Source organism: Butyrivibrio sp. DSM 10294, assembly GCF_028539135.1.
Taxonomy (GTDB): Bacteria; Bacillota; Clostridia; order Lachnospirales; family Lachnospiraceae; genus Butyrivibrio.
In genome coordinates this window covers 1-57,671 of record NZ_JANSWL010000087.1, presented here as the reverse complement: position 1 = coordinate 57,671, position 57,671 = coordinate 1, and the positions used below count along the sequence as shown (strand labels likewise).

Below are 57,671 nucleotides of genomic sequence, written 5' to 3'. Positions count from 1 at the left end.
CATGCGGACATGATAAACGTATCGGAAGGCATCGTATGGCGCGGAAGAAAGGGCGAATCCAGAAACGTTAAACCTCAGAAGATAACGATCACGTATTAACTGAGAGTCTGAATCAGGGAGATCATATGAGTAAGAAAGCATTGGTATGTTACTTTTCGGTAAGCGGAGTAACCGCTACTATGGCAAAGGATATCGCTGATGCCATCGGCGCAGCTACCTATGAGATAGAACCCAAGGTTAAGTATTCGGCAGATGACCTTAATTGGCAGAACAGCAGCTCCAGAAGTTCGATTGAGATGAACGATGTGAAAGCAAGGCCCGAAATCACGGGAGAGCCTGCGGATGTGGACGGCGCGGATGTGGTATTTCTGGGCTTTCCTATCTGGTGGTATACAGCGCCACGCATAATCAATACCTTCCTGGAGAATTATGATTTTTCCGGCAAAAGAGTTGTTTTGTTTGCCACATCAGGCGGAACCGACATTGAGAAAAGTATCAAGGATCTTCAGAATACCTACACCCGCATTCATTTCGACGGCGGCAAAAAACTCAATGTGGGAGCAAGCAAGCAGGAACTCAGAGCATGGGCTTCTACGTATCTGATGTGATCTTATTTAAGAAAATGAATTGAATGGTGTGTTGTGGCTATATAGAAAAAAGGTGTGATCGCCCGAGGGTGTTACACCTTTTTTCGCGTTCATACATAATAATAAGAAGCTGGAAGCCTATTCTGCAGTGTGATAACTTACCTTTATCGCCATAGATAAAGCCCCTGTAATTGTGCAACAACCCTCCTTCGTTTATATTAAATACAACAAATAAATAACAGCTGACCGGACGACCGGAGGCTTTGGCTTACTATCATTGGGTAGGCCGAAGACCTCCGGTTTTATTCTAGAAAAAAGCTGTCATATACAGCGGTCTGGATCATAGAAAAACAAAGGAGGAACGCACAAAGCAGTTCCTCTCAAGAATCATTCCACAGGTACTACAGGGTATCACATATAGAAATAAGGAAAAAAAGATATATGACCGAAATTGGTTTATCTCAGGCTGGGCGTAAGCCTGATAAAATGGCCGGCGATATGAGACTGATGAAGGATATCATCTCTCTCGTATTACCGGCTATAATTGAATATTCGTTTCAGGCGCTGGTAAATTATGCTGACTTTATTATGGTCGGAAAGCTGGGGATTGCAGCATCTGCCACCATTGGCATCACCAATGAAGTGACCTTCCTTGTAAAGGCAGGAGTCAATGCTCTTGGCGTGGGAGTTCTTGCATATTTTGCCAAAGAGATCGGTGCAGGCAGGCGAAAAGGTCTTAAGATGGCCACGCTGCAGGCATACATACTCGCTCTTATCATAGGAATCTTTACCACTGTTATTCCTCTGGCTATAAGTCCCTTTCTACCGGTATTTCTGGGGGCAGCCAAGGAAATCCAAAGACCTGCTTCCATATATTTCGCAGTTGCTTCCTCCGCAGGAGTGTTTTTCTCCTTTAATGTGGTGGCGGGAAGTATCAGAAAAGCTGCCAAGGATATGAAGATGCCTCTGGTGGTAAACGGTCTTGTGAATGTTTTGAATATAATATTTAACTGGTTTTTGATATATCCAAGTCTGAATTTAAAGATACTTGGAAGAGATATTGTTTTGCCCCGAGCAGACATGGGAGTTACCGGAGCAGCGGCAGGAACAGCTATAGCAGTAGCAATTGGCGGAGTATTAATGCTCTGGGTAAATGAGAAATCTGCAGATACTTCAGCCAGGGGAAGCCTTGTTGATATCAGGGATTTTAAGAAATCAGTAGATATTGATATCATAAATAAATATGTTACCGTAGGAATTCCCGCCTTTCTGACCTCGGTTGTCACAAGCTTTGGAAGGGTTATTTTTACCTCCATGATAGTACCCTTGGGAACAGTGGTTTATGCAGCCCATTCCATAGCATTTACTGCTGAGTCTGCATTTTATATTCCTGCAGTTGGAATGGCCAGTGCTGTGGCGGCTCTTTCAGGAAATGTCAGAGGAGAAGGTGACATTAAGAAATTAAATCGTCAGACCAATCTGGTATGTATCATGATAGTCTGCATCATGCTGGTGGCCACCGGAATAATGATGCTTTTTGCTGAGGACATCATTTCGATATTTACTAAAGATCCTTCAGCTCTTGAAATAGCACCGAGGCTACTGCGGATTGTTGCTGTAAATGAGCCGTTCTTTGGAATATCAATCGTTATGCAATATGTATTTAACGGCATAGGAAAGACAAAGCCCCCGCTTTTCGTATCTGCTTTTACCCAGTGGGTCCTTCGTGTGGGTGGAGTATTCCTCTTTGTATCTGTTCTTGGATATGGAATCGAAGCCGCCTGGATCTGTATGATCTCCGATAATATCGGCCGGGCTATTCTTCTTTATATTTGGTATTGGGTTTCCAATAAAAAGCTACTCTACTGGTGAAATATTCTATAAACCTAAAGAGGAGCGCACCAGACAGTTCCTTTCAAGGATCATACCTCAGAATCAGTATGTTATCTAATAAGAAACCATATTTGACAACATTTCCTCATGTTGTATAATTTGGAATGATAGTCTATAAAAAGTAGAGGAGTATGAACAGTATGTCAGAAGTTTATAACCATCACGCAATTGAAAAGAAGTGGCAGGAGTATTGGGCAGCCAACAATACCTTTAAGACAGATGTTTGGGATTTTTCCAAACCCAAGTATTATGCCCTTGATATGTTTCCTTATCCCTCAGGAGTAGGACTACATGCCGGACATCCTGAAGGGTATACTGCTACTGACATTATGTCCCGTATGAAGCGCATGCAGGGATATAATGTACTTCATCCGATGGGATATGACTCTTTTGGCCTTCCTGCGGAGCAGTATGCGGTTACAACAGGTAATCATCCTGCAGGATTTACTGAGAAAAATATAGAGACCTTCTCAGGTCAGCTTAGAGAGCTTGGCTTTGATTATGACTGGTCCAAGATGATCGCCACAAGTGACCCCAAGTTCTACAAGTGGACACAGTGGATCTTCAAGAAATTATATGAGGCAGGTTATGCCAAGCACATCGACATGCCTGTTAACTGGTGCGAGGAGCTGGGAACAGTTCTTTCCAACGATGAGGTTATCGACGGTAAGTCAGAGAGAGGCGGATACCCTGTTGTTAAGAAGATGATGAAGCAGTGGGTTATCGATCAGCAGGCCTTTGCCGAGGAACTTCTCGACGGCCTTAACGAGATCGACTGGCCTGAGTCCACCAAGGAGATCCAGCGCAACTGGATCGGCAAGTCAACCGGTGTAGAGGTTGATTTCAAGATTGTGGGAGGCGGAGAGTTCTCCATCTTCACAACCTGTATCGAGACAATTTACGGTATTACCTTCATGGTACTTGCTCCCGACGGAGATGTTGTTAAGGGACTTATGGACCGCGTTGAGAACAAGGAAGAGGTTCAGGCATATATCGATGAGACTCTTAAGAAGAATGACCTTGACCGTACAGACCTTAACAAGACCAAGTCAGGCTGCCCTCTTAAGGGAATATATGCGATCAACCCTGTAAACGGTAAGGAAGTTCCTGTATTCATCGGTGATTTCGTACTTGCAAGTTATGGTTCAGGTGCTGTAATGGCAGTTCCCACCCATGACCAGAGAGACTTTGAGTATGCAGAGGTTCATAATCTTCCTCTTATTCAGGTTATTAACAATACCGAGGGAACAGTTGACGTTTCTAAGCACGCATTTGAGAAACAGGATTATCTTGGCAAGGGCTGCATCCTTGAGAACTCCGAGGAGTTTAACGGAATGACCGTTGAGGAAGCCAAGAAGGCCATCACCAAGAAACTTGTAGATATGGGAGTTGCCAGAGAGAAGGTTAACTACCACTTCCGTGAGTGGATCTTCGCAAGACAGCGTTACTGGGGCGAGCCCGTTCCCTGCATATATAAGGAAGACGGCAGCATCGCATTCCTTGATGACTCAGAGCTTCCCGTTGTACTTCCCGAGCTTGAGGATTACAAGGGACACGGCGGCAAGGCTCCTCTTGAGAATGCTACCGAGTGGAAGCAGTATGACAAGAACGGACTTAAGGGCACAAGAGAGACTTCAACAATGCCCGGCTCCGCAGGTTCTTCCTGGTATTATTTGAGATATATCGATCCTGACAACGACAACGAATTTGCCAATCAGGAGCTTTTGAAGCACTGGATGCCTGTAGACCTCTATATCGGTGGTCCCGAGCATGCGGTTGGACACCTTATTTACTCACGAATCTGGAACCGCTTCTTATACAACAATGGCCTTTCACCTGTAAAAGAGCCCTTCAAGAAGCTTGTACATCAGGGAATGATTCTTGGTGAGAATGGCATCAAGATGGGTAAGCGTTTCCCTGAGTTCGTTGTTAACCCCAGCGATATCGTTCGCGAGTACGGTGCTGATACACTTCGTCTTTATGAGATGTTCATGGGACCTCTTGAGGTATCCAAGCCTTGGAATGCAGCAGCTGTAACCGGTGCAAGAAAGTTCATCAACCGTGTATACACATTCTTTACAGAGCCTGCTAACATTACAGAGGACAACAATGGTAACCTTGACAAGGTATATCATCAGACAGTAAAGAAGGTTACATCTGATTTCGAGGCTCTTGGCTTCAACACAGCCATCGCCCAGATGATGATCTTTGTCAACGCAGTATACAAAGAGGGAAGCTGCCCCAGAGAGTATGCAGAGAACTTCATCAAGATGCTTTCCTGCATCTGCCCTCACGTGGGAGAAGAGATCTGGCAGCTCCTTGGTCATGACAAGACACTGGCATATGAGCCATGGCCTGTTTATGATGAGTCCAAGTGCGTAGAGGATACAGTAGAGATCGCCGTACAGATCAACGGCAAGGTTAAGGCTACTCTTGAAATCGGCAAGGAAGACCCCAAGGATGAAGTAATCGCCAAGGGTAAGGAACTCATCGCAGACAAGCTTGAGGGCAAGAACATTGTCAAAGAGATCTATGTTCCCGGCAGAATTGTTAATATCGTAGTTAAATAATTATACATAATACAATGAGGTACTCTCTTTACCGGGAGTACCTTGTTTTTTTACGCTGGTGTATCAATTCATGTTATGATTAATAAGTATATTTTTGCAGAATAATAAGACAGGAGAAAAAGATATGGCAGAACAGAATTCGGCCAAGGAACGTGGCAAGATAATAATCAGAACAAGTATTATAGGTATAGTGGTGAATATATTACTGGCAGGCTTTAAGATGGTTGTGGGACTTATATCCGGTTCTATAGCCATTGTGCTTGATGCGGTCAACAACTTAAGCGATGCCTTGTCATCGGTCATAACTATAGTGGGAACCGCTCTTGCGGGCAAGGCTCCCGACAGAAAGCACCCTTACGGCTACGGAAGAATCGAGTATCTGAGCGCCATGATCATATCTGTGATCGTACTATATGCAGGTATTACTTCACTTGTGGAATCGATCAAGGCTATTTTTGCCCATGAGAATCCGGAATACAGCGTGACCACTTTGGTGATCATTGCGGTAGCAGTTATTGCCAAATTGGGACTTGGCACCTTTTTCATCGGCACCGGCAAAAAGATCAGGTCGGAATCTCTAGTGGCATCCGGAACAGATGCCAGATTCGATGCAATCATCTCTTTATCTACATTGGTGGCTGCCATTATCTTTGTGTTCACAGGAGTGTCACTGGAAGCATATCTTGGTGCAATTATTTCCTTATTCCTGATTAAGACTGCTCTTGAGATGCTAAGAGGCACCCTCAGCCAGATCCTTGGAGAGAGGATAGACAGCAGTGTTTCCAAGGCTGTCAAGAAGACCATTCTCTCTGTGGATGGGGTTATTGGAGCCTATGACCTGATTTTTAGCGACTACGGCCCGGACCGTGTAATGGCTTCGGTACATATTGAGATTCCCGACACCTTTACTGCAGATAAGATTGATGTCATAACCAGACGTATTCAGGAGGACGTTTTTGCTGAGCACAATGTAATGCTCGTATCCATCGGAATTTATTCAGTAAATACCAAGGATGAGAAAATTGCCAAGGTAAGAAACGATGTTTCCAAGATCCTTTCCGCTCATGATGAGATACTGCAGATGCATGGATTCTTCGTGGACTTTGAGAGGAAAAACATCAGATTCGACATGGTTGTGGATTTTGCCCCCGACAGGAAAGACGTATTTGAAGCTGCCATAAGTGAGGTACAAGAGAAATATCCCGACTACAACATTGTAGCCAATATGGATTCTGATTACAGTGATTAATGCTATAATATAAATGTATGCATTGAAATACAGTTAATGTATGCTTTGGTATATACGGGACGGAGAATGAAAAAGGAGATCTTGCAAAAGGTATGGCGGGTGGAACGTACGATACGATAAACAGGATTTTTGATACCTTTGCTGTTACATCAAGAAGCCGTTATGTCTATGTCTATGACATGACCAAGAATATTTCCAGATGGTCCCCCAATGCAGTGGACTATTTCGGACTTACCGGGGAATATATCTACAATGCGGCATCTGTGTGGGAGAACAGGATTCATCCCGATGACAGGGACAAATTCACGGAATATACCGGCCTTGTCTATGCGGGTAAAAAGGTTGATCCCACCTTTGAATACAGAGCCAAGAACAAAAACGGGGAATACGTAGTCTGCTCCTGCAGAGGAGTTGTCATCAAGGACTATGCAGGAAGACCTGTTTTTTACGCATGCTCGATGATCAACAAGGGAATCGTTGACAATAACGATCCCATTACTCTTTTGCCCAATCAGTATGAGCTCCTTAATTATATGAGGGCTCTTAAGAACCGCAAGAAGACCTATGCTATCCTCATGATCAACTTCATTGATTTTGCGGATATCAACAGAAAATACGGATACATGACAGGTAACAATATCCTTAGAGTCACAGCTGCCAAACTTATGCAGGAGACCAAGGATGTGGGCAGAACCTACAGGGCAGAGGGTACAGTTCTTGCCTTTGTAACTGATATACTGTCAATTGACGAGATTAAGAAGCTCTATGGAAGAATGAGGACCTTCACCAGAGAATCCTTGGTGGTGAGCGGCAAGAAGATAGGCGCTGAGCTTGGCGGCGGTGTTATTCTGGCAGCGGATCATTCAATAGATGAGCATTCCATATACACCAGCGCCAAGTATGCCCTTGATTATTCCAAGAATCAGAGGCACGGCAACCTTATTATTTTCCATAACGATGAGCTGGATAACAAGAAGAGCAATATAGAGCTTGTTAACACCATAAGAAACTGCGTTTTGGACGGTATGGACGGTTTCTATCTGGAATATCAGCCGATCATGGCGGCAAACGATGGAAGACTCGTTGGCATGGAAGTCTTTGTCCGCTGGAAAAAAGAGCCCTTCGGCGCAGTGTCTCCTTCGGAGTTTGTACCCTGGCTTGAACAGGATCAGGTTTTCTACACTCTGGGCAACTGGATACTGGAGAAATCTCTTCTTGATGCCATCGAGATAAGAAAGAACAACAAAGACTTTTTCCTCAGCGTCAATCTGGCCTTTATGCAGCTGGAGAGATCTGAGTTTAGAACAACCCTTCTGGAAATACTAAGGAAGACCTCCTATCCGGCAACGGGGCTGTGCCTTCAGCTAACGCAGGGCTCAAGGCAGCTGGGAATGGAGCATTTAAAGAGTCAGGTGGAGTTCCTTAAATCCTGCGGACTTAAGATAGGACTTGATGTGGCGGATTTTGCCGCACTGGATCTTACAAGGCATCTTACGATAGATGTGATCAATTTATCTCCGTCTCTTACGGCGGGAGTTACGGATAATCTCACCAACAAATATATGGTGGAGACCATGACCGGTTTTGCCCACAGACTGGGAATAAGGACCTGCTTTACCGGAATTGAGGACGAGGAATCAGCCCAGATCGCCAAGCAGTATCCCATCTCGGAGGTTATGGGCTACTTCTACGGCCGCCCCTGCAGTATAGGGGATTTTAAGGCGAGATATCTTGATAAGAAGGAAAAATAAGCTACAGGAGAGGCTAAATGAGCAGACAATTCAGGTACATACAAAATGATGATGTACTTAGGACCTTCAGAGAGTTTAAGGATACCTTACTGTCTGAAAGGTCTGTTGTCATTGCGCGTCAGGGAGACTATATTCTCCAGCTGGAGAAGCTGTCCGGGAACAATATGGGGCTTAAGATAATCAATAATGAGCGCAGCAGTATTGTTTCCAGCAGAACCTATGATATTACCAATACCACTGAGGCCCTTGTGGCCAGAGGTGTAAGGCATGCCTGTCAGAAACTGTCGGAGCTTAGCGACGAGAAGGTTAACAGACGACGGATGCAGATCTGGAAATGGTATATCATGGAATGGCAGCAGCATAATGCCGATCAGTCCGGTGAACTGTTTGCCAAGGAGCTCACCTGGAATGAGGAAAGGTCCGACAACGAAGAGGAAGTCCTTGACATAGAGGCTTTTCTTCATGGAGATTATCTGAATCTCGGCAATACCTTAAGTCTTATTGACAAATATCTTACCGATGAGACCCAGAAGGAGAGATTCAGAAAGTTTGCCATCGAAGATATTATGGAGATGACCAGTGAGGATACCAGAGACAGATCCATTGCCGAAGCTGAAGAAGCCAGCAGGGAAGATGGTATCAAGATTCACACCTATCAGTTCACCGTCAGCGTTGAAGCCACTGACAAGGAGCATGCAAGGGCTGCTCTTCTTAATTATCTTGCAGGCGATGAGCGCATAAAAGTGCAGAAATAAACGCTAAAGAATATAAACTTTTGTTTATATTCTTTTTATGTTTTATTAAGGTAAAGTACTGCATCATCCTCTATCTTTTCTGAAATTAATGTTATATAATGTTCCCATTAAATGAAAATTAATTACGGAGACGCAAGGGTTGAGGGGCCCGGGACACGTTTTCCGCATAATCATTTAATCAAATTTTCTTATGAGATGGAGGAATTGAATAATGAGAAGTTCCGCAAAGACTAAAAAAGGCATGAGCCAGAGCTGCATCGAGATCATGGCTGATGCTATCAAGGCAAAGGAGCAGAACCTATCATACGGTAAGTTTAAGGCTCTTGACATGTTAGGTGTCGGAAGCATGCAGGACGAGGATATCGTATCCGAGTATCATGTTCATTCCGGAAATATTGTTCGCCGAACAGAGCAGGCCGAGAAGAAGAAAGCAGTTGCTTTCGTTAAGATCAGACAGGCATAACGATGAGGGCTTTACAACTGAATATTGTGCATGCAAATAATAAGAGACCGCAGCGTGGCGGTCTCTTTTTTATCGGTGAATTATTGATTGATCATATATGGATCACAGATGGAACACATGCTTGTTAAGGAACTTGCCTACAACTGTGATGACAGGGCCAAGGAACAGGGCCATGAGGACAATTCCGATATTGGGCTTGCCGCCAAGAGCTACGCCGATGGCGATAACAAGGAAATCGTAAGCAATACGGATAACAGCGTAAGGAACTTTTTTGAGCACCTTCTCAGAGATTATCTGAGGCATCGCGTCATAGGGTGATACTCCCATGTTGGCGTTGATGTAGAAGGACACCGATATGATGAAGCACAGCAGCGCCAAGACGAAGATAACGGCTCTTGTGGGCATGTCGGTAAAATAGTGCTCAGGGAGGATCTTCTCCCACAGCCACTTAAAGAAATTGGCAATGTAGCCAATAAATACCATGTTGGCAATTGTTCCGGCACCTATCTGGTTTCTTCCGAAGAGGAGAACAAAAATGAACAGAACGGCATTTAATATAAGCTGCCAGGTGCCAAAGAGAATTCCAAGTTTCTCAGATACGGTCCAGTTCATGAAGGTGCAGGGGTCGGTTCCCAGGTCGACCTTGATAAGGAAGGATAGAAAGAATCCCATTAAAAAGACGCCGATGTTCATGACGATAAGGCGCTTTTTGAAGTTGGGCTGGTGTATATAGTCTTTTAAGGTTTGTTTAAGAGTGTTCATTGATATTTCCTTTGGTTCTTGTGGTTTTACTTTGCCTGGATTTACTCTGCTATGTGAAGCGCATAGTAGGAGTTCTTGTAATTGATGAGAACCGGTGCATTTACGAAGACTTCGTCGCCAATATAGCAGCGGTCTGCTTCCTGGTCGAAGGTATAGGTCACTCCGTCCGGATCGTTGTCGTTTATGAAGGCCAGTGCCTGTTCAAGGGTTTCATCGCCCTTACAAAGATGTACTCTCATGACATTTCCTCCCGGTAAATCAATCTTTTGTAAACAGCAATGGATAGTATAACACTTTACTTAGAGAAGGTTAATAGTTTTTTTACATGTGATGGGTAAAGAATGCCATCAATCTATGATAGAATAATACTAGTGTACTTTGCATATTTATAAAAATAACGATATAACAAATATATTTCAACGGTGGGATATGGAACAGAAGGAAATACGAGCATTACTTGAAGGCATTAAAAACAACGAGATTTCCGTAGAAGATGTGCTTTTGAAGCTTAAAGAAGAGCCCTTTGAGGATCTGGGCTACGCAAGACCCGATCATCACAGAGGACTGCGTCAGGGAAGGGCAGAGGTTATCTTCGGGCAGGGCAAGACCAGGGAGCAGATCCTTGGGATAAGTGAGAATCTTATAAGCCATGGTCAAAAAAGCGTGCTTATTACAAGGATGAGCAAGGAGGCCGCCGGTTATTTCAAAGAAAACCTGCCGGCTTCCATTTCGGATTTTACTTATGATGAGCTGAGCCGGGTAGGAATAGCGGGGCAGCAGATCGATGCCATTCCCAAAGAGGGCAAGATCGTGATCGCCACCGGCGGAACCAGCGACATTCCTGTGGCTGAAGAAGCCGCCAGAACTGCCGAGATCATGGGTAATAATGTTGTGAGGCTCTACGACGTGGGGGTTGCCGGAATTCACAGGCTCTTTGATAAGAGGGCGATGGAAGAGATCATGACCGCAAGGGTAATAGTTGCCATAGCGGGAATGGAAGGGGCTCTTGCCAGCGTGATAGGAGGTCTGGCGGACTGCCCGGTTATCGCGGTTCCAACCAGCGTGGGCTATGGAGCATCCTTCGGAGGCTTGTCAGCTCTTTTGTCAATGCTCAATTCCTGTGCCAGCGGTGTCAGTGTTGTTAATATTGATAACGGTTTTGGGGCAGGATATCTGGCGGGGATGATCAATCAGAAATAAATTAAGAAAAGAGAGAGTTTTGAAATGGGGATTTTACAGAGTAATATTTCCGGTATAATCACCGGTTTCATCCTTGGGGGGCTTATAGGCTGCGCCCTTGCAGGACTTGGTTTTGGGGAGAAACTGTTGGGGATGATTCTTAAACCTTTGCAGCTGATACTTGGGAAGCTTCCGGAGATAACACTTATATTGCCGTTGTTTTTTCATGACAATCCGGGCATTACTTTTATCGTGTGTCTGGTGGCAACGGCGGGATTTTTCTACGGAAGTGTGTACAAGGCCCTTGAGGGCACCGATTCTAAGCTCCTTGAGATGGCTCACATTTTCAGAATGCCGGTGGACAGACAGGTACAGTATATCTTTCTTCCGCAGGTGCTGGCGGAGCTTAAGCATTCAGCGCTTATCGGAGTGGTAAGATGCCTTGTAATAGGCGTTGCATCAGGCGTTATTTGCAGCCTGTTTAAGTAATTCAGATCAAAAGAAAAAAGTTCGGGGGAACCGGAAATTGATAATCGAAGTTAAGGAAGTGTCCAAGTCCTATGACGGCAAGAAGGTACTGGACAACTTTAGTTTACATATTGAATCAGAACACAGCTATATTATTACCGGGGATTCAGGAGCCGGTAAAACAACGCTTTTAAGGCTGATCCTTGGCCTGGAGAAGCCCGATGAGGGCAAGGTAGGACTCCTTGGGGATTACAAATATCCCTATATCGTATCCGGAACCGTTTTTCAGGAGGACAGGCTGGTTGAGAGCCTTGACGCAGTTACCAACTGCACCATGGTCAGCAAGAAGATATTCAGGGAGACAGTCACGGAGGAACTGCTCAAACTCCTGTCTGAGGAGGACATCCGTAAGCCTGTAAGAGATCTGGATGAAGGCAAGCGAAGACTGGTCTGCATTGCCAGGGCCTGCTGTATTCCTAACGATGTGCTGATAATGGATGAACCCTTTAAGGGCATGGATGAAAAAACGAGACAGAAAGCTATCAGCTTTGTCCGGGACAAACAGGGGTCGGGACCTCTGGTCATAGCCACCGGATATACAGAAGGGCTTGAATTTGGCAGAATTATCGAGCTGAAGACAGAAGGATAAGACAGAACGTTAAGGCAGAATTAAGTTTAGGAAGAGGGAGATTTTTATGGTAACAAATGATGAAAGCATGAACAGGTTCAAACACAACATAATGGAGCAGGTGTGCCGCCTGGAGTGGGAGGGAAACAACGACCAGGAGCATATCGAACAGCTTATCCTTGATATCATTCCGGGCCCCAAGCCCAGCTACAGATGTTGTGTATACAAGGAAAGAGAGATTGTAAGGCAGAGGATCAATCTGGCAATGGCCAAGAATCCTTCCTACAATCCGGATTCTCAGAATATTGTACAGGTAATCGACCCGGCCTGTGATGAATGCCCCATCGCAGCCTATTCCGTAACTGACAACTGCAGATTCTGTATGGGCAAGGCTTGCCTTAACTCCTGCAAATTCGGAGCTATCACACCGGGTGATACACATATGCACATAGATCCCGCTAAGTGCAAGGAGTGCGGAATGTGTGCCAACGCATGTCCCTACAATGCCATCGTGCATTTGGAGAGACCCTGCAAAAAAGCCTGTCCTGTAGGAGCTATTACCTATGATGAATACGGCTACTGCAAGATAGATGAGGATAAGTGTATCCAGTGCGGTCATTGCATTCACAGCTGTCCTTTTGCCGCTATCGGAAGTAAGACCTTCCTCGTTGATATTATTAAAGACATCAAGGCAGGCAAAGAAGTAATTGCAATGTGCGCACCCGCAACGGAAGGCCAGTTTGGAGATGATATTTCCATGGGCTCCATCAAAGAAGGACTTAAGAGACTTGGCTTTGCCGACATGGTTGAGGTCGGACTTGGCGGTGATATGACCGCAGCCTATGAGTCCGCTGAGTGGGCAGAAGCCTATAAGGAAGGCAGGAAGATGACTACCTCCTGCTGTCCTGCATTTATTAATATGTTAAAGAAGCACTTCCCTGATCAGTACAGGGATAACATGTCAACCACGGTTTCGCCTATGTGCGCCATTTCCAGATATCTGAAGGCCACAAGACCCGGATGTGTAACCGTATTTATCGGCCCCTGCATTGCCAAGAAGTCGGAGGCGCAGGACAAGACCGTTCCGGGCAATGCGGACTACGTGGTAACCTACGGAGAACTCAGGGCTCTTATGAGATCCAAGGATGTTAAGTTTGGCCCTGTAAGTAACGAATATCAGGAATCTTCCATCTGGGGCAAGAGATTTGCCACCAGCGGAGGAGTTGCCAATGCTGTTATTGAGTGTATGCAGGAGAGAGGAGAGGATACCTCCGGCATCAAGCTCTTAAGGGCAGCAGGCGGCAACGAGTGCAAGAAGGCACTTACTCTTTTGAAGGTTGGAAGGCTTCCTGAGGATTTCATAGAAGGAATGGTATGTCCGGGGGGATGTGTGGGAGGACCTTCAAGACACAGACATATTTCCGAGATCACCAAGGCCAGAGAGAACCTTCTTTCCAAGGCCGATGACAGAAAGGTTCTGGAGAACCTTAAGAACTATCCTATGGATAAGTTCTCAATGCACAGGGACGGAATTTCGTAATTCGGGGACTGGCACAGTTGTTTTCACCTTATGAGGCGCTGATTTTATGAACAGTAAAAAAAGGCGGTTATTTAAAACAATATTTGGCGGAGTCGATGACCCCAAAAAAGCAGTGGTTAATTCTGCTATGGTGGTTCTGACGGCTCTTTGGTCAATTTTGTACAGCATGGGGATAATGGCACTTTCTCCATACCACAATATTTTTACCGGGCTTTTTTACATATTGAAATATATCCCCTTTATACTGACCGCTGCTTTTGGTGGCGCAGTGCCGGGGCTTATGGCTGTGCTCATTGTCTTTATTCAGAAATCCATAGTCTCCAGCAGTTTTTCCTATCTGACTTTTATCTATCTGCTGCTGGTGATCGTCGTAGAGGCTCTGGCCAAGAGAAAGGCTTTTAAAAAATGGTACACAACCGTGCCTGCAGCAATTGTGGTTATGTTTGTTGACGGTTTCTTCTGGGGAATAATGCTATGGCTTCTCTCCGGAAAGAGCATGGATACCATAGATCCCAATGTTCTTTTCAATTGTTTTCTCAATGAACTTCCGGGCAGCTTTATATCCTGCTTCATCGTTTATTTTGTCTATAAACGCATGTCAGTAAAAAATAAGAGGCTCATTAGTAACGGCAAGTATTATATTGATAAGGAACTTTTGACTGAGGAAGAAGAGTACGAGATCTCCAACAGGTCAAGGATCAGCCGGGTTATTTTGGGGATAGTTGTTTTTGAGGCGATTATCCTTGGAGTATCTGCGGAAATTGCTTCCAATACGCTGATTCCCACCATGAAATACACCTATGCCGCCAACAGGCCCCAGATCAATATTGAAGAGGACTACAGTCATATCAAGAATGCAGGTATTCTTGAGAGCAGAGTCAGTTTCAAGCTGTCGAGAGAGGCGGAGAAGTCGGCCGAGTTGGAAAAACAGCTTTCATTGGGAGTGGGCCTTAAGGATTCTCAGTTCAGCGTCAAGCTTTCGATGCTTATTTCCATTATCGTTATTCCCATTGCGGTATTCGTCAACAGATATGCCCAGAGGAGAATCGCAGAACCCATAAGGGCTCTGTCCAAAGCAGTCTCCAAAATGTACAATGCAAACGATCAGAAGATTAATACTGAGGCCAATGAGCTTCATAATCTTGATATTTCTACAAGAGACGAGATTGAGGAACTGTATCACACAGTTGACCTTACCTTCTACAAGCTTGTGGATTACATTGAGCTTGTCAGAACAAGGCAGACCATTGAGGATCAGCTGATCTCCGAGAAGTCCGCCAACGAAGCCAAGTCTAGGTTCCTGTCGAATATCTCGCATGAGATTAGAACTCCCATCAATGCGGTTCTTGGCTTTGACGAGATGATCCTCAGGCAGACCAATGATCCGGAGGTTCTGCAGTATGCTACTGACATTCAGAATTCAGGTAAGACACTGCTGGCCCTCATCAACGATATTCTTGATTTCTCCAAGATAGAAGCCGGTAAGCTAGAGATCATTCCGGTGGAGTATGAGACAGCCTCCGTAATAAACGACCTGGTGAATATGGCCAATGTAAGAGCCAATGACAAGCAGCTTAAGTTCATCGTCAATGTATCCGAGAATATACCACATATCTTATTCGGGGATGAAGTCAGGATCAGACAGTGCGTAATCAATCTGATTACCAACGCCATTAAGTACACAGAGAAGGGAAGCGTTACTCTTGATATTGATTATGAGGATGTCGAGACAGATAACCCGGATGAGAGCGATGAGGACAGAATCCTTCTTAAGATCAAAGTATCAGATACCGGTATCGGAATCAGGGAAGAGGACATTGACAAGTTATCGACAGCCTTTGAGAGAATCGATGAAAAGAGAAACCGAACCATCGAAGGAACGGGACTTGGCATAAACATTGTTAACAGCCTCCTTGCTATGATGGATTCATCTCTTAATGTACAAAGTGAATACGGAAAAGGCAGTGTCTTTTCCTTCGAAGTTGTTCAGAGTGTTGTAGATAGGGAGCCTATTGGTGATTTCAGTACTTCCTATAAGGATAGCATCAGAAATGCCGACAGATATCAGGCAAGCTTCCATGCACCTGACGCAAGCATTCTTGTTGTTGATGATACCAAGACCAATCTGACCGTCATTGAGGGTCTCCTTAAGATGACCCAGCTTAATATTGATACGGCGACCGGCGGAAGAGAGGCTCTTGAAATGGTTAAGCAAAAGGCCTATGATCTCATCTTCCTTGATCACAGAATGCCTGATATGGACGGAATCCAGACCTTCCACGCCATGCAGGAACTTGAAGATAATCTTTGCAAGGACACTCCGATAATTGCCCTTACAGCCAATGCTATATCAGGCTCAAGGGAGATGTACCTGCAGGAAGGTTTCTCAGGCTATATGTCCAAGCCTGTTGCCCCCGGCAAGCTGGAAGAAATGATCCTGTCGTATCTGCCAAAGGATAAAGTATCTCTTCCCGGCGATGAGGATTATGTTCAGGATACAGAGGAAAACGACAAAGAAAATGCTGTAATGCAGGAGCTTCTTAAAATCAATGGAATAGATGTGCAAGCTGCCATTTCAAGGTGCGGTTCAGCCACAGTTGCCATCGAGGTAATGAACGACTTCAGACTGGCAATCGAGGAAAGGGCAGGATTCATCGAAAGGTACAAGAACGATGAAGACATAGCCAACTATACCATCTACGTACACGGACTTAAGAGTTCTGCAAGGGCCATTGGCGCTCTGGAGCTGTCCGACAGGGCAGAGTATCTGGAGAAATGCGGCAACGAGTACAACATAGATGAAATAGATGATCTGACCGGACCGCTCCTGGAACTCTACAGGAGTTATCTTACCAAGCTGGCGCCTCTTTCCAATGAATCGGATGTGGACAAACCGGTTATAGACCCTGAGGAACTCGAGGGAGCCTTCGCTTCGATCAAAGAGTTTATTGAAGGTTCATATTTTGACAGTGCCGATGACATCATGAAGATGCTGGAGGAATACAGCATTCCTGAGGACTATAAGGCTAAATACAGCGAAGTAAAAAGACTTATGGCGGCGGTTGACAGAGACGGACTTTTAAATATACTGTAATAGTAGTGTCATATGACGGAAGGAAAAATTTATGGATAAACGCGTTTTACTCATTGGACATGAGAAAAGCTTTATGGTAAATGCTATCGTTAGAGGCCTGGAGAAAGAGAACTTTGTCGTTGACAGCATAGGACCCGATCCCGATGCCATCAAGGCTCTTGAGAACAAGCCCAAGATTTACCTTCTATATCTTGGTGATATGACCAAGGATGACTCACAGCTTCTGGCTTATCTTAATGAAGCAATAGATGTCGAGAGATTCATGCTCTATCTTATTGGTAATAAGGAGGAGCTGGCTTTTGGATTGTCCATAATTCCCAAGGAGAAGATTCAGGAGAGCTACCTTAGACCTCTTGATGTGAAGCTCCTTGCAGAGCATATTGATTCTGTTCTGGTATTCAGTTCTGTGGACGACAGTCTCAGAAAGAAGATTCTTATTATTGACGACGACGGAGCCATGCTCAGAATGATGAGAACCTGGCTCTCGGTAAAATATCACGTATACATGGCAAGCTCCGGCAAAATAGCGCTTTCTTTTCTTGCCCAGAATGAGGTGGATCTCATACTTCTAGACTATGAGATGCCTGTTATGAGCGGTCCGGATGTTCTAAGGGAGATCAGAAATACTCCCAAGATCCAGAATATGCCCGTCATCTTCCTTACAGCCAAGGATGACAAAGAGAGCGTTATGAAGGTTGTGAACCTTAAGCCCGAGAAATATCTGCTTAAATCAATGCCCAAGGAGAAACTTACCGGGGCTATCGATGATTTCTTTGTAACACACGCTAACAAAAAGATTTAAACCTTAGAAATAGAAAAAAGATTTGGGGAAGGGGAAGAATAAATGATTTCCAAATTGATCGATAAGATTCAAAACACGGGCGCTCCCATTGTGGTGGGCCTTGATCCCAAGCTGGACTTTGTTCCGGAGGGAATCAAAAACAGATGCTTTGAGGAGCTTGGAGCTACTCCGGAGGGAGCAGCAGAGGCTTTCTGGCAGTTCAACAAGGAAATAATCGACAATATCTATGACGTGGTTCCGGCTGTTAAGCCTCAGATCGCTATGTATGAGGAGCTTGGAATTCCGGGACTTATTACTTTTAAGAAAACAGTGGATTACTGCAGGGACAAGGGGCTTATGGTAATCGGCGACATAAAGAGAGGCGACATCGGCTCAACATCAGAGGCTTATGCTGTCGGACACCTTGGCGGCGTCAAGATCGTCGACAAGGTATTTAAGGGATTTGACGAGGATTTTGCCACAGTCAACCCTTATTTGGGTTCCGATGGTGTAAAGCCTTTTATTTCTGTCTGCAACAAGGAGGATAAAGGCATCTTTGTTCTGGTTAAGACATCTAACCCTTCCAGCGGAGAGTTCCAGGATCGCCTCATAGACGGAAGACCTCTCTACGAGCACGTGGGTGAACAGGTTGAGAAGTGGGGCGCAGAGTCCATGGATGGAGCCTACAGCAATGTTGGCGCCGTTGTTGGAGCAACCTACCCAGAGATGGGCAAGGTTCTTCGTGATATCATGCCTCATGCTTATATCCTGGTTCCGGGCTACGGCGCTCAGGGCGGCAAGGGCAAGGATCTGGTTCACTTCTTCAACAAGGACGGCCTTGGAGCCATCGTCAATTCCTCCAGAGGAATTATCGCAGCATGGAAGAGCGAGAACTACAAGCAGTTTAATGACGGCAAGGTGGGAGAAGCCGCCAGAGCTGCTGTATTTGATATGAAGAAGGACATCGCTGATGCCCTGGCTTCTAAATAATTGGTACAACAAAAGATAAATATAAATTTTGGGATAAAGGAGTTTGAGGGATATGGAAAGGTACAAGGAAGAATTTATTGAGTTTATGGTGGACAGCAACGTGCTTAAGTTTGGGGAGTTTACGCTTAAGAGCGGAAGAAAGTCCCCGTTTTTCATGAATGCGGGAGCCTATGTCACAGGATCACAGCTTCGCAAGCTGGGTGAGTACTATGCAAGGGCTATTCATGATACCTTTGGTCTTGAGTTCGACGTTCTTTTCGGACCTGCCTACAAGGGAATTCCTCTTGCTGTTATCACAGCAGTTGCCATCAGCGAACTCTACGGCAGAGAGATCAGATATTGCTCCAACAGAAAAGAGATTAAGGATCACGGCGACAAGGGAATCCTTCTTGGTTCCAAGCTTCGCGACGGTGACAGAGTCCTTATCATCGAGGATGTTACAACTTCAGGCAAGTCCATCGAGGAGACAGTTCCGATAATTCAGGAGCAGGCTGACTGCGATATCGTGGGACTTATGGTTTCTCTCAACAGACAGGAAAAGGGTCAGGACAGCGATGGCAGCGCTCTTGATGAGATCAAGGAGAGATATGGCTTTAGCGCACATGCCATTGTAACAATGGATGATGTTGTAAGCTACCTCTATAACAGACCTATCGACGGTGAGGTTATTCTTGGCAAGGACATCAAGAAGGCTATTGACGAATATTACGCAGAGTACGGCGCAAAATAAGGAGGTATTTTTTGATGGATGAGCATACATACAAGGTACTTGGAAGCACCGGCGGACTTAATATCGCATTTGGTGTAATTTCTATAATCGCAGGAGTGGCAGCAGGCGTTCTTCTGATTATCAGTGGAGCCAAGCTTCTTGGAAGCCGCAAGAAGATCATAATCTGATGAAAGATACAAAGACTAAGCTTAAACTTAAATTAAAAAGAAAATTTGAGCCTGTAATGGACAAGTACATGTTCACTGATAACAGACACCCGGAGAAGGGCATAATGTCCACCATTCTGGGTGTTATATCGGTGACTTCGCTTGGAATTTCTGTCTTTTTAACCTTTAAGGCAGGGGGAGAGGCTACCTTGAAATATGCCGCAGCGGCTTTTGTTGCGGCGATTTTTTCTGTAGTGGGATTGGTTCTCGGTATTAAGTCAAGATTTGAACGGGATATTTTTAAGGTTTTTCCGAATATCGGAATCATTCTCAACTTTCTGGCATTAGCTTTCATAGTGTTTATCCTGATATTGGGCCTTAGATAAATTCTATTTTCTGTGCAAAATAAACATGGCACAATATCTTGTGGTATGGTATGATACGTAAGACGAAATAGTGTTATTATTTAGGAGGAGTGAAATGGCAAAGGTAGGAATAGTAATGGGCAGTGATTCAGATATGCCTGTTATGGCTATGGCCGCAGAGATACTGGATCAGTTCGGTATTTCCTATGAGATGAGGATTATTTCAGCTCACAGGGAGCCGGAGGAGTTTTTTGAATTTGCTAATACCGCTGAGGAGAAGGGCTTCAAGGTAATCATAGCAGGTGCCGGTATGGCAGCTCATCTTCCCGGTATGTGCGCAGCTATATTCCCAATGCCGGTTATCGGTATTCCGATGCACACCACCTCACTCGGAGGTAGGGATTCCCTCTATAGTATAGTACAGATGCCAAGTGGTATACCCGTTGCCACAGTGGCGATCAACGGAGGCGCCAATGCAGGTATTCTGGCAGCCAAGATCCTGGCAACCTCCGATAATGAACTTTTACAGAAATTAAAAGAATACAAGGCTTCTTTGAAGGACAGCGTAGTGGCAAAGGACGCCAGATTACAGGAAACAGGTTACAAAAATTATTGATGTAAATAATCAGCCTGCTTTCATGTAAGGCTGTTAATAGAAAAGGAGTAGATATGGCACTGGATTACAAGAAGGCCGGCGTAGACATCGAGGCCGGATACAAGTCTGTGGAACTGATGAAGGGATATGTTAAGGAAACAATGAGACCTGAGGTTTTGGGTGGTCTCGGCGGATTCTCGGGAGCCTTTTCCCTTAAGGACATTAAGAACATGGAAGACCCTGTTCTGTTATCGGGAACCGATGGAGTCGGAACCAAGATCAAGCTTGCATTCCTTCTTGATAAACATGATACCATCGGTATCGATGCGGTTGCCATGTGTGTTAACGATGTGGCCTGCGCAGGCGGAGAGCCTTTGTTCTTCCTTGATTACATTGCCTGTGGCAAGAACATTCCCGAGAAGATCGCAGCTATCGTTAAGGGAGTAGCAGAGGGCTGTAAACAGTCAGAGGCAGCACTTATCGGCGGTGAGACAGCTGAGCATCCCGGACTTATGCCTGAGGATGAATACGATGTTGCAGGTTTTGCTGTTGGAGTTGTTGATCGCAAGGACATGATCGATGGCAGCACCATCAAGGCCGGAGATACTCTTATCGGTGTAGCTTCCAGCGGCGTTCACAGCAACGGTTTTTCACTTGTCCGCAAGGTATTTGAGGTAAACAAAGAGAACCTCGAGACCTACATAGATGAACTTGGAGCAACTCTCGGAGAGACACTTCTTACTCCCACCAGAATATATGTAAAGATGATGAAATCCATCAAGAATGCAGGAATTAAGGTTAAGGGCTGCAGCCACATCACAGGCGGCGGTTTCTATGAGAATATTCCGAGAATGCTTCCTGATGGAATTAAGGCTGTAGTTAAGAAAGACAGCTATGATATACCGCCTATTTTCCCGCTTATGCAGAAGACGGGCGAGATTGAAGATAAGATGATGTACAACACCTTTAACATGGGCCTTGGAATGGTGCTTGCCGTTGATCCTGCTGATGCAGAGGCTACCCTTAAAGCTATTGAGGCATCCGGTGAGAAGGCATGGATTGTCGGAAACACCGAGGCCGGAGAGAAGGGTGTAGAGCTGGTATGAAGATCGCGGTAATGGTGTCCGGCGGAGGAACCAATCTGCAGGCAATCATCGACAGTATAGCTGATGGCAGAATTACTAATACAGAGATCTGCCTGGTATACAGCAACAACCCCAATGCCTATGCCATAGAGAGAGCCAGGAAGGCAGGCATTCCCTATGTGGTCAAGAGTCCCAAGGAGTTTGAGAACAGGAGCGATTTCAACGATGCTCTTTTGCAGATCCTGCAGGATGCAGCCCCTGACCTTATTGTTCTTGCTGGATGTCTTGTGGTAATCCCTGAGCAGGTAGTTAAGGCATTTCCCAATAGGATCATCAATATACATCCGTCACTTATTCCGTCCTTCTGCGGAACCGGCTATTACGGCCTCAAGGTTCATGAGAAGGCTCTGGAGAGAGGTGTCAGAGTATCCGGTGCTACGGTGCATTTTGTGGACGAGGGAACGGATACGGGACCTATCATTTTGCAGAAGCCTGTCATGATAAGACAGGATGATACACCGGAGGTTCTGCAGAAGAGGATCATGGAACAGGCTGAGTGGAAGATTCTTCCCATGGCCATTGATTTTATCGCAAACAACAGGGTTACGGTCAAGGATCACCGTGTTATAATAGAAGGCTACGACCCTGATGCTTTATTCTGATTGTATGGAGAGGGTATTTAGATGAAGGTTTTAATTGTTGGAGGAGGCGGAAGGGAGCACGCCATCGCCGAGGCAGTATCCAGAAGCAAACAGGTAGACAAGATCTACTGCGCCCCCGGTAACGGTGGAATTGCTGAGCTTGCGGAATGTGTACCGATCACTCCCATGGAGTTTGACAAGCTTGTAGCTTTTGCTAAGGAAAAAGAGATCGATCTTACCGTTGTGGGTATGGATGATCCTTTGGTAGGCGGTATCGTTGATGCTTTCGAGGCAGAGGGCCTCAGAGTATTCGGACCACGTAAGAATGCAGCTATCCTTGAGGGAAGCAAGGCTTTTTCCAAGGATCTTATGAAGAAGTACAATATTCCCACAGCTGCCTATGAGAACTTTGACAATGCTGAGGATGCCCTTAAATATCTTGAGACAGCTAAGTTCCCGATAGTTCTTAAGGCTGACGGACTTGCTCTTGGTAAGGGAGTTCTTATCTGTCAGAACCTTGATGAGGCCAAGGCCGGAGTCAAGGAGATCATGCAGGATAAGAAGTTCGGAGATGCCGGCAATCACATGGTTATCGAAGAGTTCATGACCGGCAGAGAGGTTTCTGTTTTATCATTTGTTGACGGTAAGACCTACAAGCTCATGTCTTCAGCTCAGGATCACAAGAGAGCGGGAGACGGAGATACGGGACTTAATACAGGAGGAATGGGTAATTTCTCACCCAGTCCCTTCTATACAGAGGAAGTAGACAAGTTCTGCAGAGAGAATATCTACGGAAGAACGGTTGAGGCCATGGCTAAGGAAGGCAGAGAGTTCAAGGGAGTTATTTTCTTCGGACTTATGCTTACACCGAATGGACCAAGAGTCCTTGAGTACAATGCAAGATTTGGTGATCCCGAGGCTCAGGTTGTACTTCCAAGACTTAAGACTGATATTATAGATGTTTTCAATGCCTGCATTGATGGAAGGCTTGCAGAGACAGAGCTTGAATTTGAAGATAAGGCTGCTGTCTGCGTTGTTCTTGCCAGCGAGGGCTACCCTGTAAGCTATGAGAAGGGCAAGCTCATCAAGGGCCTTGAGAACTTCAAGGGGAAAGACGGTTACTACTGTTTCCATGCGGGAACCAAAGCTACTGCTGAGGGAATAGTTACCAGCGGCGGACGTGTTCTTGGCATTACCGCTAAAGGGGATACATTACAGGAAGCCAGAACCAAAGCTTACGAGGCCACAGAATGGGTAAGCTTTGATAATAAATATATGCGTCACGATATTGGAAAGGCTATCGATGATGCGAAGGAGGTAAAATGAATAAAAAGTTGGGAAAGAGATTAGTTACTTTTGCGCTTTCACTTGTTGTTGCATCCACTGTTTTTGTGGGCGCATCCTTCAGTGCAGCAGCTTACACACAGACTACGGGAGTGGTATCATCCGATAATGTCAAGGTGAGATCCTCCGCAAGCACCACAGCTTCACAGGTGTCCAGTCTCAAGAAGGGAGATAAGATCGACATCGTTGACGAGTCAACTGATGCGTCAGGTTATGTATGGTACAAGATCTTCGTTAATAAGAGCGAGTACGGATACGTAAGAAGCGATCTGGTTACCAAGTCAGGTGATTCAGCTCCCAAGACATCCACATCAACAAACAGCAGCACACAGACAGAGAACAAAGCAGCACCGGACCTTCCGGCCACCACTGTTACAGCTACAGAGCAGAAGACAGCTACAGTTACTTCAGAGAGCGTTAACGTAAGAGGCGGCGCAGGCACTGGTTATGATTCCGTTGGTAAGGTCACCAAGGGAGAGAATGTTACTATCACAGGCGAAGCTTCCGACAAGGATGGCAAGACCTGGTATCAGGTAACCTTTGGTTCAAACGGCAAAACAGGTTTCGTAAGAAGCGATCTCGTTGTAATATCTGAGGCAGCACCTGCCGAGGGCGGAGATGGTGCAGCTCCTGCAGAAGGCGGCGAGGGTGAGAACCCTGAGGCTACAGAAGGCGGCGAAGGCGGCGAAGGCGAGAACGGTTCAGAGTCAGAGCAGCCACAGGCTACAGCTTCAGACGTAGGTGACGGAACATATTCACTTGTTTATACAGCAGACGAAGAGGGAACCAATACCTGGTATCTCTATGACAATGTTGAAGGTTACAGAGTTAAGGTTAAGAAGCTTATAGAGGCAGCTCAGAGCACAGAAGCTCTTGGCAAACTCTCCGCAGCCAACAAGAAATATAAGACAGTTGTTGTTATCCTTGCACTTGTTGCAGCAGCACTTGCTGTAGCGGTTGTACTTCTTGTTCTCAAGCTCAGAGACGCTATGTACTATGAGGATGAGGAAGAAGAGGAAGAGTACGATCGTTATGCTCCTAAGAAGAGACCTGCAAGAGAAGAGGAGCCTGAAGAGGAGAGACCTGTCAGAAGAAGGGAAAGAACCGTAAGACCCGAAGAGGATGACGAGGAATCCTATGCTTCTGCAAGAGGAGCTGAGAGAAGAGGCGGCAGAGAAGTTCGTGATGCAAATCCCGCAAGAAGACCTGCTCCCGAGGCAACTTCCTACAGAAGAAGCGATGAGAGAACTGTAAGACCTGAGAGAAATGCAGAGGATGATCGTCCTTCAAGAAGAGCTCCCGAGCCCGAGAGACCTGTAAGAAATGCAGCTCCCAAGAGAAAGACCAGGAACTTCATCGGTGATGATGACGATTTTGAGTTTGAGTTCCTTGATCTTGATGATGAGAAATAATATCTGAATAAGGTTAGATTAAGATCCCCGGATGCAAATCCGGGGATTATCTTGTATTTACGGAGCTTTCCGCCGGGACTTTCAATTTATTGTAATATCTGTTATACTAAACATATCACAATCGTGAAAATATTGTTTTATCGGGAAACGAAGGTGACGGATATGATCATTGAGATTGATTTTAACAGTGATGAAGCGATATATGTGCAGCTCTGCAATCAGATAATCCTTGGTATTGCAACTTCACAGTTTCATGAGGGAGAACAGCTCCCAAGTGTCAGACAGCTGGCTGAGACCATAGGCATCAATATGCATACTGTCAACAAGGCCTATTCCATCCTGCAGCAGGACGGATTTGTCAAGATCGACAGGAGAAGAGGGGCTATCATAGCCCTTGATATCAACAAGCTCAAGGCTCTTACCGAGGCCAAACAGGAACTGGCCGTGGTTCTGGCAAGAGCTATTTGCAAGGGAATAGACAGAGATGAGATTCACAGTCTTGTGGATCAGCTGTATGACAATTTTATCGATAAGATTCAGTAAGGAAAGGAAGGCAATATATGGATTCCAAGTTTACAGTAATGGCTTCAGATGCCCTTAAACTGGCCAAGAAGACAGCCAGAAGCCTCAAGCTTAATTATGTCGGCACCGAACATATTCTTATGGGCCTTATCCTGGAGGACGGTAGTGTCGCATCCAGGATACTTATAGACAACGGCATTGATGAGAATCGCATGATGGATATGATAAGAGACCTTATCGTTCCTGACAGCAGCGTAAGAACCCTTGATAAGGACGGTTTCTCTCCCAGAGCTGAGAAGGTCCTTGAAGAGGCTCACAGAATGGCCGAGAGATTTCGCGCGGACAAGACAGGTACAGAGCATATTCTGCTTGCTCTTATCAAGGAGGGAGAGAATGTTGCGGTAAGACTCATCAGCACTCTCAATGTACCTGTACAGAAGATATACGCTGAGACCCTTGCAGCCATGGGAGAGGATCCCAATCTGGTCAAGGAGGATCTTGGCAGGAAGGCTGCGCCTAAGACAGGCAAGAAGGCTTCCATTCTGGCTCAGTACAGTCGTGATATGACAGCTCTTGCTCTTGAGAACAAGCTTGATCCCGTCATCGGAAGAGAGAGGGAGATCAAGAGAGTTATTCAGATCCTCAGCAGAAGGACCAAGAACAATCCCTGCCTTATAGGCGAACCCGGTGTAGGTAAGACCGCGGTTGTGGAGGGACTTGCCCAGAGAATAGCTGCAGGAAATGTTCCTCTTACAGTTCAGAACAAGAGGCTTGTTACCCTTGATCTTTCAGGAATGATCGCAGGCTCCAAGTACAGAGGCGAATTTGAGGAGAGGATCAAGAAGGTTATCAAAGAGGTTGCCGAGGACGGCAATATCATTCTTTTCGTAGATGAGATGCACACTCTTATCGGCGCCGGCGGCGCGGAGGGAGCCATTGATGCTTCCAATATTCTCAAGCCCTCTCTCGCCAGAGGTGAGATACAGATGATAGGTGCCACCACCATCACAGAGTATAGGAAATATGTTGAAAAAGATGCTGCGCTTGAGCGTAGATTCCAGCCTGTCAACGTGGATGAACCCACCAAGGAAGAGGCTACAGATATCCTCAAGGGTATCGTTAGCAAGTACGAGGAGCATCACAAGGTAAGTGTTACTCCTGAAGCTATCAAGGCTGCCGTTGATCTCTCCGAGAGATACATCAACGACAGAAATCTTCCCGACAAGGCAATTGACCTTATAGATGAGGCAGCTTCTGCCGTAAGGCTTCGCACAATGGGAGTATCTCCCAAGATCAAGGAGCTGGAGGATAAGATAAGTTCTCTTGACGGCGAGATCGAGTCAGCCCTCAAGGAATCTGATTTCAAGAAGGCGGGAGAACTCAACAAAGAGCAGAACCTTCTTATGGGCAAGCTCTCAAGAGCTAAGTCTGCCGACAAGAAGAAACAGCAGTCCTCAGCCTATGTTGTTACAGAGAACGATATCGCAGAGGTTGTAGCGGAGTGGACCAGAATCCCCGTTAAGAAGATTGCGGAGAAGGAATCAGAGAAGCTCCTTAAGCTTGAATCAGTACTTCACAAGAGAGTTATCGGCCAGGAGGACGCTGTTAAGGCTGTATCCAAGGCAATCAGAAGAGGAAGAGTAGGACTCCAGGATCCCAACAGACCCATCGGTTCCTTCCTGTTCCTTGGCCCTACCGGTGTAGGTAAGACTGAGCTGTCCAAGGCTCTTGCCGAGGCAATGTTCGGAGATGAGAATGCTCTTATCAGAGTTGATATGTCAGAGTATATGGAAGGCCATTCGGTATCCAAGATGATCGGTTCACCTCCGGGATATGTAGGCTATGACGAGGGTGGTCAGCTCTCCGAGAAGGTAAGAAGACACCCCTATTCCGTTATTCTTTTTGATGAGATAGAGAAGGCTCATCCCGATATATTCAACGTCCTTCTTCAGGTACTGGATGATGGTCACATCACAGATGCCAAGGGCAGAAAGGTCAGCTTCAAGAATACCATCCTTATCATGACCTCCAATGTAGGTGCTCAGAGGATAGTAGATCCCAAGAAGCTTGGCTTTGGCGCCGGAGCAGATGCCAAGAAGGACTATGAGGACATGAAGTCGGGAGTTATGGACGAGGTCAAGAAACTCTTTAAGCCTGAGTTCATTAACCGTATAGATGAGATCATGGTATTCCATACCCTCAATGAGAAGGAGATGATGGATATCGTAACCCTTCTTTCACAGAACCTTTCCAAGAGATGCAAGGCTCAGATGGATATCAACCTTACCATCTCACCTGCTGTTAAGAAGTATCTCGTAACCAAGCATTCCGATGCCAAGATGGGAGCAAGACCTCTTAAGAGAGCTATTCAGTCCACTATCGAGGATGCCATGGCAGAGGAACTCCTTAAGGGCAATATCAAGGCAGGAATGGACGTTACCGTAGCTCTCAAGGACGACAAGATTGTCTTTGTAGGGAAGGACGGCAAGGAAGCTTCCGTCAAAAAGGTCTCGGTGAAAACCACCAAAACAGCTAAGACCTCTAAGGTTAAGCGCACCGTAAATACAAGGAAACCCACCTCAAAAAATAAGAAAAAATTAATTTGATAATAGACGGGCATCATTTATAATGATATTAACATTTAAGCTTTACCTATAACATATTTTTAGGAGGGTCATCATGGCTGTTGTAGAACAGTTGATTAGAGCTGAGGAGAACGGAAGTATCAGCTTTGGTAACTACAAGCTTCCGGAGAAGACTAAACTTGAGAACTTTGAGCACAACGGAGATATTCTCAAGGTCAAGACCTACAAGGATATTACCAAGCTCGAGTGCAATGAAAACTTCATATATGAATCCGTACCCGGAACAACGGTTACGGAGTTTAAGGAAACAGATAACGGTGTTGAATTCAGTGTAGAAGGAGACAATGATGCACAGATTACGCTGGGACTTCTGGAGAACACAGAATACAGCGTATATGTAAACGGTAGCAGTATTGGTAAGATGACCACCAATCTGGGAGGCAAACTTAATCTTAGCGTAGAGCTCTCCGGAGAGGGCCTCGTATCTGTTAAAGTTGAGAAATAAGATGTAAATCATGAGAGCTTTCCGATTTGTTCGGGAAGCTCTTTCTTTAAAAACTATTGTTTGGGGAGAATAAAATGGCAGTTAAAATGAAAACGGTATTCTTTTGCCAGGAGTGCGGCTACGAATCCTCCAAGTGGATGGGACAGTGCCCCGGGTGCAAGCAGTGGAATACCATGGTAGAAGAAACTGTTAAGCCTGCAGGCAAGGCGCCCAAGGGGATTGGTACGGCACCGGATACCAAATATGTTAGTCCCAAGACCCTTAATGAAATTGTCATGGAGGATGAGGAGAGGGCAGATACCCACATTGGAGAACTTAACAGAGTTCTGGGAGGGGGCCTTGTAAGAGGATCCCTTATTCTTGTGGGAGGAGATCCCGGTATCGGCAAGTCAACACTTCTTCTTCAGGTTGCGGGTTTTTTATCCGGCGACAAAAAAGAAGTTCTGTATATCTCAGGTGAGGAATCCCTTAGGCAGATCAAGCTTCGTGCCAACAGGATCGGAGATTTTTCCGATACTCTCAAATTCATGTGTGAGACCAATCTGTCTAATATAGAGGAGGCTGTGATCCGCACTAAGCCTGAGGTCATCATAATAGATTCCATTCAGACAATGTACAATGAGAATGTTTCGTCCGCTCCGGGCAGTGTATCCCAGGTCAGGGAGTCCACGTCCGTTCTTTTGCGTATCGCCAAGAGCATGAATATTACGGTATTTATCGTGGGACATGTCACTAAGGAAGGCCAGGTGGCAGGCCCCAGGGTTCTTGAGCATATGGTGGACACTGTTCTTTACTTTGAAGGGGACAGACATGCCTCATATCGCATTTTAAGGGCGGTAAAAAACCGTTTTGGCTCCACTAATGAGATAGGAGTCTTTGAGATGAGAGAGAGGGGCCTTCAGGAGGTTCTGAACCCTTCTGAGTTCATGCTGGAGGGAAGGCCGGAGAATGCCAGCGGTTCCATTGTTACCTGCTCAGTGGAGGGGACAAGGCCTATTCTGCTTGAGATACAGGCCCTTGTGTGCCACACCAATTTCGGATTCCCAAGGCGTCAGGCCAACGGAACGGACTATAACAGGGTGAACCTTCTTATGGCCGTTCTGGAGAAGAGAATAGGGCTGTCTCTCGGGGATTTTGATGCCTATGTCAATCTGGCGGGAGGAATGAAGATAGCTGAGCCGTCGCTTGATCTGGCGATATGTCTTGCGCTTATTTCCAGCTTTAAGAATAGACCGATCGCCGACGATATTATCGCCTTCGGAGAGGTGGGACTCTCGGGAGAGGTAAGGAGCGTCAGCATGGCAGAGAACAGGGTTCAGGAAGCAGCCAAGCTTGGCTTCAAGACCTGCATTGTTCCTAAGGCACTGGCAGGGAAGCTTAAGACCTGCGCTTCGAGTATTGAGATCATCGGAGTGTCCTCTGTAGCTGATGCGATGGACATATTGAAATAAATAATCAGGAAAACTGACCACGTATACAAAAATAATTTCCAATATGATTGAATCTGTGATTTAGCATCTGATATTATATAACGGTATGTTGATTATATATTTTTATAACCTTGTGGGAGAAAATGTGGGATGAAAAAGTTTTCGCGGAGAGTACTTGTGCTGGTTTTGATGCCGCTAATACTACTTACTGCTATGGGGAGCAGAAGTATCAGCTTTACGTCTTATGCCGCAGAATCCGCAGAAACAACCAAGGTTGTAAATGGACTGCACGACGCCGTGTATGAAAATAATGGGGAAAAAAGTGATGTGTGCTTCTATATCAGAGGCAATGGTGTAGGCGGAGATATTCCGGTGGAACCCGGAAGCTATCCCAGAACGGATTATTCGGATCCTATAAGGATAAATGGGATAGCTTCGCACACTGATCTTGTGTCGGAAGGCGGAAGCGAGGATAATCTGCTTCAGGATGGATTTACCGCCGCTAATGAAGTCACCGCCTCTCTCGACAGAGTTCCTACCGCTGATGAGATCAAGAGCGTCGTTGGCGAGTTTGATTCGGATCAGCATTATGTCATTTGGTATGTTATCAAAACTGCTTCTACATTGGCACCTAATCAGGATGTCAAAATTCACGTTGATGGAGTAATAAGAATAAAAGAAAAATCGGAGCCTGCGAATCCGGAAGAACCGGAGCCGTCGGAACCGTCGGAACCCTCGGAACCTACTGAGCCATCGGAACCGGCGCCTTCAGAACCGGTGCCTTCAGAGCCGGCACCTACAGACCCTGAACCAACGGATCCCGAGCCTACAGACCCTGAACCAACGGATCCCGAGCCTTCAGACCCGGCACCTACAGATCCGGAGAAGCCGGAGCCTGAGCAGCCGGTGGAGCCTGAAGTTGTTTTCTCGATTCAGACAGTGGCACCCAGCGCCGAGCTGCAATATGATGGCAAGGAGCATGTTGTCGGAGGCTATGTTATCAGGCTTGAGAACCTCAAGAATCCTGGGGAGTCCCTGGTGAGATACTATGGTCCCTATGGAGATCCGATTTCCGAGGACAAGAGTAGCAGTGATGAAGCAGGGCTTATGGCCGGCGACGGCGATGTAGCAAGGCAGGCCCGTGAACAGACGGTTATCAGCTTTTTGGGCACCACCTATACAGTAAATGTGGGCGGCGCATATACGACAGTTAAGGAACCTTTAAACTACACTATTCCCTTTATGTCCGGTTCCAATGTTGTAGCCCCTGGGGATATCGTTCTCTATGATTCCAATGGCAAAAAAATAGGCGGAGAAGTTAAGACCTTAAGCAGCAACGGAAATGTCAAGGTTACACAGCGCAAGATCACCATCAAGGCCGGCTCCACGGTCAAAAATGACGATGGCAGCACCATAACCAACAATGAGGTGACCATAACAAAGGGAAGCCTTCTTAAGGGACACAAGCTTACGGATGTGGTGTTTAACGGAAGTCAGACAGGAGTGGGCAGTAGCGTCAACGAGATCACTTCCTTCAGGATTGTGGATGAGAAGGGCAAGGATGTATCCGGCTACTACAGCGTGACCAGGATCAATGGCAAACTGGTGCTGGTGGACGGAAGTTCCGGCAGGAAAGACTCTGAATCTCCTCTTCCGGGAACTACCGGCAAGGCAGAGCCCTCTGCAGATAGGACTCTTGGCAAGAGAGGAACTGTTTCAGGCACTATTTTGCCGGAAAAGCTGGGAGCAGGTAATGAAATAGATGCTACTTTGCAGGTTTTGGGAGCAAGGCGCTCTGAAACTTCAGATGACAGCAGGCTTTACATGAGGGTTCTTATGATAATCATTGCGGCTTGTATCATTGCAGCCGGTGTGCCCCGCAGGAAAAATCCATTGAAAAATAAATTTATAAATTATTAAAGTCGTGATATAAAATGCCGATAAGATTAATGATAAGTTCTTATCGGCGTTTTTTTGTTGCGCCCGAAAATAAAAAAAGATGTGGGGTAAGAAGGTTATGAAGCGCATTCTGAAGAGATCTGCATGCATGTTTCTTTCTGTATTCATGATGTTATGTCTGGCGATGCCTATAGGAGCAGGCAAAACTGTTGCCCTGGCCAAGGATGATCCCTATACGCAGCTTGCAAAGGGGACAACAGTTTATAACGGGGTAGATTATAAGAATCAGTACAATCCGCTTTTTTACTACCTCAATTATGAAGATTTAAGACAGGCATACGGGCCGGATGCCAACAAGCTTATTGAACACTATGTTATCTTCGGAATAAAGGAAAAAAGGGTCGCTAACAGGCTTATCGGTGACAGCATTGATTATGTTGTTCCGACCGGCAAAGAGGACGTGGTAGTTGTTCAGAAGACAACTCATGATAACGGCGGAATGACCTATGCCCAGGAGATTCAGGCAAGGAGCATAGCCAAGCAGATTGCCGACCATATCAATTCCAGAGCCGCTGCCATAGACGCTGAGAAGCAGGCAGAGGCTGATGAAAAGAATAAAGGCAAGGAAAACAGCAAAAAGAGTAGCAAGAAAACCAAAGAAGTAGAGAAGGTCAAGGATATCGAGAAGGTTGCATATGCCAGCGGTATAGTTCAGGCGTATTGTGCACTTGGAACATATACAACTGAAGGAAAGATATACAGAACTGCCTACGGAGTATTTATCGGAAGAGAGTACTCCTGCGCAGGAGCCACAAGGGCTCTTGGACTTGTTCTGGATTACATGGGCATTACCTGGTATCACAAGAATATTAATCAATGGGCAGATCAATGGTGTCAGGTTATAGTTGATGGCCAGGAGGGGTTTGCGGACCCCACTTATCCTTTGGCGGGCTATGGCAAGCACCCCAGTGAGGGTGGCGATGCCAAGAAGGGCTATTCCTACGCTTCAGTAAGAGAAAAATTCGGAGTATACACACCTATTTTACGATAATTAACCATAAGGAGCCCGGCGGATGAAGAGAGCCTTTTGCCTATACAAAAGAATAATTGCGGCTGTATCCGCTTGTATCGTGGGATGTGTTCTCTTTTTATCCCTGCCCTGCAAGGCTGACAACCTTACTGTGATAGACTCTGCGACTTTTGCCGCTAATACCGGCATAACGACGGTTCATATAGGAAGTGATGTGACGGAGATAACTTCGTCTGCCTTCAGAAATCTGATCAACCTTAGGTCCATAACCGTAAGCGAGAACAATCCTTATTACGCATCCTACAGCAACTGCCTGTATGACAAGGAGATGACTGAGCTACTGTGTTTTCCGGCAGCGCTTACCGGAGCGGCTATACCTCAGACGGTGGTTTCCATCAGAGAGAACGCACTCCATGGCGTGGGAGATGCCCTGAGGAAGCAGATAAGGGCCGTTGTTGAGACGCAGGCTATGGATGGAGCTCTTTTGGAAGAGGTTCCCGGAGAACATTTTGTTCATACACAGGCTGGCCTCATGTGGAGAAAGGCCGACGGCACTCTTATCAAGCCCGAGACGGATGTCATGAAGCAGACAGCAGCGCTTATAGAGGCCTGTACCAATGGAAATATGAGCCAGAAGCAGCAGCTCAAGCGAAGCTTTGATTTTCTGGTAAAGGCAGCAGCCTATGAACGAAGCTATGAAACTCCCACAGGGAACTGGCCGCTGACCTACGCCGTTAACTTGTTTGATACCGGAAAAGGCAATTGCTATAACTATGCGGCGGCCTTTGGCTATATCGCAAGAGGCCTTGGTTATGAGACCAAGATCTGCACCGGCACCGTAACCTCATCCCTGGGCGGCAGAACGCCCCATGCCTGGACAGAGGTCAAAATGGGTGATGAATGGTTTATCTTCGATGCGGAAATGCAGGATGCCAAGGGAGATGGTTATTACAAGCAGACCTATAGTTCCTATCCTGCCAAGCCTTTAGAGAAATCTGCTACTTATACAGTTAACTACTAAATGAATGATTAAGGAGAATGAGTCTATGAAGCGAATGCTGGGGATAGCTTTGGTTATATCGGGCGCGGTGTTTAGCGTATTTGTTCTGAATCTTATGCTGTACAGCTTTGTACCTGCATACAGAGCAGCACTTCTCATGTCCGCAGCCGGCAAAGACAGCAGCATACCTGTGATAGAAGTGGAGACAGAAGTGAACCCGGATATGAAATCAGAAGCTATAGCAGAAATGAAAGAAAATGAGGATGCGGCTATTACAACTCTTCAGGACCAAACCACACCTTTGGCCCCCATTTTTGAAGAAACTTCTTCAAAAGAAGAAAAAAATTCAAAAAAAATTGAAGAAAATAAGCCCCAAATCATTGAAAGAACCTACTATGAAGACTGCGGAACAGGGCATGGTTACTGGGTTCTGAAGTATTCCGACGGAAGTTTTGGAATTGAATAAAAAAAGTGTTGCATTTTGTTTTGGACCGTGATATTATAAAACACGTCGTCGGGGTGTGGCTCAGTTGGTAGAGCACTATCTTAGGGAGGTAGGGGCCGCGTGTTCGAATCACGTCACTCCGATTGCTAGAAACCGCTCAGTTGAGCGGTTTTTCTTTTGCAATTCTTTAAAAATTGGTGACCAATTGGTGACCAAACACGGTGACCTTTAGCCAAATATTTTGGTCTGTAGTTCTTTACTTAGAGTGCTGTTGTTGTTTCTGTTGTAGTAGCGTGTCATTGTGCTGTCTGAGTGACCTGCGGTAGCTCTTATCTGATCTTCGGGCATTCCTGCTGTGTAAGCATCTTGAATTGCGCCGCGTCTCTGACAGTGAGTTGAAAGCGGTTCGATACCAACAATCTTACAGTATTCCTTGATCTTCTCGTTGAGACGATTAGCAGCAATTGGTAACTTGCCATCACGAGAACTATTGAAGACATAGTGTTTTTGGCCATTAAACAGATAAAGCTCCTTTAATATGGATATGGCTTTCTCTGTTATTTCAATCTCACGAATTACTTCGTCGGCCTTTAGGTGCTCATCATCAATTGTAACCAGCTTTCCATCGATTTCTCTGTGTGTAAGAGAATGTCTTACTATGATGGTTCCCTTCTCAAAATTAACATCTTCCCAAGTCAAAGCTCGCCATTCCCCTGATCGCTGCATAATGTTGAGCCAGAATCTGATTGCAAGTGTGTAAACGGTTTGCTTAGGAAGATGACTGAGATAGTTTTCAAGCTTTTCTCTTGTTTCAGCATTTGTTGCTTTCTTGGTAGAAGAAGCAGCTCTTTTTGGACAAGAAGTGTTAGGCATTGCGACTACAGGATTTGTTTCTATCAGTTTTAACCATATTGCGTGGTCAAATGTCTGCTTTAGAACGCTTTTTGCCTGAGATATCTGCCTTGCAGTATACCTTCGACTGGCAGTTAATCTCTTAAAGGCATCAATGATATCACCTACAACAATACTTTTTATAGGCATAGTCACAATGATGTCTTTTTCCCAGTATTTCCTCCAAGCTTGATCCTTGCGAAGTGCTGTGGAAGTTGGGTAAGTTATATTTCCTTCATTATCCACTATCGGTGTGTGGTTAGACTTGGAATATAGGTCATACACCTCTTGCAAAGTACTATCAGGCTTATAACCGGTACCTAATTGAATAGGATGGCCAAAAATCTTCTCATAAAGCCTATCAACCGATGTTGCTGCAATCTGTGAGTGTTTTCCATCGATTGTAAAAGCGACTCTAAAAAGCTTTTTATTTTGCTTTTTAATGATGGCTACTTTTTTGCCGAGTTCATTCTCCAAATACTGAATTTTTAGTTTTTCAATTTTATCTTCCAATTCACGGACGACAGCATCAGCTATACTAGTGAGGTTATCATACTCAGCAGAAAAAAGAAACTCAGCTTTTTTTCTTTGCAGATAGATGATTCTGTCGCATATTTCATCGTTGTTGAGAGGATGTTTTGGATTATGATTAGTCGGTACTACCATAGTTAAGGAAGTACTAAATATTTTATTGTCTTGATTCATTTGTATGTAGTACCTCCTTTCTATTGAGCCAATCCTAAATCATTGATTCGTTTTTTTGATGTATTTAATGTATTTGTTGTATTTGTCATATTTCGTTGTAAAAGTTGCATAAATACTGACAAATACATTAAATACATCAAATACATTAAATACATATAAACGATAAATACATCAAAAAATACATTAAATATTAGTTTTTTTGCGAAAAGTATATGTTCGTTGATTCTTAGATACTTGATAATCTGCGGAGATATCATCCATAATGGCAAAATGGTGGATGTTATCTTGGATATATCGCCCGACTTGTTGGGGCTTTTGATATATAGCTTTCTCTAGGTAGTGGCTAGCCTTTATCAAGTCGCTGGTTGTGCCCGTCCACGTTCCTCCTCCTTGTTCTACTAACTTACGGATTGTCAATGTGATGGCATGCTGGTCATAATCGTCCATTTCTTTTTTGGCTTGGATTTCTTCAGAAGTTCCGATGTATCGCCACTGTAATGCTACCTTGTCAAATTCAATAGTCAGGGCGTTACTTTCCAAATCCCTGCCGGTAACGTGTAAGGTGGCTTGCTTGTCGCTTCGGGAGTCCTTACTTATGATCCAGGCAAAGTCTACCGCTCCCAATAACCCTGAACTACCGGACATGTTATTGAAAGGATCGGAAACGTCTTTCATTTTGGTAGTATGGTGGAGCATAAGTATAGCGATGTTTCTCTTTCCTGCAATGGCTTGAAGCTTTTCAATATCTGCATAATCGTGTTCATACAGCGATTGAGTCTTTTTTTGTTCAGTCCGTATTTTTTTGAATACATCTATGACCACAAAGCCGATACTGGGGTTATTATCTAGGAAGCGCTCCAACATAACCTCAAAGCCCGTAGCTAGTGTTATCATTTTATGATTTTTCCTTGGAATCTCTTCCTGTGTGACGAATTCCACCCCGTCTAGCTTATCAATACGCATAGCATTTAATCTGTCTTTGGGTCTTCGGTTAGATGACTCAAGGTCAAAGTATAAGCATCCCGTTTTAGTTGTTTCCAAACCTAAGAATTTTGATCCCTGCGAGAGTGCCACACATAATTGCAAGGCCATAAATGATTTATAGTATTTTGGGGGAGCTGCTAATATCCCCAAGCCTGCAGGGCAAATGCCCTTAACAAGGTATTTAAGCTCGGGTATTTCCTTTTGTAGCAAATCATTTGCGGTGATGGTCTTTAGCAGAGGAATTTCGTATTCTTCTTGCCATCCCCTATCAAGTGCAGGAAATACTTCTTTATTTAGTTCTTCATCAGTTAGCGGTGGTTCAAACGTGTTATTTAGCGCTTGGATAGTCGCCTTGATTGTTGCCTTGTCTAGGCTGGTGTGTGACAGTTCCCCGATTTTTGACACTAGGGTACTTGTTCTGTTGCCCTGAGTTATTTTTCGGGGGTGTTCTTCGGCTCGTTCCTTTGGCTTTCGATATTTAGATATGAAGTCCAACCACGCCCTTGGCAGGTTAGCGACTTGTTTATCGCTTGGGGAGCGTATCCATGTGTAGGTGCCCCCGTTCGGGTGTATGCTTGGCGGCGCTACGATGTATCCACCATTCGCTCTTGTATCAATACACCCATCTATACCGGCGATGTTCTTTAAGTTGTTGTGGTCGTAGAAGTATAAATGATAACCGCCCCTAGGAGTTTTGCATGTTACTGTATTACTTATTCTTTCGTGCTTTTCCTGCCATTCTTTGAACAATTGCACTCCGTCCTTGCCTTTTTCGTGGTCTACGTCAATGTCGATGATATATAGCCCCTTAGAGCCTTCGCCTGTGGCAATCCCAATATTGTAGTTGGGGTTATCGTGCCACCACCTCTTTATCTGTTCAGGGTCGTTTGTTGCGTCCTTTAGTCCATGTGCGGTTGCCGGTCTCTTTTCATGGGGCTGTAATGGCAGCACTTTCCAGCCTATGTGCGCATAGCTTAGTGCATAATCTTCTAATGTCATGTTGTTTCCTCCAGTATCAAGTTCCTTATATTGATAATTTATGTAAGAAAATAAAATAACAAACGGTATTTTAAAATTTTATAAAATTTTTATTTTCTAATTTTGAGGGATAACCACTTTTAATATATCTGTGAATCATTTAATTATTTAAGGATACAGGGCATTTCTGCTGTTTTCGATTTACTCCGCAGAAGAAAAAATTCTCATAATGAAAAATAAAATAAGACTAGAGGAAGATGAATTAGACAGCATTGAAGAGTACTATGAAATAACTTATAAAAATGTAACTAAGAAGTATTCTTCTCAAGACTATGACGCGCTGATTGGGAAGATTAGACTATTTATCAGAATATACTTGATATCGATTTCCTTTTTTGATCCCAACGGGCTATTTGTTCAAGTACAAAACAACCATCAGCCATATTGTTTAATATGATTGATGGTTGTTTCCATAATCGTCTATTAAATCGGTTCTGCGGCCCAATATGATGCCTCATACACACCCTGAACATAATTAGAACTAAGCTTTATAGGACCAAAACTTATTACTTCTGAACCGTCCACAATCTCTTTCAGCTTTCTACCATATTCAGAATTATACACATAGTAGTCTCGGTCATCATTTGATTCTATTCTCTGTTTGAAAGCAGCTAACAGATCTATTTCCTTTATTTCCTTTTTTATCCCCTTGCTTGTCACAAAGAAATGTTCATCCATAAACCCATAGAATTCCTGAAGATCTTTCTTTACCAGTGTATATGCTGTATAAAGGTCTATTTTCAATGAAATAGGCGTGGTTTTTGTAATGTAGAAAGCTGTTATTTCCGGTCTGGATCTATCAAAGTTTCTAACGTCAACATGTTTTGTTGTATATCCATGAGTGTCCGCCTTTTCTTTGTCTATTTGCTGCAGTTCCCTATCCCGAATGATACGTAGCATTTTTCGGTATCCGTTATACTCCTCCCTCCGTATCTGTACAACATCTTCGGTATCATGTTTTATAAAAGTCTCCTTATACGATGCAGCTGGTATTCTTACAAAATCAGCTTCCTCAAGCGTTGAGACTTTCTTAAGTTTCCCTTCTTTATTCTTCTTCAAAAATACATCACTCATTTTTCTACTCTCCTTTAAAAATGGTTATATCAGAGAGGAAAAACTCTCTGATATAACATTACACATTTGTCTGCAATAAAGCAGTTGTAGATTGAAGATAATTACGGCATTTTTAGTTGTAAGAAGAAGCTATTGTTACTTCTCCCAAATCGTCATCATATAGATAAACTGTAGGATTCAGTTGTAACTTAGGATCAACAGTTTCCTCATTGACACAGTTAACCATTACTGCCAAGCTTTCCGGATCCATATATCCACTAGGAATAAACAGTACTTCCTCCGTAGAGCTTGGAAGAATATAGATTTTGCCATATCCTTTCTTTTCACAGAACTCGTGCAGTATTTTTGTAACTGCCATAATTCCTGCGCCATGTGCTTTATCATGGTAAGTTGCTACATAAAACAGATTCTCACCAAAAAGTTCTTCGGTCATCATCCCAAGAGCTTCCGCCATTGAAGTAACATGTGCCTTTTTCTCAGAATTTTGAATAGCTGCCTCATACAGTCGGTCTTCTGACATTCCGGCTTTTTCTAATATTCCTTGTGTTACCTTAATGGAACCGCTGGTACCATCTGCAATATCTACCCCAATCCTTACATACATCTCCAAATCAAGGAAAGTTCTTTTGCAGATTTCTTCATTGCCCTTTTTCTGTAAACATACAAAGGCATTGTCGAGTAAATACTCATGACTTGTAATCTTCTCAACATCAATCTGTGGAACAGGGCTCTTTGCTATTTCGCTAGCCCTGGCAACAAATGCCTCGATTGTTTCTTCTGGTGAGTGATAGATTACCGGCTTTACGTTGGAGCCATTATCGATCTGATAGCCTGTGCAGCTAACTCCGTTCTTGACCGTCTCAATTTCCTTTACCATACCGCTTTCAATTAATGCATTTAAAAATGTGCTCATTTGCACTCCTTCCTGCCCGCATCCTTGACGGGCTCAACAAATTAGTTAGTTTCCCGTCAATAAACGAGTATTCAGTTGTGCGCGTATATTACGAAAATGTTCGCTAAGCATATACGCTTTTGACATTTCAGCAGAAGATGTCTGCTATAAAGAAATGCCTGATATCATAAATATCACCTGCCACGGACTACAATCCGCGGCAACGCACGCGAGCCTAAGATCTGTTTTAGCTCGCTCGGTCGAGCATCTAATTACTACATAATCTTTCAACAATCATGTTTTGAACCATATATACTTCTTATCAATCAATCGTAATCTCGTAGTATTCATCGAAGTATTCTTTTGAAGGTTCTATACCTGCCTTCTCAAAAGCCTCTCGATCTTCAGTTAAGGTCTTGCTCATCTGATATGGTGACAGAACTGCTAAATTCCCAGAGACGAAGTTGTAATCGGAATCCTTAGATGCCCGATAGACCACCCCTCCAGATACTACGACATGTGCCAATTCAACGCCTGTTCCTGGCAAAAATTTTAATTTCATGTTTTTCTCTCCTTTCTTCACACTAGACATGAAATAGACCTATAGCTATCAACACAGTATTGCCCGCGGTTTCAATTCTGTCCTAGCTATATAACATATTATATGTAAGAAAAAGAAAATCCCAAGGGCATTACCTGACCTCTAGATGATATAGACTTTTCACCCCTATACCATTCCCAGCAGCTTCGCAGGTCTGCCCGAGCTCCCAGACCAATCATGCCCCTGATCTGCACCGAGCAGATCCAAAAGCAGGGCAGACAATGAGTGATTTTAATCTACCTCCAACGCGCTTCAAAAGCGCCCTCTTTTTAAATCCGTATTTCCCCTTGACCATCCCCTTCCATATTGACTGCTCCCTAAGTCCTTTTATTTCGCCATCGGTTTGCAAAGAGCATCATGACAGGAAATCCATATCTGGCAAGTGCTGCCCTAACGGCGTATCGTTCCTTGTCCCTTGTCATATATAGATTCCCCGTCTTTTAATGATGCAGCAAACCCGATAGATAGCGAAATGAAAGAACTAAGGAAGCAGTCAAAACATATGAAAGGAGGTGGTTAATAAGGAAAATAGCGGATTTAAAAAAGTTAAAAGCACCCCTCAAGTAAAGCTCATTCAGAATCTTGGAAGCAGTCTCCAAGAGCAAGAGCCAAAAAACCAAATAAAAAAGGAGTTTTCAAAAATGACGAAAGTTTTAGATTTTGACATCAGTAAGCTGACGGATATTGATTACATTGTTGACCACGTCCATGTAGGTGTTCAGAGCGTAGGTACTGAAGATATTGTGAAGCGAAAAAGCTCATATGAAGGAATAGAGGAATATCTCTATCTGAGAGATTCATGCAATAGACAGTCCTTTAGCGTAAAGATGAAGCCTAAGATGCTTAAGATTGCAGGAATTACGCAAAATCAGCTATTCAAAATCGCTGAAAGAAACAATCACGAGGAATTCACTGCCGAGCCACTCTTCTTAAGTATTCCGGGACTAACTGATGATACCAAGATTGATGAAACGGATGCAGCTTCGCAAATCTATGTAATCAGCAACAGACTTAGCTTTAAAGGAGCGAGCGCAATGATTGATAAAAAGGGAATAAAAGAACTTGCCGAACAAATCGGTATTCATGAATTTGTTCTTATCCCCTCATCAATCCACGAGTGCATTTTAGTACCAAAGACGGGCGAAGTAGACTTAGATTTCTTTGATAGCATGGTCCAGGAAGTCAACGCCTGTGCCGTAGAGAATAGAGATCAACTAATTGATAGAGCATATCTTATAACACTTTAAAAAATAATTTATAGCCAGGAAATGCCTTAAGGCTTTCCTGACGGAAAGGATATTATTTATGAGCAATGAAACACTAATTTTCCAAAAAAGAGTAGAATTAATGAACAGCGGAGTCATCGGGAAGTCCGGAAATCGACTTGTAAGGACCGGAGAGAATGGAAAGAAGGAATTGATTGACGAGCCGGAATTGATTCACACCGCACGAGAGTGGAAAAGAAGGGGATATAAAGTAATGCGTCAGCAGCAGCCGGTATCTAAGCTAGATATTTATAAATTCACAGGCAAAACAAAGGACGGAAAGAAAGAATATAAGATAGTTGAAGCACTTTTCTTTGCTTCTTCTCAGGTTGAAGCCTTACAAGAGGTTTAAATATTCAAATTGCTATGCAGTCCAGATTGTAAGCAGTCTGGACTGCTCTATATCAGGGATGGTTAACCATCCCTGATATAGAGCAAAAAAAAAACAAGCCATTCTGATACAAGGATCCAGAAGGCTTGTGATGCTACTTGGGAACCCCACGCCCTATATGGCCCGTTCCAAAGCCCGTTCCCAAACCTTCCCAGAAGCTGTTCTTTGTTTGGGAAAATAAGTACCAATGCTATCTGTTTTTGAGCATCAACCTTCAGGAGTGCCCTCACTTGCCTTGCCGGGAAGTGCAAATGGAAGCTGACCAATGTACTTACCGATGATTCTGTCGCAAGAGATATAAGGCTCATTCCAGTATCTTGCATCAAGTGAGTTCTCTCTGTTGTCACCAAGAACAAATACATATCCGTCAGGTACAGTAAATGTCTTGTTTGAGTTTGTCTCAACATTTACACCGATATATGCGCTCTCGTCTGCCTTTAAACCGTTGATGTAAACAAAGCCATTGTGGAACTCAATCTTGTCACCCGCAACGCCGATAACTCTCTTGGCGAAAATCTTGCCGTACTCGTCAGACCAAAACTCAATGACATCGCCCCTTAAAGGCTCTGACTTCCTGTAAGCAAGTCTGTTGTAAACTGCGGTATTACCCACGTTCAACTTCGGCTCCATTGAGCAGGATGCAACATTTGTGATTGCGATTACATGATTAACGATGATATAAACGCCGATAGCAGGAATAACAATTCTAAGGATGTACTGAAGCCAAGATGGAATAGCACCGCTATTAACCTTCTCTTGCGGAGGAAGCTGCTCTAACCTTATATCTCGTTTTACATCATGTACTAAACATACGACCATATATAGTATTAAGAAAATAAAATACAGTATGATCCATATTTTTAGCGTATCCGGACCATTGTTGTCCGTAACCAATATTGTATCTGTTGGCATTTATACTTTATCCTTTGTAAAACCTTAATAGTAGAAGAATATTTCATGGTAAAACAACTGTAATTATACATTTTTTTACCGATTTTCCAAGATGTTTAGGAAGACTTATTATCTACGATGAAACTTTTTTTGAACTATTTTTTCAATTTTCCATTTCTTGATTTTTACGTCATGTCATGCTAATATTGTACGGCGTTTAAGTGAAAATAACTCGACTCCGAGTTATAGTCGGAGTCGAGTTATTTTGCTGTAAACCTGGCAATTCCAGATAATTTGGTATAGTAATATCAGGACAAAGATAAAACAATAAAAAGTAATTTTGGAGGAAATATATTATGTTAAAGAAAATTATGGAGAAACATTTATTTAGAGTAATTGCAATAATTGTATTGTTGTGCGTAGGCTCAGTTGGCTATGTAACAGCAAAGACTAGGGATGCATGGTCATTCTCTGATGAAGAAGCAGCATACAGAGAAGAGCTGTGGAACAGTGGCATCACTGATCCGTATGAGATTGCAAGATTGTGTTCAGAAAAGTTTCCTGAGAATTATTATAATTCATGGGATGAAAACGAAGAAGTGTTTGAGAAGTTAGAGGCAGGCGGAGCAGACCTACCATTGGATCATTACCATTCAGATTCATCAACTGCATCAGCTCCTACAACATCATCTGAGGTAGCACCATCTACATCAAATACAGAGAAGTCAGAGTCTAAGGCAGCGACAAAGACAGAGACTAAGCCTGCAAAGGTTTACGCACATGACTTTGATGCGATCACAGATGAAGCAAAAGACAACTTCATTCACTTCTCAGAAGATGGTACTCCTGACAGCATGTATCTTAACATCAGAGCAGAGTCAGCGATGAATACCATTACTGGCAGAGAGCTTAATGCTACAACATCAGGTAATGAGGTTGGATCTATCAACTACGTTGACGCAGAAGGTAATGTGCTTCACTCATGGGTATTTGAGAACTGGAAGTCAGATGATGATTTTTACCTTGACCTTTCAGCATACCTTGAGCCTTATGCATCTGAGGAGCTTGTTGCAGCATACAAGCTTTCTTTACAGGATGCGACACTTCCCGAAGGAAATACTGTAATTCTTAAGGTGCAGTCTCCTTACGCTGACGACACAGTTGTAAATATCTTTACAGAAGAAACAGGAGAGCTTAAGGAAACAGGCAAGACACTCACTGTTGCAGATGGATGCATCACATTTGAGTTTACAGATGCTATTTCTACACCTGTTATATCGCCTGAAACTCTTGTTGAGAAATCTGCTGAGTCAGTAGATGAAGCAAAGGATGCTGTTGCAGCGGAAGCTGCTCCAGCAGAAGAAGTTAATGAAGCAGTTCTTGAAGTAGAAACTCCAGATCCTGCTCTTTCAACTAATACAGAAACCGTGCAGAATAATAATACCAAGTATATCATCGGTATTATCTGTGCAGTCTTGGTATTGGCAGTTGGCGTCTTCGCTGTTAATAACAAGAGAAGAAAAAAGGACGCTTAAACGCCACACCTTCTTTGGTACAGAAAAAAAATTAGATTAGAACAAGTAAAGTGTGTATGTTGAAATCACCAAATCAACATACACACTTTTTTCTCTATTATCATCGTAAATAATTGTTAGCAATGACCTCTATACGATTATGCCCCAACGCTTTACTTGCCTTAAGCATTGCAGCTCTGTCGAGCTTCTTTCCGGCTTTATCTTTGCGGCAAGTATAAACGTCGCCCTGAAACTTTTTACCTGTTCCTTTATTAGTTCTGTCATAAGGAATTTCTTCAATTGGTCTTGCATACAGTCTGTAAACTGCTCCTGCATAATCTGCTCTATATCCATGAATATCTGCATTTCCAGATACGTGTTTCCATACCTTTTCATGCGGTGCTGTAGCCTTCATGCGGTCAACAATTTGCTGCTTATTGTCACCAATAATAGGCGAATATCTCTCACGGCCACCTTTATCCTTCCGATGATGAATGAAATAGTCTTGATCAGGAAACTGTTTTATGGAATCCTTTAAAGCATTGAGGTGTTTTTCTTCGGTTTCTGTTCTTGTTTGAGTTTCCAGTAAAGCAATTTCTCTATCAATCTCGGCTCTGGTTTTTAGATCTCGGCCTTCCAGTTTTTCCATGATGTTTCTACGGCAACCGGTTCCTTTACAGAACTTCACAAACTCATCATTGTTCTTTTCAGAAAAGTGACGGTCTCTAACTGCATCTCCTCGGCTTCTTACAATATCAGCCCTGTGGCGCCGGGGTGCCAGAAAGAAGTCCTTATCATCTGGTTTGATACCGTAAAGCTTTCCCAGAGCCTCACGTTCAAGTGTGATTGTGTATGCTGAGAGCGGTTTTCCATTGATACCTCCATTATCAACCCTTGACTGCAGCCACTCATTAACATACCTCTTTGCTTGTTTTAGGCTCTTTACTTCAGGATGATTTTCTCTTACATATCGAGAAAAGTATTTACAATGTTTAAAATAACTTTCATATGTGCTGTACGAGAATATTTTGTCCCGCTCAGTTCCATTTGCAATCGCTTCTTTTTTACTTGTACCTTCACCAGAATGAAGCATCATTGTGAGACGGTCATTCATCTGTTGTGTAAGGTCCTTTTTATACTTCTTATTCTTGTACCCCATCTACATAAACTCCTTTATTTTAAAGACACTGTGGTTTTTTTATATATGCGAAAAAGACTTCCGTCTTTGTACTCATTATTTTCTTATTCATATGATTTGTTAAAGCAAAGCAGCTTCCTCAGTCCCGAAGGATCTGAATCGGCAACAGGTTTTTTTTAGATGGTTCTGTCTCCATACGTTCCATCTTGCGATGGTACAAACTTTATCTTGGTTATGTTCCCAGCCTTTATTTCTTCAGTTTAAGGTTTTCTGCCGTTCCCTTTGTGAAGTGGGTTTGTGGCATCTCCGCTGATCTATGGTAATCAGCCTACCGGTCCGAGACTTTACCGCTCTCGTCACGTTCCATTGTTGATTACGTTGAGTTGGAGATCAACGGATGTCAGCCATCACCTTCGTTGTTATACAGCCAACGTTGCTATCACTTCGGTTTACGGGTTCCCGGTACATTTTAAAAATGATGCTTCAAAAAATGTTTTTCAGCATTTACAGTGACCATTATCCCCTCGGCATATGGCGTCATCGGGATCGCCTGGAATCACCTGAGCTGTACCAACTCAGTAAAAGCGATAAATATAAGGTATTCAAGGATATTATAGATTTTTTTGACAAATATCCAAGAAATCAAGATACGTGTATTTTTGTACATATCGGTTTACTCGTTCGCGATTTTGGCTACCCAAAATCGTAAATCGAGTAAACCGATATTTTCCTCGCCACGTTTATTTGTACCAACTGAAATTATGGAGGACTAGTTCTCTTATGATTCTATGTGCGGGAATATATTATTTGCATGGAACTGCATGAAATATAGAAATCCTAAAAACAGGGATAAATAGAGCTGAAAAATTGACACAATATAGCATTAATGCTATATTTTAAGTACAAAAAAGGTACTACCCGTACAGCAACGGCTAGTCCGAAAATAGGGTATTATTAAAATAACCGCTAGTTTGCAGGCTGTGAGGTGACCCCAAAAAGTTAGACTTTTTAGCAAGCCAGATTTCTGGCTTGCTTTTTTCATGCAACCATTTTGCTAAGCCTATATTGAACAGGGCTTAGCCAGCCAAGTCTTTCTTTGATTCGTTGCTCATTATAATACTTTATAAATCTTTCTATTTCTGATTTTAATTCCTCATAACTATAGTAGACAACCCCATAGTAGATTTCCTGTTTCAGAAGGCCAAAGAAATTCTCCATCACTGAATTATCATGACAGTTACCTTTTCTTGACATGCTTTGAAAAATTCTTTCTTCCTTAAGCCTGCGAGTATAGGCTTTCATCTGATAAGCCCATCCCTGATCTGAGTGAAAGGTCCTTCTATAAGGACAATCTGAAGTGATTTCAATTGCTTCGTTTAAAGCATTCATGATACTTGATGCTGATGGATGCTTATCTATACCAAAGCTGACTATCTCGCCATTAAACATGTCCATAAATGGATCTAGGTATAGTTTTTCCATTATCATCCGACCCTTCGAATCAATTGTATAATACTTGAATTCAGAGGTGTCCGTTGTGATCTTTTGGTGTGGTATATGTGTTTTAAATCTACGGCGGATTCTATTTGGTGCAATAGTGCCTACCTTGCCCTTGTATGAACTATACCTTCTGCTCTTTCTGGTGAAAGAAGTGACCTGAATTCCCAGGCCTTGCACTATGCTTTGTACTTTTTTCTTATTGATTTTGATTCCCTGGTTATTATTGAGTTCTCCACAGATGCGCCTATAGCCATAATCTTTATTGTTTTCACGAATTTCCAGAATTCGCTTTTTTATATCCTCATCAGGGTCAGTTCTGTCAAATCTTTTCTGCCAATACATGTAGGTGGCTTTAGGGAATTTTAATACAGCGAGAATGTCTTTTAGTTTGAATTCTCTTCGGAGGCTGTGGACGATTCTCGCTGTTCTTTCAGAAGAGCTTCCTCTTCTAAACGCAGCCTCCTCAGTTCTTTTAAATAAGCATTCTCGATTCGTAATTTTAGCAGTTCATCCTCTAGTTCTTTTACATGCTCTGCGCTAGTATTAACAACAGCATCATTGTTGCTAATGACTCTTTTTTTATGATCTTTACTCAATGTTTTTTTACGCCCCAACTTTCTTTGTCGCAATCCATCAGGGCCGGCTACTCTAAAGGCGCTTACCCACCTTGCTATCATTGAAGGATTCTTGATTCCCTCTGCAAAAGCCAGCTCCTCATAGGAAACTTCAGTGCTTAAATATAACTCTACCACATGGAGCTTATACTCGAAAGAATACTGTTCCTTGCGACGTGATCTCATAAGGCCATCGTCACCATACTCCTTATAAGCATGAACCCAGCTTCTAACTTGTTTTTCTGTGCTTATGTTGTATTTTGAAGCCAGAGTAGTTGATCCTATTCCCTTATTGATATACTCGAGGACAACTTTCTTTTTAAATTCAAAACTGTATTTTGCCATAAATAAACCGACCTCCAAACGTCAGATTTTAGGTCTAACTTTTGGGGGTCGGTTCACTGGGCGGTTATTTTAATGCTTGCTATTCCTACCAATGGAATAGCCAAGACCAAAGAACGTAGCGCAAAGCGCCAAAACTCCAATCAAGCCTTCCATGGTTATCATAGGGCAGGTTCCTCCTATAGTTATTCCCTTTCGGGTTTCTATATAAACAGGGCTTGTACTCCCTGATAGAGGACTAACCGCAACCGTTTAGGTAGCACCATGATATTATTATAGGTAACGTAAAATGCCGTGTAAACTCAAATCGTTATAAAGACTATGGGCTACACTGCATTTCGTAGATGGTATATTTTATACATCTGATTAAGAAAATTGGTGACCAAGTTGGTGACCAAAAGGCCAAGCTGATGCCGTCAAACCTCCTTTCTATGCGGGTTTGCGATTTGTAAATCGTGTTCGAATCACGTCACTCCGATTGATTAAAACCGCTCAACAGATTGAGCGGTTTTTTCTTTATTAGTTACTTATTGGTACTCATTGATACTTTATGGCTGGATTATCCGGTTAAATTACGTATCATCTAGAGTTTTTATCTAAACAGACGTAGTCCTTTCCGGGCATTACGTCTAAAATCCCATTTTTATTTATTAGAAGTAGCGTGCTAAGTTTTTTATTACGTCTATATTGGGGGAAAATGTATAAATACGTAAATCTGATTTGGAAGTGAAAAAGCAGGCAGAATTATTACGTCTTACTCAATGAATTATGCAGATAGACGTAAGTAATTTTGAATTTCTGTGGGACCGCTACGTCGCATACAGAAAATTGCATTATAAGACGTAACGAGATTTTGGGACTACGTCATATATGAGAAAACATGCATAAAGACGTAATCAGCCAACTGTTACACAACTAAATGTTATCTGTATTACGAACAAGAATGATGGGCTTGTATAGAGCAAAAGAATAGAGCAAAAGAATAGAGCATAAGAATAGAGCATAAGAATAGAGCATAAGAATAAAGCATAACAATAGAGTGTAACTATAGAACTGTCAGAATTTGCCATGTAAAAGAATAGAGAAAAAAGGAGGATAGCGTGATCGATTACACAAAAGAACTAAATGACCAGTTAGATGAACTAAATCTGTTACTTGAAGAGGCAGACAACAGATTAAAGAAGGCGTGGAATATCGAAGAGGGAAAGCTTCGAGTCTGTTCCAGCCATGGTTGTCCGCAATATCATTTCAGAGCTAAGGGGCAAGAGCAAGAAAAATATATTCCGACTTATGAGAAAGATAAGATTAAAGCGCTTGTTCAAAGAGAATATGATATAAGCATAAAGAATGAATTGGAAGTCTCAAGCAAAAAGCTTCAGAAATTTCTAAAGAGCTATGATTTTAATGCAATCAATGCTGTCTATGATAAACTTCATCAAGGCCGAAAAATTATGGTCAATCCTATAATTCCTTCACAAGATATGAGAATTGAAGAATGGTATCATAACAATCCCGGCGGTAAGAATTCATATGAAAAAGATATTGCTTATGTTACTAAGCGAGGAGAAATAGTTAGATCCAAATCAGAAAAAATACTTGCAGATGCATTTTGTGATAGCGGCATACCATATCAGTACGAACCCTGTTATGAACTGAAAGCAGATCATTATAATTCAGAGCAAAACAATGATAGTAGATTAGAAAGGCGTATATATCCGGATTTTGTTCTTTACAATGTGAAAAAGGATAAAACTATTTATTGGGAGCACCTTGGCCTGGTTGAAGAAGAGGGATATGCCAACAAAAACTTCAAAAAGCTAATGGATTATGAGAAAAATGGACTTATCATTGGAGATAATTTAATAATAACCATGGAAAGCAAAGATATGCCACTGGATGTAAGGATTGTAAATAGGAAAATAGATGAATTCTTAAGGTAGCACTATATGGAAAAAAATAAAAAAACGATAACAGATATTAACTATTAACAAATGTTATCCGATAAATAAGATGTAAGGATAACTATACATATTTTTAGGCGCAATATTTATAGATACATAATACACGGAGGTAGACAAATGGCTTTATCAAATATAATGACAAGATCCCTTATATCTGCCAGTAGTTCCATGAAACAAGTAAAAGCTCAGCATGCAATAAAGTCGCAAATGGAAGGAAAAACCGGAGTGCTTGAAGCTGAGATCAAACAGGATTCCAATACTGGTGGAAATGTTGAGAAAAAGAAGGAAGAGCTTGCTCATTTTCAGCAGAAGGCATCAGAACTTGGCAAACAGGAAATGTCTCAGCTGTCAGAACTTAATAGCAATATGAACGAGGCAGCCAAGGCAGATGCTGAGGAGCAAAAGCAGAATGAACGTATTGAAAAGCAGCGTGAGAAGAAACGTGCTGAGAGAAGAGAGCAGGCCGAGCAGCTTCAGGAACAGATTGCTGAAAAGGCTTCCGGAAATGTTCAGATTCCTGGTGAAGGCGAAGAAAAACAGATTACTGTTGCAGGTGTAGAAGTGAAAACTAAGTCTGCATCAACTTATAATACCAGTGTTCCTCATATAGACGAAAGAGTAGCACCAACGACTCCTTCAGAAGTATCTGCAAGCATTTCAGTTAATCACAGCTTGGATATAAAGACTTAAAATCTTAAATGTTTATTAATTTGCGTTTATAATTAATGTTTGTTATTTCATGTGTTATCCTATAAATAGAGAAATAATCTGATTAAGCACATGCGGGAGGTATATTATGCCAAGAGAAGAGATGCTTCCAAGTGAAAGCGAATGGATGATCATGGAGGTGCTTTGGAGATGCGGCCATGACCTTACATCTGCTGAGATAACAGACAGACTTCCGAAGTCTTCCAAGATGACACAGAGAATGGTAAGAGTCTTGATAAACAGACTTTGCAAAAAAGGAATGCTTACATATACCGTGGATCCGGATGACAGCAGGGTTTATCACTATACAGCTGCAAGAGGAAGAGAGGAGTGCCAAAAGGCAAAGAGCAGTGCTTTTGTTGAAAGCTATTTTGAAGGTAACAGGCTTTCCGCTGCATTTGCAGTATTAGATAAAGAAAATCTATCTGAAGAACAGATAAAGGAACTGGAAAACCTAATAGCTAAGGCTAAAGAAAAAAGATAATAATTGCAGAGGTCAGCCCGAATCACATGCTGATGAGGGCGTGAGAAAATGATACGAAAGTGAGCGTGTCTCTTTGCCGAAGGCAAATCTGATAGGCACGCGAATATCTATGAAGGAACTGAATAGATATAAATGAGTCTCACGGATGAGCAAAGGAGCAGTTATGCAGGGAATGCTGTTATTCTTTAATGAGCTATATAGGTTTTTAGAATTTGTATGCGTCTATTTTTCGACCATACTTGGTTTTTGTGTAATCATATCGATTTTTGTTTTGGGGATCATTATGATTCTGCGGAGCACGCTGTTTTCTAAGAGCGTTTTTGGGAAGGCTGCTTTGTGGTGTCTATTGATTCCTGTTATTTTTTGCGGGAAGCTTCATGTTTACTATGAGACTAAGGCCGGTTTATATCTGATGCTATGGTGGCATGATTTATGTGTAAGGCACACATGGATAGGAGTTCTTTACATCATTGTAATATTGGCATTGGGATTTAAATTTTGGTGGAGAAGGAAAAAGCTTTCAGATTCAGTAAATCGTTATTATGATTCCGAAGAGTACAGTTCAAAATATGTAATCAAGGCGTTTCCTGGTGAACTGTCTTCGTTTTGCACTGGATGCATAAGACCTGTAATTGTTATCCCTGAAAGCATTTCATCCGATGAAGCCGGGGTTGTTATAAAGCATGAAGAGACGCACATTATGCTCGGACATCTTTGGATACTTCTGGCATATGATATCCTGCGAGTTATGCTGTGGCCTAATCTGTTCCTGCATCTTTGCGTAGGATATATGAAAAGAGACCTTGAGGACATCTGCGACACTGTTACAATCCAGAGAAGCGGAATTGATGCATGTGATTATGGCGAGACAATCTTAGGTTGTGCCAGGCATATGATGCAGACAAGGAAAAAGCTCGGATGCGAGGGCGGAATGTCTTTTGCGTGGGATGACAGCTATAAGATTCTGAAAAAAAGATTGGAAAGGATCGTTGCCAGAAAAGCCTATAATCTAAAGATTCTATCTATTGGTGCAGTTGCATTAGTGATTCTGGTTGTAGCTTCAGTAGGAATCATTAAAGCCAATTCATATAATAGGACCAATGATCTGGGAATGATAAGTGGAATTTGTTATACAGGAAATGCTCAGAAAATCTATACAGATGTGGAAAGATCAATCGTAGTAGATTTTGATGATGATTATGTTTACGTGGATGGAAAGGCTCTGTTGGAGCAATATCCTGAGGCAAAAGGAACAGATGAATGGTTTCACATTTCATCAGGCGGCTACTATAAGATCCCCGGAATCGGCGGCGGTGGTGGTTGGGCTGAGATTAGTGCAACCGAAATTCATGACGGAATTATAAAGCTGGATAATCATACTGATATGGGTATTTGGGACCGCATTATCATGTGGCTGTAAGGAGGTGATAATGCTGTGAATGGCGGATGGGAAATAAATGTAAGCGGAAATACAACGCATTACAGAAAAAAACTCTATGATGCCTACCGTAATCATGTTGGAACTATAGGAATCTGTAAACCGACAAAGCAGACCGGCAAAAAGAAAAAGGCTGCTCTTTACAGTTTCAAACAGGTTTCGTCGCAGGTGCTCGCTGCAAAGACATCAGGGAAAGCTGCACAGGTATCAACGAGCATAAGGATGAAGATAGGTCTTTTGCGTAAGCAGCTAAAAAACGGTGACTACGATGAAGAGGAAATTCTAAGGGCTATACTTCATGCTGAAATGGTACAGCGTGCCTGTGACAAGAAAAAGAAGAATCTGAAGATGGAAGAACGGGCAGAAAGAGGCATTGAAAGTGAAGAAGAAATGCCTCTTGAGCCTGAAGAAACCATTGATGAAGAGGCTTCTGAGGAAGAGATTAAAGAGCTGGAACAGGAAGAGTTTGAAGCTCTTATGGAAAAGCTGGATGAGGCTTACGAGGACATGATGGAAGAGGCATCCGAAACAGCTGAGCTAGATGAGGATCTGGATGAGATGGCAGAAGCTCTTTCCGGATCTATGACACCGGAAGATCTTGAGCAGCTTAAGGTAAAACACAGATCGGATGAAGCAAGGGATATCTTAAAAGCTGACCTGAAATATCTGAAAGCCTTGTTTGACAGATTACAGTCAGAAAAAGAAAATGCTGGGAAAGCCTCATTTGCTGGAGGATATGACAGCGGAGTTTCGTTGTCACTTGGAGGAATGGATATGCCAGTAACCACCACATCATCGCAAAGTATGCCGGTGGAAACAGGTGGATCATTTGATGCCACAGTTTAAACTATTTTTTTACAGATACTGCTAACAGATGTTAATAAAAGGATGCTAGTCGCACTTAGCGAGCAAAGCGAGCTTAGTAAGACTGTATCCGAAGTGAAACGGAGGTGGTATTACATTATGAGTATCGGAATCAACACAAACTATGGAAACTACAACTATGCAGGCGTTAATAATGCTGAGCCTAGCTGGGCAAAGAACGATGAGAAAGACGAAAAGAAGGAATCAGCGGTAAACCAGCAGGGCGCTGTATATGAGAAGACAGCCACAGAGAAGAATAGCAAAGAGGATGATTCCAAGGCAATCTATAAGAAATCAGCTACAGACAGAGCAGCTATTGTTCAGCAGATGAAAGCAGCAGAGGAACAGCAGAGAAAGCAGCTAATGGCAATAGTTCAGAAAACTCTGCAGGGACAGGTAGGTGCATATGGCAAGGCTACAGGAAACAGCATGTGGCAACAGCTTGCTGGTGGAAATATCAAGGTTGATGCGGCAACAAGAGCACAGGCACAGAAAGATATTTCCGAGGATGGATACTATGGAGTAAAGCAGACATCTCAGAGACTATTTGACTTTGCTGCAGCTCTTGCGGGAGATGATGTCGACAAGATGAAAGAGATGCAGAAAGCTATGGAAAAGGGATTCAAGCAGGCTACTAAGACCTGGGGACGTGAACTTCCGGCAATATGCAAAGAGACTATGAATGCAGCCAATAAGCTGTTTGAGGATTATTATCAGCAAGCTTCACTAAGCTCGTAAGAACCTCGCTAAGTGAACTTGCATGGCTCGCACTAAGCTCAAAAGAACTTCGCTAAGTGCTCTGCTCAACTCTAATGAACAGGTGGTTTGATAATAGCGAAGGGGGCTGGTGGTTATGGCAGATGGTCTTAAAACATTTTTTAGGGAACTCTTAGATCCAAGTCCTATCAAAGAAAAGCACGTTGATCTCACGATGGAGCAGTTTGAAGAGCTTCAGAGAATATTGGAGAACGCCTATGAATATAAACATGCAAGGGTTAAATCTTCTTAACAGACCTATGAGCAAAGCAACGCAGGACCGAATGGAAAGACAGGTGAGGCGTGATAATCAGATAGCCTTCTTTGAAAAGCAGAAGGAAAACCTGGGGAACATGAAAACTAATTCTCTTGAAGATATCCAGAGAAAGCTCGATATGTTCCAACAGTATGATGACCAGATTGATGCAGCTAAATCCTCATATAACAACTCACAGATGTTCCATATACTGGATGAGGCCAGAGAACGCGGTGAAAAGATTGCTGAAGAAGCTGAGAAGATGGCTCCAAAGACTCCGGAAGAGCGTCGCGAGGAAATGATCGAGGAAGCAATTGGTATCGATAAGGATAAAGGTATTCTTTCTGAAGTCATGGATGAGCTTGAGAACCAGATTGAAGAACTTACCGAAATGGCAGAGGACATGGCAGAGCTTAGCGAGGAGAATCTTGAAGCGCTATCAGATGAAGCTCTTGCTGAAACTGATGCCGCTGCAATAGCTCAGGCGAAGGAAATAAATAACATGCCTGTTGATAAAGCTTTGCCTGAAAAATACAGGCATATTGATTACCACATTTAAGGAATGGATTCCGGGTAATGGCAAAGGAGGGTGGATATATGTCAACAATCAGAGGATATTCACAGAGCAACTATTATGATAGCGCAGATAACGATTATAGCGCATATAACCAAAATGCCAGTTCGTTCCTGGCTGGGTTAAGTATCAATTCAGGGAACAGCAATAATAATGGCATCATGGGTGGAATAAACCTCTCAGATTACGCCAGTATAAAGAATGGATCCTATGGGAAACTTGTTAAGGCCTATTATGCCAAGCAGAAGGCTGATGGTGCTTCATCAGGCAGGGATTCATCTGCAAAACTTACTTCCATGGGAAGTGCAGCAGGTACTCTGGCAAAGTCCGCAAGTGCTCTTATGAAGGACTCTCTTTGGGAAAAGAAACAGATCAAGACTAAAGATGAGAAGACGGGCGAAGAGACTACAAAAGAAGATATAGACCTGGATTCAATTACCAAGGCTGTAAAGTCATTTGTTGATAATTACAACAAAACTATTGAGAGTGCCGGTAATTCGAACACCAAGGATGTTTTAAGAAATGCTGCATGGATGACCAAGACCACAAAGTCTACAGAAAGGCTTCTGGAGCGTGCTGGTATTTCAGTAGGTGCTGATAATAAGCTTGAGCTTGATGAAGACGCCCTTAAAAAGGCTGATATCAGTACTTTAAAGAGTGTATTTACAGGTTATAACTCTTTTGAATCAAAGGTTTACGACAAGGCGCAGTCAATGACAAACGCCGCAGCAAGAGCCGGAGGCACGTATACGAGCACTGGAAATTATTCAGATGTGCTGTCATCAATTTTGCCTTCAAATATCGATAAAAAGGAGTGAGTATGTCAGGAAGGGGCTGAGATTATGAAAATTACAGGTGCTTACGATCCTTACACAATTGCAAATGGTGAAAATACCAAGAAAAAGCCAAATTCTGTCAAAGAATATTCGAACTACTTGACACAGAAATATGGCTGCTTGACTCCAGGAGCTAATTCTGCTGTCTCTGTCACTGGCGGATTACTACGAAAGCAATGGCTGATGAGAAAACCGGCGCATGGCTGGAACGAGAATTAGCAAAGGCACCAGATTATATTAAGGCAGCCCAACAATCAGCTAAAGCGCATGGAGCCACTTTGAAGTCTGTGACTATCGAATTTGGCGAAGAATATAGCACAATGTGTACACTTACTGTGACGGATGGTGGTGGTACAGATCCAGAAATAGATAAGTGGCTTGAAAAGCTAAAAGAGAAAAAGGCAGAGCAAAAGAAAGCCGAGAAGAGACTGCAGAAGGAACAGCAAGTTATAGAATCACAAGAGGACCTTTATTCTATGGAGCTGCAGGGTAAAGATCTTGAAGATTTGACAAAACAGTTTTCCAGAAAATTGTCAGAGAAAATGGTTGTGAATCCAAATGGCAGTTTTGATGTCAGGGCTTGACTAAAAGCTATTTTTTGCCGATATACAAATAGAAAACCATAATTATGCATGATACATGATAGTGTCAGATTTATCGCAGGTGGAGGTGCTTTATGAGGATACAACAGAACACGGATGTTCAAATAAATCCTTTTCAAAATCAGGATAATGTCAGGATTGCCGCAGGTGCGGGAAAAACCGCTCATAAGAGTGGTAATCTGTCCTCAGTATCTGGGGCTAATCTCAAGGGTGAAAGTCTTGTTCAGCAGAGGCAGGGCCTTGCAAGAAAGCAGGCACTTAAGGTTGTGTCAGATGCTTTTGGCGGCGAGAAGAAGCTGGATGCTCAGATGCAGGGCATTAAAGATGAGATAAAGCGTCTTCAGGATGTGATAAACGAAAAGACTGCTGATACGATGGAGAATGCTGCCAGGCTAAAAGAGTTACAGGAACAATATGGAATTGATCCGGACAGCGAAGAGAATAATGAGCTTTCAAAACTTGCGTTTAAGATGAATAATTCCAAGGATGGCTTATCTGATGAAGAAAAAAGCAAAATGTCAGAGTATCAGCAGCAGGCTTTATACTATGTTGCGAAGAATCAGCAGAATTCACTTGATATAGACAGGGCAAAAGCTCAGCAGATGGGAAATGTTCAGGGCTATGCAGATATGAAAAGAGAACGAGCTAAGTCACAGGATATGCTGAAAGCTCAGGATGAAGCTGAAGATATTATGGAAGCAGCGGGCGAAGAGGCTATAGCTCTTTTGACGCAGGAAGCAGCTGAGCATGTAGATGAAGAGCAGAAAGAACGCGAGGAAGAAGCCAAAGAAGCTGCCGAAAAGAAGAAAGAAGAGAAGAAGGAAGAAGCAAAGAAACTCGAAAAAGAAGCTATGCAGCAGGAAATGATAGAGAATATCAAGGAACACGCTGCAGAGAGCCAGAGAACC

55 protein-coding genes and 1 tRNA gene (1 of these 56 running past the window's edge) are annotated in these 57,671 nt (G+C 43.4%); 46 read left to right on the top strand and 10 right to left on the bottom strand.

What is annotated here, in order from left to right:
- The 8 genes from NXH67_RS14230 to NXH67_RS14195 all read left to right on the top strand — a co-directional run.
- On the top strand, positions 1 to 99 hold the 3' end of the coding sequence (locus tag NXH67_RS14230) for a hypothetical protein (protein WP_022779394.1). Its footprint begins 198 nt before the window's first position; the window shows 99 of its 297 coding nt (coding positions 199–297); the start codon falls outside the window, past its left edge; it ends in the stop codon at positions 97 to 99.
- Positions 100 to 125: 26 nt separating this feature from the next.
- On the top strand, positions 126 to 608 hold the full coding sequence (locus NXH67_RS14225; RefSeq protein ID WP_022779393.1) for a flavodoxin: 483 nt from the start codon (positions 126 to 128) through the stop codon (positions 606 to 608).
- A gap of 420 nt (positions 609 to 1,028) precedes the next feature.
- Positions 1,029 to 2,459, top strand: a complete 1,431-nt coding sequence (locus tag NXH67_RS14220) for an MATE family efflux transporter (RefSeq protein WP_272797802.1) — start codon at positions 1,029 to 1,031, stop codon at positions 2,457 to 2,459.
- A 161-nt stretch (positions 2,460 to 2,620) separates the two neighbouring features.
- Positions 2,621 to 5,050, top strand: coding sequence for a leucine--tRNA ligase (gene leuS, locus NXH67_RS14215; protein ID WP_272797801.1), 2,430 nt, complete (start codon positions 2,621 to 2,623; stop codon positions 5,048 to 5,050).
- 124 nt (positions 5,051 to 5,174) lie between these two features.
- A complete protein-coding gene (locus NXH67_RS14210) occupies positions 5,175 to 6,299 on the top strand; it encodes a cation diffusion facilitator family transporter (RefSeq protein ID WP_272797800.1) in 1,125 nt (374 codons plus the stop codon).
- A gap of 92 nt (positions 6,300 to 6,391) precedes the next feature.
- The gene (locus tag NXH67_RS14205; protein ID WP_022779389.1) at positions 6,392 to 8,050 is read left to right on the top strand and encodes a sensor domain-containing phosphodiesterase; all 1,659 of its coding nucleotides are present in this window, start codon (positions 6,392 to 6,394) and stop codon (positions 8,048 to 8,050) included.
- Between the two features lie 17 nt (positions 8,051 to 8,067).
- The gene (locus NXH67_RS14200; protein WP_272797799.1) at positions 8,068 to 8,805 is read left to right on the top strand and encodes a hypothetical protein; all 738 of its coding nucleotides are present in this window, start codon (positions 8,068 to 8,070) and stop codon (positions 8,803 to 8,805) included.
- Positions 8,806 to 9,016: 211 nt separating this feature from the next.
- A complete protein-coding gene (locus tag NXH67_RS14195; protein ID WP_272797798.1) occupies positions 9,017 to 9,268 on the top strand; it encodes a hypothetical protein in 252 nt (83 codons plus the stop codon).
- Between the two features lie 102 nt (positions 9,269 to 9,370).
- On the opposite strand, the gene NXH67_RS14190 is transcribed toward NXH67_RS14195, so the two are convergent.
- Positions 9,371 to 10,030 carry a YczE/YyaS/YitT family protein gene (locus tag NXH67_RS14190; RefSeq protein ID WP_022779386.1) on the bottom strand — a complete coding sequence of 220 codons (660 nt, stop codon included), beginning with the start codon at positions 10,028 to 10,030 and terminating at the stop codon, positions 9,371 to 9,373.
- Between the two features lie 41 nt (positions 10,031 to 10,071).
- Complete coding sequence (locus NXH67_RS14185) at positions 10,072 to 10,269, bottom strand: hypothetical protein (protein WP_022779385.1); 198 nt, start codon at positions 10,267 to 10,269, stop codon at positions 10,072 to 10,074.
- A gap of 190 nt (positions 10,270 to 10,459) precedes the next feature.
- Here NXH67_RS14185 and larB point away from each other — a divergent pair, with 190 nt between their 5' ends.
- The 24 genes from larB to NXH67_RS14065 all read left to right on the top strand — a co-directional run bounded on the left by larB (position 10,460) and on the right by NXH67_RS14065 (position 34,587).
- Positions 10,460 to 11,230: a nickel pincer cofactor biosynthesis protein LarB gene (larB, locus tag NXH67_RS14180; protein ID WP_022779384.1), complete on the top strand. Its 771-nt coding sequence runs from the start codon at positions 10,460 to 10,462 to the stop codon at positions 11,228 to 11,230.
- A 24-nt stretch (positions 11,231 to 11,254) separates the two neighbouring features.
- Positions 11,255 to 11,698, top strand: a complete 444-nt coding sequence (locus NXH67_RS14175; protein ID WP_272797797.1) for a hypothetical protein — start codon at positions 11,255 to 11,257, stop codon at positions 11,696 to 11,698.
- A 37-nt stretch (positions 11,699 to 11,735) separates the two neighbouring features.
- A complete protein-coding gene (locus NXH67_RS14170) occupies positions 11,736 to 12,326 on the top strand; it encodes an ATP-binding cassette domain-containing protein (RefSeq protein WP_272797796.1) in 591 nt (196 codons plus the stop codon).
- Between the two features lie 46 nt (positions 12,327 to 12,372).
- On the top strand, positions 12,373 to 13,845 hold the full coding sequence (locus tag NXH67_RS14165) for a 4Fe-4S dicluster domain-containing protein (RefSeq protein ID WP_022779381.1): 1,473 nt from the start codon (positions 12,373 to 12,375) through the stop codon (positions 13,843 to 13,845).
- A gap of 46 nt (positions 13,846 to 13,891) precedes the next feature.
- On the top strand, positions 13,892 to 16,939 hold the full coding sequence (locus NXH67_RS14160) for a response regulator (RefSeq protein ID WP_272797795.1): 3,048 nt from the start codon (positions 13,892 to 13,894) through the stop codon (positions 16,937 to 16,939).
- A gap of 31 nt (positions 16,940 to 16,970) precedes the next feature.
- Positions 16,971 to 17,741: a response regulator gene (locus NXH67_RS14155; protein WP_272797794.1), complete on the top strand. Its 771-nt coding sequence runs from the start codon at positions 16,971 to 16,973 to the stop codon at positions 17,739 to 17,741.
- 42 nt (positions 17,742 to 17,783) lie between these two features.
- On the top strand, positions 17,784 to 18,710 hold the full coding sequence (pyrF, locus tag NXH67_RS14150; protein ID WP_022779378.1) for an orotidine-5'-phosphate decarboxylase: 927 nt from the start codon (positions 17,784 to 17,786) through the stop codon (positions 18,708 to 18,710).
- 52 nt (positions 18,711 to 18,762) lie between these two features.
- Positions 18,763 to 19,440: an orotate phosphoribosyltransferase gene (gene pyrE, locus NXH67_RS14145; protein WP_272797793.1), complete on the top strand. Its 678-nt coding sequence runs from the start codon at positions 18,763 to 18,765 to the stop codon at positions 19,438 to 19,440.
- A gap of 14 nt (positions 19,441 to 19,454) precedes the next feature.
- Complete coding sequence (locus tag NXH67_RS14140) at positions 19,455 to 19,607, top strand: hypothetical protein (RefSeq protein ID WP_022779376.1); 153 nt, start codon at positions 19,455 to 19,457, stop codon at positions 19,605 to 19,607.
- Complete coding sequence (locus NXH67_RS14135) at positions 19,607 to 19,972, top strand: DUF6142 family protein (protein WP_022779375.1); 366 nt, start codon at positions 19,607 to 19,609, stop codon at positions 19,970 to 19,972. The genes NXH67_RS14140 and NXH67_RS14135 overlap by 1 nt, the downstream gene beginning before the upstream one ends.
- Before the next feature lie 94 nt (positions 19,973 to 20,066).
- Complete coding sequence (gene purE, locus NXH67_RS14130) at positions 20,067 to 20,567, top strand: 5-(carboxyamino)imidazole ribonucleotide mutase (RefSeq protein WP_272797792.1); 501 nt, start codon at positions 20,067 to 20,069, stop codon at positions 20,565 to 20,567.
- A gap of 59 nt (positions 20,568 to 20,626) precedes the next feature.
- Complete coding sequence (gene purM, locus NXH67_RS14125; RefSeq protein ID WP_026668797.1) at positions 20,627 to 21,652, top strand: phosphoribosylformylglycinamidine cyclo-ligase; 1,026 nt, start codon at positions 20,627 to 20,629, stop codon at positions 21,650 to 21,652.
- On the top strand, positions 21,649 to 22,293 hold the full coding sequence (gene purN / locus NXH67_RS14120; RefSeq protein ID WP_272797791.1) for a phosphoribosylglycinamide formyltransferase: 645 nt from the start codon (positions 21,649 to 21,651) through the stop codon (positions 22,291 to 22,293). The genes purM and purN overlap by 4 nt, the downstream gene beginning before the upstream one ends.
- 21 nt (positions 22,294 to 22,314) lie before the next feature.
- Positions 22,315 to 23,598, top strand: coding sequence for a phosphoribosylamine--glycine ligase (gene purD / locus NXH67_RS14115; protein WP_022779371.1), 1,284 nt, complete (start codon positions 22,315 to 22,317; stop codon positions 23,596 to 23,598).
- Positions 23,595 to 25,028, top strand: a complete 1,434-nt coding sequence (locus NXH67_RS14110) for an SH3 domain-containing protein (protein WP_272797790.1) — start codon at positions 23,595 to 23,597, stop codon at positions 25,026 to 25,028. Before purD ends, NXH67_RS14110 begins: the two co-directional genes overlap by 4 nt.
- A gap of 162 nt (positions 25,029 to 25,190) precedes the next feature.
- The gene (locus NXH67_RS14105; RefSeq protein ID WP_022779369.1) at positions 25,191 to 25,571 is read left to right on the top strand and encodes a GntR family transcriptional regulator; all 381 of its coding nucleotides are present in this window, start codon (positions 25,191 to 25,193) and stop codon (positions 25,569 to 25,571) included.
- A 17-nt stretch (positions 25,572 to 25,588) separates the two neighbouring features.
- Positions 25,589 to 28,156, top strand: coding sequence for an ATP-dependent Clp protease ATP-binding subunit (locus tag NXH67_RS14100; RefSeq protein ID WP_022779368.1), 2,568 nt, complete (start codon positions 25,589 to 25,591; stop codon positions 28,154 to 28,156).
- A 73-nt stretch (positions 28,157 to 28,229) separates the two neighbouring features.
- Positions 28,230 to 28,640 (top strand): hypothetical protein, encoded by a 411-nt coding sequence (locus NXH67_RS14095; protein ID WP_022779367.1) that lies wholly within the window; start codon positions 28,230 to 28,232, stop codon positions 28,638 to 28,640.
- A 74-nt stretch (positions 28,641 to 28,714) separates the two neighbouring features.
- On the top strand, positions 28,715 to 30,091 hold the full coding sequence (gene radA, locus NXH67_RS14090; protein WP_022779366.1) for a DNA repair protein RadA: 1,377 nt from the start codon (positions 28,715 to 28,717) through the stop codon (positions 30,089 to 30,091).
- A 129-nt stretch (positions 30,092 to 30,220) separates the two neighbouring features.
- On the top strand, positions 30,221 to 31,990 hold the full coding sequence (locus tag NXH67_RS14085) for a hypothetical protein (RefSeq protein ID WP_272797789.1): 1,770 nt from the start codon (positions 30,221 to 30,223) through the stop codon (positions 31,988 to 31,990).
- 79 nt (positions 31,991 to 32,069) lie between these two features.
- Positions 32,070 to 33,020 (top strand): hypothetical protein, encoded by a 951-nt coding sequence (locus NXH67_RS14080; protein ID WP_272797788.1) that lies wholly within the window; start codon positions 32,070 to 32,072, stop codon positions 33,018 to 33,020.
- Positions 33,021 to 33,042: 22 nt separating this feature from the next.
- Positions 33,043 to 34,020, top strand: coding sequence for a transglutaminase domain-containing protein (locus NXH67_RS14075; RefSeq protein ID WP_022779363.1), 978 nt, complete (start codon positions 33,043 to 33,045; stop codon positions 34,018 to 34,020).
- 25 nt (positions 34,021 to 34,045) lie between these two features.
- Positions 34,046 to 34,465 carry a hypothetical protein gene (locus NXH67_RS14070; RefSeq protein ID WP_022779362.1) on the top strand — a complete coding sequence of 140 codons (420 nt, stop codon included), beginning with the start codon at positions 34,046 to 34,048 and terminating at the stop codon, positions 34,463 to 34,465.
- Positions 34,466 to 34,514: 49 nt separating this feature from the next.
- Positions 34,515 to 34,587, top strand: a tRNA-Pro gene (locus NXH67_RS14065).
- An 85-nt stretch (positions 34,588 to 34,672) separates the two neighbouring features.
- On the opposite strand, the gene NXH67_RS14060 is transcribed toward NXH67_RS14065, so the two are convergent.
- From NXH67_RS14060 to NXH67_RS14040, 5 genes are all read right to left on the bottom strand, one after another.
- Positions 34,673 to 36,040, bottom strand: coding sequence for a tyrosine-type recombinase/integrase (locus NXH67_RS14060; protein ID WP_272797787.1), 1,368 nt, complete (start codon positions 36,038 to 36,040; stop codon positions 34,673 to 34,675).
- 183 nt (positions 36,041 to 36,223) lie between these two features.
- Positions 36,224 to 38,023, bottom strand: a complete 1,800-nt coding sequence (locus NXH67_RS14055; protein ID WP_272797786.1) for a bifunctional DNA primase/polymerase — start codon at positions 38,021 to 38,023, stop codon at positions 36,224 to 36,226.
- Positions 38,024 to 38,485: 462 nt separating this feature from the next.
- A complete protein-coding gene (locus tag NXH67_RS14050) occupies positions 38,486 to 39,136 on the bottom strand; it encodes a hypothetical protein (RefSeq protein WP_272797785.1) in 651 nt (216 codons plus the stop codon).
- Between the two features lie 112 nt (positions 39,137 to 39,248).
- Positions 39,249 to 40,049 (bottom strand): DUF5688 family protein, encoded by an 801-nt coding sequence (locus tag NXH67_RS14045; RefSeq protein WP_272797784.1) that lies wholly within the window; start codon positions 40,047 to 40,049, stop codon positions 39,249 to 39,251.
- A gap of 301 nt (positions 40,050 to 40,350) precedes the next feature.
- Positions 40,351 to 40,590 carry a hypothetical protein gene (locus tag NXH67_RS14040; protein WP_272797783.1) on the bottom strand — a complete coding sequence of 80 codons (240 nt, stop codon included), beginning with the start codon at positions 40,588 to 40,590 and terminating at the stop codon, positions 40,351 to 40,353.
- A gap of 551 nt (positions 40,591 to 41,141) precedes the next feature.
- Here NXH67_RS14040 and NXH67_RS14035 point away from each other — a divergent pair.
- Together NXH67_RS14035 and NXH67_RS14030 are read left to right on the top strand one after the other, a co-directional pair.
- A complete protein-coding gene (locus tag NXH67_RS14035; RefSeq protein ID WP_272797782.1) occupies positions 41,142 to 41,876 on the top strand; it encodes a DUF5688 family protein in 735 nt (244 codons plus the stop codon).
- 58 nt (positions 41,877 to 41,934) lie between these two features.
- Positions 41,935 to 42,246 (top strand): hypothetical protein, encoded by a 312-nt coding sequence (locus tag NXH67_RS14030; protein WP_272797781.1) that lies wholly within the window; start codon positions 41,935 to 41,937, stop codon positions 42,244 to 42,246.
- A gap of 246 nt (positions 42,247 to 42,492) precedes the next feature.
- Here the strand turns inward: NXH67_RS14030 and lepB are convergent, their stop codons facing one another.
- Positions 42,493 to 43,104 (bottom strand): signal peptidase I, encoded by a 612-nt coding sequence (gene lepB, locus NXH67_RS14025; RefSeq protein WP_272797780.1) that lies wholly within the window; start codon positions 43,102 to 43,104, stop codon positions 42,493 to 42,495.
- Between the two features lie 428 nt (positions 43,105 to 43,532).
- Between lepB and NXH67_RS14020 the strand changes: the two genes are divergently transcribed.
- Positions 43,533 to 44,711, top strand: coding sequence for a hypothetical protein (locus NXH67_RS14020; protein WP_272797779.1), 1,179 nt, complete (start codon positions 43,533 to 43,535; stop codon positions 44,709 to 44,711).
- Between the two features lie 100 nt (positions 44,712 to 44,811).
- Here the strand turns inward: NXH67_RS14020 and NXH67_RS14015 are convergent, their stop codons facing one another.
- Positions 44,812 to 45,849, bottom strand: coding sequence for a hypothetical protein (locus NXH67_RS14015; RefSeq protein ID WP_272797778.1), 1,038 nt, complete (start codon positions 45,847 to 45,849; stop codon positions 44,812 to 44,814).
- A 1,017-nt stretch (positions 45,850 to 46,866) separates the two neighbouring features.
- Positions 46,867 to 48,287 (bottom strand): IS3 family transposase gene (locus tag NXH67_RS14010; RefSeq protein ID WP_272797777.1). Its coding sequence is split into 2 segments (ribosomal slippage): positions 46,867 to 47,804 and positions 47,804 to 48,287, totalling 1,422 coding nucleotides; the frame shifts between segments, so codons are not numbered across the junction.
- 1,097 nt (positions 48,288 to 49,384) lie between these two features.
- Here NXH67_RS14010 and NXH67_RS14005 point away from each other — a divergent pair.
- From NXH67_RS14005 to NXH67_RS13955, 11 genes are all read left to right on the top strand, one after another.
- Positions 49,385 to 50,224, top strand: coding sequence for a hypothetical protein (locus NXH67_RS14005; RefSeq protein WP_022780038.1), 840 nt, complete (start codon positions 49,385 to 49,387; stop codon positions 50,222 to 50,224).
- A 138-nt stretch (positions 50,225 to 50,362) separates the two neighbouring features.
- A complete protein-coding gene (locus NXH67_RS14000; RefSeq protein WP_022780037.1) occupies positions 50,363 to 50,935 on the top strand; it encodes a hypothetical protein in 573 nt (190 codons plus the stop codon).
- A 106-nt stretch (positions 50,936 to 51,041) separates the two neighbouring features.
- Positions 51,042 to 51,437: a BlaI/MecI/CopY family transcriptional regulator gene (locus tag NXH67_RS13995; protein ID WP_022780036.1), complete on the top strand. Its 396-nt coding sequence runs from the start codon at positions 51,042 to 51,044 to the stop codon at positions 51,435 to 51,437.
- A gap of 145 nt (positions 51,438 to 51,582) precedes the next feature.
- On the top strand, positions 51,583 to 52,857 hold the full coding sequence (locus NXH67_RS13990; protein WP_330676714.1) for a M56 family metallopeptidase: 1,275 nt from the start codon (positions 51,583 to 51,585) through the stop codon (positions 52,855 to 52,857).
- 15 nt (positions 52,858 to 52,872) lie between these two features.
- Positions 52,873 to 53,721 carry a hypothetical protein gene (locus NXH67_RS13985; RefSeq protein WP_272797776.1) on the top strand — a complete coding sequence of 283 codons (849 nt, stop codon included), beginning with the start codon at positions 52,873 to 52,875 and terminating at the stop codon, positions 53,719 to 53,721.
- Positions 53,722 to 53,838: 117 nt separating this feature from the next.
- Positions 53,839 to 54,477, top strand: coding sequence for a hypothetical protein (locus NXH67_RS13980; RefSeq protein WP_022780033.1), 639 nt, complete (start codon positions 53,839 to 53,841; stop codon positions 54,475 to 54,477).
- A gap of 115 nt (positions 54,478 to 54,592) precedes the next feature.
- Positions 54,593 to 54,748, top strand: coding sequence for a hypothetical protein (locus NXH67_RS13975; protein WP_155840017.1), 156 nt, complete (start codon positions 54,593 to 54,595; stop codon positions 54,746 to 54,748).
- On the top strand, positions 54,714 to 55,310 hold the full coding sequence (locus NXH67_RS13970; RefSeq protein WP_272797775.1) for a hypothetical protein: 597 nt from the start codon (positions 54,714 to 54,716) through the stop codon (positions 55,308 to 55,310). The genes NXH67_RS13975 and NXH67_RS13970 overlap by 35 nt, the downstream gene beginning before the upstream one ends.
- A 38-nt stretch (positions 55,311 to 55,348) precedes the next feature.
- Positions 55,349 to 56,143, top strand: a complete 795-nt coding sequence (locus NXH67_RS13965) for a hypothetical protein (RefSeq protein ID WP_272797774.1) — start codon at positions 55,349 to 55,351, stop codon at positions 56,141 to 56,143.
- A gap of 194 nt (positions 56,144 to 56,337) precedes the next feature.
- Positions 56,338 to 56,745 carry a hypothetical protein gene (locus NXH67_RS13960; protein ID WP_272797773.1) on the top strand — a complete coding sequence of 136 codons (408 nt, stop codon included), beginning with the start codon at positions 56,338 to 56,340 and terminating at the stop codon, positions 56,743 to 56,745.
- A gap of 92 nt (positions 56,746 to 56,837) precedes the next feature.
- On the top strand, positions 56,838 to 57,671 hold an 834-nt coding region (locus tag NXH67_RS13955; RefSeq protein ID WP_272797772.1), incomplete at its 3' end, for a hypothetical protein.

Bases quoted from the DNA above. Each gene is read 5' to 3' on its own strand.
- NXH67_RS14225 (WP_022779393.1), top strand. From the start codon at position 126: ATGAGTAAGAAAGCATTGGTATGTTACTTTTCGGTAAGCGGAGTAACC.
- NXH67_RS14220 (WP_272797802.1), top strand. From the start codon at position 1,029: ATGACCGAAATTGGTTTATCTCAGGCTGGGCGTAAGCCTGATAAAATG.
- leuS (WP_272797801.1), top strand. From the start codon at position 2,621: ATGTCAGAAGTTTATAACCATCACGCAATTGAAAAGAAGTGGCAGGAG.
- NXH67_RS14210 (WP_272797800.1), top strand. From the start codon at position 5,175: ATGGCAGAACAGAATTCGGCCAAGGAACGTGGCAAGATAATAATCAGA.
- NXH67_RS14205 (WP_022779389.1), top strand. From the start codon at position 6,392: ATGGCGGGTGGAACGTACGATACGATAAACAGGATTTTTGATACCTTT.
- NXH67_RS14200 (WP_272797799.1), top strand. From the start codon at position 8,068: ATGAGCAGACAATTCAGGTACATACAAAATGATGATGTACTTAGGACC.
- NXH67_RS14195 (WP_272797798.1), top strand. From the start codon at position 9,017: ATGAGAAGTTCCGCAAAGACTAAAAAAGGCATGAGCCAGAGCTGCATC.
- NXH67_RS14190 (WP_022779386.1), bottom strand. From the start codon at position 10,030: ATGAACACTCTTAAACAAACCTTAAAAGACTATATACACCAGCCCAAC.
- NXH67_RS14185 (WP_022779385.1), bottom strand. From the start codon at position 10,269: ATGAGAGTACATCTTTGTAAGGGCGATGAAACCCTTGAACAGGCACTG.
- larB (WP_022779384.1), top strand. From the start codon at position 10,460: ATGGAACAGAAGGAAATACGAGCATTACTTGAAGGCATTAAAAACAAC.
- NXH67_RS14175 (WP_272797797.1), top strand. From the start codon at position 11,255: ATGGGGATTTTACAGAGTAATATTTCCGGTATAATCACCGGTTTCATC.
- NXH67_RS14165 (WP_022779381.1), top strand. From the start codon at position 12,373: ATGGTAACAAATGATGAAAGCATGAACAGGTTCAAACACAACATAATG.
- NXH67_RS14160 (WP_272797795.1), top strand. From the start codon at position 13,892: ATGAACAGTAAAAAAAGGCGGTTATTTAAAACAATATTTGGCGGAGTC.
- NXH67_RS14155 (WP_272797794.1), top strand. From the start codon at position 16,971: ATGGATAAACGCGTTTTACTCATTGGACATGAGAAAAGCTTTATGGTA.
- pyrF (WP_022779378.1), top strand. From the start codon at position 17,784: ATGATTTCCAAATTGATCGATAAGATTCAAAACACGGGCGCTCCCATT.
- pyrE (WP_272797793.1), top strand. From the start codon at position 18,763: ATGGAAAGGTACAAGGAAGAATTTATTGAGTTTATGGTGGACAGCAAC.
- NXH67_RS14140 (WP_022779376.1), top strand. From the start codon at position 19,455: ATGGATGAGCATACATACAAGGTACTTGGAAGCACCGGCGGACTTAAT.
- NXH67_RS14135 (WP_022779375.1), top strand. From the start codon at position 19,607: ATGAAAGATACAAAGACTAAGCTTAAACTTAAATTAAAAAGAAAATTT.
- purE (WP_272797792.1), top strand. From the start codon at position 20,067: ATGGCAAAGGTAGGAATAGTAATGGGCAGTGATTCAGATATGCCTGTT.
- purN (WP_272797791.1), top strand. From the start codon at position 21,649: ATGAAGATCGCGGTAATGGTGTCCGGCGGAGGAACCAATCTGCAGGCA.
- purD (WP_022779371.1), top strand. From the start codon at position 22,315: ATGAAGGTTTTAATTGTTGGAGGAGGCGGAAGGGAGCACGCCATCGCC.
- NXH67_RS14110 (WP_272797790.1), top strand. From the start codon at position 23,595: ATGAATAAAAAGTTGGGAAAGAGATTAGTTACTTTTGCGCTTTCACTT.
- NXH67_RS14105 (WP_022779369.1), top strand. From the start codon at position 25,191: ATGATCATTGAGATTGATTTTAACAGTGATGAAGCGATATATGTGCAG.
- NXH67_RS14100 (WP_022779368.1), top strand. From the start codon at position 25,589: ATGGATTCCAAGTTTACAGTAATGGCTTCAGATGCCCTTAAACTGGCC.
- NXH67_RS14095 (WP_022779367.1), top strand. From the start codon at position 28,230: ATGGCTGTTGTAGAACAGTTGATTAGAGCTGAGGAGAACGGAAGTATC.
- radA (WP_022779366.1), top strand. From the start codon at position 28,715: ATGGCAGTTAAAATGAAAACGGTATTCTTTTGCCAGGAGTGCGGCTAC.
- NXH67_RS14085 (WP_272797789.1), top strand. From the start codon at position 30,221: ATGAAAAAGTTTTCGCGGAGAGTACTTGTGCTGGTTTTGATGCCGCTA.
- NXH67_RS14080 (WP_272797788.1), top strand. From the start codon at position 32,070: ATGTGGGGTAAGAAGGTTATGAAGCGCATTCTGAAGAGATCTGCATGC.
- NXH67_RS14075 (WP_022779363.1), top strand. From the start codon at position 33,043: ATGAAGAGAGCCTTTTGCCTATACAAAAGAATAATTGCGGCTGTATCC.
- NXH67_RS14070 (WP_022779362.1), top strand. From the start codon at position 34,046: ATGAAGCGAATGCTGGGGATAGCTTTGGTTATATCGGGCGCGGTGTTT.
- NXH67_RS14060 (WP_272797787.1), bottom strand. From the start codon at position 36,040: ATGAATCAAGACAATAAAATATTTAGTACTTCCTTAACTATGGTAGTA.
- NXH67_RS14055 (WP_272797786.1), bottom strand. From the start codon at position 38,023: ATGACATTAGAAGATTATGCACTAAGCTATGCGCACATAGGCTGGAAA.
- NXH67_RS14050 (WP_272797785.1), bottom strand. From the start codon at position 39,136: ATGAGTGATGTATTTTTGAAGAAGAATAAAGAAGGGAAACTTAAGAAA.
- NXH67_RS14045 (WP_272797784.1), bottom strand. From the start codon at position 40,049: ATGAGCACATTTTTAAATGCATTAATTGAAAGCGGTATGGTAAAGGAA.
- NXH67_RS14040 (WP_272797783.1), bottom strand. From the start codon at position 40,590: ATGAAATTAAAATTTTTGCCAGGAACAGGCGTTGAATTGGCACATGTC.
- NXH67_RS14030 (WP_272797781.1), top strand. From the start codon at position 41,935: ATGAGCAATGAAACACTAATTTTCCAAAAAAGAGTAGAATTAATGAAC.
- lepB (WP_272797780.1), bottom strand. From the start codon at position 43,104: ATGGTCGTATGTTTAGTACATGATGTAAAACGAGATATAAGGTTAGAG.
- NXH67_RS14020 (WP_272797779.1), top strand. From the start codon at position 43,533: ATGTTAAAGAAAATTATGGAGAAACATTTATTTAGAGTAATTGCAATA.
- NXH67_RS14015 (WP_272797778.1), bottom strand. From the start codon at position 45,849: ATGGGGTACAAGAATAAGAAGTATAAAAAGGACCTTACACAACAGATG.
- NXH67_RS14000 (WP_022780037.1), top strand. From the start codon at position 50,363: ATGGCTTTATCAAATATAATGACAAGATCCCTTATATCTGCCAGTAGT.
- NXH67_RS13995 (WP_022780036.1), top strand. From the start codon at position 51,042: ATGCCAAGAGAAGAGATGCTTCCAAGTGAAAGCGAATGGATGATCATG.
- NXH67_RS13990 (WP_330676714.1), top strand. From the start codon at position 51,583: ATGAGCAAAGGAGCAGTTATGCAGGGAATGCTGTTATTCTTTAATGAG.
- NXH67_RS13980 (WP_022780033.1), top strand. From the start codon at position 53,839: ATGAGTATCGGAATCAACACAAACTATGGAAACTACAACTATGCAGGC.
- NXH67_RS13975 (WP_155840017.1), top strand. From the start codon at position 54,593: ATGGCAGATGGTCTTAAAACATTTTTTAGGGAACTCTTAGATCCAAGT.
- NXH67_RS13970 (WP_272797775.1), top strand. From the start codon at position 54,714: ATGAATATAAACATGCAAGGGTTAAATCTTCTTAACAGACCTATGAGC.
- NXH67_RS13965 (WP_272797774.1), top strand. From the start codon at position 55,349: ATGTCAACAATCAGAGGATATTCACAGAGCAACTATTATGATAGCGCA.
- NXH67_RS13960 (WP_272797773.1), top strand. From the start codon at position 56,338: ATGGCTGATGAGAAAACCGGCGCATGGCTGGAACGAGAATTAGCAAAG.